This window comes from Leclercia sp. 1548, assembly GCF_050435045.1.
Classification (GTDB): domain Bacteria; phylum Pseudomonadota; class Gammaproteobacteria; order Enterobacterales; family Enterobacteriaceae; genus Enterobacter; species Enterobacter adecarboxylatus.
On record NZ_JBNDJP010000001.1, the window covers coordinates 682,951 to 740,621 of the forward strand.

50 protein-coding genes, 1 tRNA gene and 1 pseudogene (2 of these 52 only partly in view) are annotated in these 57,671 nt (G+C 53.7%); 33 read left to right on the plus strand and 19 right to left on the minus strand.

Features of this window, described 5'->3' with window-relative positions; all coding sequences use genetic code 11:
* The 6 genes from ABIE02_RS03395 to ABIE02_RS03420 all read left to right on the plus strand — a co-directional run.
* Positions 1 to 729, plus strand: the 3' portion of a protein-coding gene (locus ABIE02_RS03395) for an ABC transporter substrate-binding protein (RefSeq protein ID WP_103793008.1). The gene continues 375 nt to the left of window position 1, outside the view; the window shows 729 of its 1,104 coding nt (coding positions 376-1,104); its start codon lies beyond the left edge, outside the window; its stop codon occupies positions 727 to 729.
* A 39-nt stretch (positions 730 to 768) separates the two neighbouring features.
* A complete protein-coding gene (locus ABIE02_RS03400) occupies positions 769 to 2,196 on the plus strand; it encodes an inositol monophosphatase family protein (protein ID WP_336995037.1) in 1,428 nt (475 codons plus the stop codon).
* Positions 2,186 to 3,220, plus strand: a complete 1,035-nt coding sequence (locus tag ABIE02_RS03405; RefSeq protein ID WP_032617426.1) for a LacI family DNA-binding transcriptional regulator — start codon at positions 2,186 to 2,188, stop codon at positions 3,218 to 3,220. Before ABIE02_RS03400 ends, ABIE02_RS03405 begins: the two co-directional genes overlap by 11 nt.
* 321 nt (positions 3,221 to 3,541) lie before the next feature.
* Positions 3,542 to 3,928 (plus strand): DUF4102 domain-containing protein, encoded by a 387-nt coding sequence (locus ABIE02_RS03410; RefSeq protein ID WP_163604461.1) that lies wholly within the window; start codon positions 3,542 to 3,544, stop codon positions 3,926 to 3,928.
* 304 nt (positions 3,929 to 4,232) lie between these two features.
* On the plus strand, positions 4,233 to 4,934 hold the full coding sequence (locus tag ABIE02_RS03415; protein ID WP_032617425.1) for a hypothetical protein: 702 nt from the start codon (positions 4,233 to 4,235) through the stop codon (positions 4,932 to 4,934).
* 234 nt (positions 4,935 to 5,168) lie between these two features.
* Positions 5,169 to 5,648, plus strand: a complete 480-nt coding sequence (locus ABIE02_RS03420; protein ID WP_336995036.1) for an Hcp family type VI secretion system effector — start codon at positions 5,169 to 5,171, stop codon at positions 5,646 to 5,648.
* A gap of 31 nt (positions 5,649 to 5,679) precedes the next feature.
* Here ABIE02_RS03420 and ABIE02_RS03425 read toward each other — a convergent pair.
* A pseudogene (locus ABIE02_RS03425) lies at positions 5,680 to 5,927 on the minus strand (penicillin binding protein PBP4B); the annotation flags it as partial.
* A gap of 15 nt (positions 5,928 to 5,942) precedes the next feature.
* Entirely contained in the window at positions 5,943 to 7,322 is a 1,380-nt protein-coding gene (locus ABIE02_RS03430) for a carbohydrate porin (protein ID WP_032615628.1), read from the minus strand.
* A 507-nt stretch (positions 7,323 to 7,829) separates the two neighbouring features.
* On the opposite strand from ABIE02_RS03430, the gene ABIE02_RS03435 reads away from it, so the two are divergent.
* The 5 genes from ABIE02_RS03435 to ABIE02_RS03455 all read left to right on the plus strand — a co-directional run bounded on the left by ABIE02_RS03435 (position 7,830) and on the right by ABIE02_RS03455 (position 14,966).
* A complete protein-coding gene (locus ABIE02_RS03435; protein WP_163604458.1) occupies positions 7,830 to 9,269 on the plus strand; it encodes an MFS transporter in 1,440 nt (479 codons plus the stop codon).
* Between the two features lie 65 nt (positions 9,270 to 9,334).
* The gene (locus ABIE02_RS03440) at positions 9,335 to 11,014 is read left to right on the plus strand and encodes a glycoside hydrolase family 43 protein (protein ID WP_032617421.1); all 1,680 of its coding nucleotides are present in this window, start codon (positions 9,335 to 9,337) and stop codon (positions 11,012 to 11,014) included.
* Positions 11,015 to 11,284: 270 nt separating this feature from the next.
* Complete coding sequence (locus ABIE02_RS03445; RefSeq protein ID WP_285125447.1) at positions 11,285 to 12,643, plus strand: MFS transporter; 1,359 nt, start codon at positions 11,285 to 11,287, stop codon at positions 12,641 to 12,643.
* 31 nt (positions 12,644 to 12,674) lie between these two features.
* Positions 12,675 to 14,030, plus strand: a complete 1,356-nt coding sequence (locus ABIE02_RS03450) for an NAD(P)H-dependent oxidoreductase (RefSeq protein WP_059308334.1) — start codon at positions 12,675 to 12,677, stop codon at positions 14,028 to 14,030.
* 51 nt (positions 14,031 to 14,081) lie between these two features.
* Positions 14,082 to 14,966: an NAD(P)-dependent oxidoreductase gene (locus ABIE02_RS03455; RefSeq protein ID WP_336995035.1), complete on the plus strand. Its 885-nt coding sequence runs from the start codon at positions 14,082 to 14,084 to the stop codon at positions 14,964 to 14,966.
* On the opposite strand, the gene ABIE02_RS03460 is transcribed toward ABIE02_RS03455, so the two are convergent.
* From ABIE02_RS03460 to ABIE02_RS03470, 3 genes are all read right to left on the minus strand, one after another.
* Positions 14,959 to 15,963: a substrate-binding domain-containing protein gene (locus tag ABIE02_RS03460; RefSeq protein ID WP_059308336.1), complete on the minus strand. Its 1,005-nt coding sequence runs from the start codon at positions 15,961 to 15,963 to the stop codon at positions 14,959 to 14,961. The genes ABIE02_RS03455 and ABIE02_RS03460 overlap by 8 nt on opposite strands.
* A gap of 173 nt (positions 15,964 to 16,136) precedes the next feature.
* Positions 16,137 to 16,224: transfer RNA gene (locus ABIE02_RS03465), tRNA-Ser, on the minus strand.
* 145 nt (positions 16,225 to 16,369) lie between these two features.
* On the minus strand, positions 16,370 to 17,998 hold the full coding sequence (locus ABIE02_RS03470; RefSeq protein ID WP_336995034.1) for an ABC transporter substrate-binding protein: 1,629 nt from the start codon (positions 17,996 to 17,998) through the stop codon (positions 16,370 to 16,372).
* 267 nt (positions 17,999 to 18,265) lie between these two features.
* Here ABIE02_RS03470 and yccA point away from each other — a divergent pair, with 267 nt between their 5' ends.
* Together yccA and tusE are read left to right on the plus strand one after the other, a co-directional pair.
* Positions 18,266 to 18,925, plus strand: a complete 660-nt coding sequence (gene yccA, locus ABIE02_RS03475) for an FtsH protease modulator YccA (RefSeq protein ID WP_032617416.1) — start codon at positions 18,266 to 18,268, stop codon at positions 18,923 to 18,925.
* Positions 18,926 to 19,011: 86 nt separating this feature from the next.
* Positions 19,012 to 19,341, plus strand: a complete 330-nt coding sequence (gene tusE / locus ABIE02_RS03480) for a sulfurtransferase TusE (protein WP_032617485.1) — start codon at positions 19,012 to 19,014, stop codon at positions 19,339 to 19,341.
* Here tusE and yccX read toward each other — a convergent pair.
* Entirely contained in the window at positions 19,338 to 19,619 is a 282-nt protein-coding gene (gene yccX / locus ABIE02_RS03485) for an acylphosphatase (protein WP_059308338.1), read from the minus strand. The genes tusE and yccX overlap by 4 nt on opposite strands.
* 277 nt (positions 19,620 to 19,896) lie before the next feature.
* Here yccX and rlmI point away from each other — a divergent pair, with 277 nt between their 5' ends.
* Positions 19,897 to 21,087: a 23S rRNA (cytosine(1962)-C(5))-methyltransferase RlmI gene (gene rlmI, locus ABIE02_RS03490; protein WP_032617413.1), complete on the plus strand. Its 1,191-nt coding sequence runs from the start codon at positions 19,897 to 19,899 to the stop codon at positions 21,085 to 21,087.
* Between the two features lie 60 nt (positions 21,088 to 21,147).
* Positions 21,148 to 21,465 carry a heat shock protein HspQ gene (hspQ, locus tag ABIE02_RS03495; RefSeq protein ID WP_032617412.1) on the plus strand — a complete coding sequence of 106 codons (318 nt, stop codon included), beginning with the start codon at positions 21,148 to 21,150 and terminating at the stop codon, positions 21,463 to 21,465.
* A gap of 37 nt (positions 21,466 to 21,502) precedes the next feature.
* Here hspQ and ABIE02_RS03500 read toward each other — a convergent pair whose 3' ends face one another.
* A complete protein-coding gene (locus ABIE02_RS03500; RefSeq protein WP_032617411.1) occupies positions 21,503 to 21,916 on the minus strand; it encodes a CoA-binding protein in 414 nt (137 codons plus the stop codon).
* Between the two features lie 171 nt (positions 21,917 to 22,087).
* On the opposite strand from ABIE02_RS03500, the gene csgI reads away from it, so the two are divergent.
* Together csgI and mgsA are read left to right on the plus strand one after the other, a co-directional pair.
* The gene (gene csgI / locus ABIE02_RS03505) at positions 22,088 to 22,750 is read left to right on the plus strand and encodes a curli synthesis inhibitor (RefSeq protein WP_032617410.1); all 663 of its coding nucleotides are present in this window, start codon (positions 22,088 to 22,090) and stop codon (positions 22,748 to 22,750) included.
* 79 nt (positions 22,751 to 22,829) lie between these two features.
* Positions 22,830 to 23,288: a methylglyoxal synthase gene (mgsA, locus tag ABIE02_RS03510; RefSeq protein ID WP_032617409.1), complete on the plus strand. Its 459-nt coding sequence runs from the start codon at positions 22,830 to 22,832 to the stop codon at positions 23,286 to 23,288.
* 105 nt (positions 23,289 to 23,393) lie between these two features.
* On the opposite strand, the gene helD is transcribed toward mgsA, so the two are convergent.
* A complete protein-coding gene (helD, locus tag ABIE02_RS03515) occupies positions 23,394 to 25,448 on the minus strand; it encodes a DNA helicase IV (protein WP_151583867.1) in 2,055 nt (684 codons plus the stop codon).
* 123 nt (positions 25,449 to 25,571) lie between these two features.
* On the opposite strand from helD, the gene ABIE02_RS03520 reads away from it, so the two are divergent.
* On the plus strand, positions 25,572 to 26,018 hold the full coding sequence (locus ABIE02_RS03520; RefSeq protein WP_032617407.1) for a YccF domain-containing protein: 447 nt from the start codon (positions 25,572 to 25,574) through the stop codon (positions 26,016 to 26,018).
* 18 nt (positions 26,019 to 26,036) lie between these two features.
* Positions 26,037 to 28,172, plus strand: a complete 2,136-nt coding sequence (gene yccS, locus ABIE02_RS03525; RefSeq protein ID WP_130589068.1) for a YccS family putative transporter — start codon at positions 26,037 to 26,039, stop codon at positions 28,170 to 28,172.
* Here yccS and ABIE02_RS03530 read toward each other — a convergent pair.
* On the minus strand, positions 28,157 to 28,783 hold the full coding sequence (locus tag ABIE02_RS03530) for a TfoX/Sxy family DNA transformation protein (protein ID WP_059308343.1): 627 nt from the start codon (positions 28,781 to 28,783) through the stop codon (positions 28,157 to 28,159). The genes yccS and ABIE02_RS03530 overlap by 16 nt on opposite strands.
* Before the next feature lie 217 nt (positions 28,784 to 29,000).
* Here ABIE02_RS03530 and sulA point away from each other — a divergent pair, with 217 nt between their 5' ends.
* Together sulA and ompA are read left to right on the plus strand one after the other, a co-directional pair.
* The gene (gene sulA / locus ABIE02_RS03535) at positions 29,001 to 29,510 is read left to right on the plus strand and encodes an SOS-induced cell division inhibitor SulA (RefSeq protein WP_032617403.1); all 510 of its coding nucleotides are present in this window, start codon (positions 29,001 to 29,003) and stop codon (positions 29,508 to 29,510) included.
* 354 nt (positions 29,511 to 29,864) lie between these two features.
* The gene (gene ompA, locus ABIE02_RS03540; protein ID WP_103792031.1) at positions 29,865 to 30,920 is read left to right on the plus strand and encodes a porin OmpA; all 1,056 of its coding nucleotides are present in this window, start codon (positions 29,865 to 29,867) and stop codon (positions 30,918 to 30,920) included.
* A 66-nt stretch (positions 30,921 to 30,986) separates the two neighbouring features.
* Here ompA and matP read toward each other — a convergent pair whose 3' ends face one another.
* Positions 30,987 to 31,442, minus strand: coding sequence for a macrodomain Ter protein MatP (matP, locus tag ABIE02_RS03545; protein ID WP_032617400.1), 456 nt, complete (start codon positions 31,440 to 31,442; stop codon positions 30,987 to 30,989).
* A gap of 185 nt (positions 31,443 to 31,627) precedes the next feature.
* Here matP and ABIE02_RS03550 point away from each other — a divergent pair, with 185 nt between their 5' ends.
* A complete protein-coding gene (locus ABIE02_RS03550) occupies positions 31,628 to 33,388 on the plus strand; it encodes an AAA family ATPase (RefSeq protein WP_230431343.1) in 1,761 nt (586 codons plus the stop codon).
* Between the two features lie 68 nt (positions 33,389 to 33,456).
* Positions 33,457 to 33,975: a bifunctional 3-hydroxydecanoyl-ACP dehydratase/trans-2-decenoyl-ACP isomerase gene (gene fabA / locus ABIE02_RS03555; protein ID WP_032617398.1), complete on the plus strand. Its 519-nt coding sequence runs from the start codon at positions 33,457 to 33,459 to the stop codon at positions 33,973 to 33,975.
* A gap of 72 nt (positions 33,976 to 34,047) precedes the next feature.
* Here fabA and rmf read toward each other — a convergent pair whose 3' ends face one another.
* The 6 genes from rmf to rlmKL form a co-directional block, all read right to left on the minus strand.
* On the minus strand, positions 34,048 to 34,215 hold the full coding sequence (gene rmf / locus ABIE02_RS03560) for a ribosome modulation factor (protein ID WP_032617397.1): 168 nt from the start codon (positions 34,213 to 34,215) through the stop codon (positions 34,048 to 34,050).
* Between the two features lie 254 nt (positions 34,216 to 34,469).
* Positions 34,470 to 35,033 (minus strand): membrane integrity-associated transporter subunit PqiC, encoded by a 564-nt coding sequence (gene pqiC / locus ABIE02_RS03565; protein WP_155166537.1) that lies wholly within the window; start codon positions 35,031 to 35,033, stop codon positions 34,470 to 34,472.
* The gene (gene pqiB / locus ABIE02_RS03570) at positions 35,033 to 36,670 is read right to left on the minus strand and encodes an intermembrane transport protein PqiB (RefSeq protein ID WP_032617484.1); all 1,638 of its coding nucleotides are present in this window, start codon (positions 36,668 to 36,670) and stop codon (positions 35,033 to 35,035) included. Before pqiB ends, pqiC begins: the two co-directional genes overlap by 1 nt.
* Positions 36,671 to 36,674: 4 nt before the next feature.
* Positions 36,675 to 37,928 carry a membrane integrity-associated transporter subunit PqiA gene (gene pqiA / locus ABIE02_RS03575; RefSeq protein ID WP_336995033.1) on the minus strand — a complete coding sequence of 418 codons (1,254 nt, stop codon included), beginning with the start codon at positions 37,926 to 37,928 and terminating at the stop codon, positions 36,675 to 36,677.
* 18 nt (positions 37,929 to 37,946) lie between these two features.
* Positions 37,947 to 39,854, minus strand: a complete 1,908-nt coding sequence (locus tag ABIE02_RS03580; protein ID WP_032617392.1) for an ABC transporter ATP-binding protein — start codon at positions 39,852 to 39,854, stop codon at positions 37,947 to 37,949.
* A 12-nt stretch (positions 39,855 to 39,866) separates the two neighbouring features.
* The gene (rlmKL, locus tag ABIE02_RS03585) at positions 39,867 to 41,975 is read right to left on the minus strand and encodes a bifunctional 23S rRNA (guanine(2069)-N(7))-methyltransferase RlmK/23S rRNA (guanine(2445)-N(2))-methyltransferase RlmL (RefSeq protein WP_032617391.1); all 2,109 of its coding nucleotides are present in this window, start codon (positions 41,973 to 41,975) and stop codon (positions 39,867 to 39,869) included.
* A gap of 99 nt (positions 41,976 to 42,074) precedes the next feature.
* On the opposite strand from rlmKL, the gene ABIE02_RS03590 reads away from it, so the two are divergent.
* Positions 42,075 to 43,184: a YcbX family protein gene (locus ABIE02_RS03590; protein WP_336995032.1), complete on the plus strand. Its 1,110-nt coding sequence runs from the start codon at positions 42,075 to 42,077 to the stop codon at positions 43,182 to 43,184.
* On the opposite strand, the gene zapC is transcribed toward ABIE02_RS03590, so the two are convergent.
* Positions 43,181 to 43,717, minus strand: a complete 537-nt coding sequence (gene zapC / locus ABIE02_RS03595; protein ID WP_032617388.1) for a cell division protein ZapC — start codon at positions 43,715 to 43,717, stop codon at positions 43,181 to 43,183. The two genes, ABIE02_RS03590 and zapC, sit on opposite strands and share 4 nt — an antisense overlap.
* 168 nt (positions 43,718 to 43,885) lie before the next feature.
* A complete protein-coding gene (gene pyrD / locus ABIE02_RS03600) occupies positions 43,886 to 44,896 on the minus strand; it encodes a quinone-dependent dihydroorotate dehydrogenase (protein ID WP_059308350.1) in 1,011 nt (336 codons plus the stop codon).
* 248 nt (positions 44,897 to 45,144) lie between these two features.
* On the opposite strand from pyrD, the gene ssuE reads away from it, so the two are divergent.
* The 5 genes from ssuE to ssuB are packed head-to-tail and all read left to right on the plus strand — an operon-like array spanning position 45,145 to position 49,385.
* The gene (gene ssuE, locus ABIE02_RS03605; RefSeq protein WP_336995031.1) at positions 45,145 to 45,720 is read left to right on the plus strand and encodes an NADPH-dependent FMN reductase; all 576 of its coding nucleotides are present in this window, start codon (positions 45,145 to 45,147) and stop codon (positions 45,718 to 45,720) included.
* Positions 45,713 to 46,675, plus strand: a complete 963-nt coding sequence (locus tag ABIE02_RS03610; RefSeq protein WP_059308352.1) for a sulfonate ABC transporter substrate-binding protein — start codon at positions 45,713 to 45,715, stop codon at positions 46,673 to 46,675. Before ssuE ends, ABIE02_RS03610 begins: the two co-directional genes overlap by 8 nt.
* Complete coding sequence (gene ssuD / locus ABIE02_RS03615) at positions 46,672 to 47,817, plus strand: FMNH2-dependent alkanesulfonate monooxygenase (protein WP_336995030.1); 1,146 nt, start codon at positions 46,672 to 46,674, stop codon at positions 47,815 to 47,817. Before ABIE02_RS03610 ends, ssuD begins: the two co-directional genes overlap by 4 nt.
* 9 nt (positions 47,818 to 47,826) lie before the next feature.
* Complete coding sequence (gene ssuC / locus ABIE02_RS03620; RefSeq protein WP_336995029.1) at positions 47,827 to 48,618, plus strand: aliphatic sulfonate ABC transporter permease SsuC; 792 nt, start codon at positions 47,827 to 47,829, stop codon at positions 48,616 to 48,618.
* Positions 48,615 to 49,385, plus strand: coding sequence for an aliphatic sulfonates ABC transporter ATP-binding protein (gene ssuB / locus ABIE02_RS03625; RefSeq protein ID WP_336995028.1), 771 nt, complete (start codon positions 48,615 to 48,617; stop codon positions 49,383 to 49,385). The genes ssuC and ssuB overlap by 4 nt, the downstream gene beginning before the upstream one ends.
* 89 nt (positions 49,386 to 49,474) lie before the next feature.
* Here ssuB and pepN read toward each other — a convergent pair whose 3' ends face one another.
* Positions 49,475 to 52,087: an aminopeptidase N gene (gene pepN, locus ABIE02_RS03630; RefSeq protein WP_059308355.1), complete on the minus strand. Its 2,613-nt coding sequence runs from the start codon at positions 52,085 to 52,087 to the stop codon at positions 49,475 to 49,477.
* A gap of 264 nt (positions 52,088 to 52,351) precedes the next feature.
* Here pepN and pncB point away from each other — a divergent pair, with 264 nt between their 5' ends.
* From pncB to aspC, 4 genes are all read left to right on the plus strand, one after another.
* Positions 52,352 to 53,554, plus strand: coding sequence for a nicotinate phosphoribosyltransferase (gene pncB, locus ABIE02_RS03635; protein ID WP_032617379.1), 1,203 nt, complete (start codon positions 52,352 to 52,354; stop codon positions 53,552 to 53,554).
* Positions 53,555 to 53,715: 161 nt separating this feature from the next.
* Positions 53,716 to 55,116: an asparagine--tRNA ligase gene (gene asnS / locus ABIE02_RS03640; RefSeq protein ID WP_059308356.1), complete on the plus strand. Its 1,401-nt coding sequence runs from the start codon at positions 53,716 to 53,718 to the stop codon at positions 55,114 to 55,116.
* Between the two features lie 606 nt (positions 55,117 to 55,722).
* Positions 55,723 to 56,802 (plus strand): porin, encoded by a 1,080-nt coding sequence (locus ABIE02_RS03645; RefSeq protein ID WP_077227791.1) that lies wholly within the window; start codon positions 55,723 to 55,725, stop codon positions 56,800 to 56,802.
* Positions 56,803 to 56,986: 184 nt separating this feature from the next.
* On the plus strand, positions 56,987 to 57,671 hold the 5' portion of the coding sequence (gene aspC / locus ABIE02_RS03650) for an aspartate transaminase (protein WP_032617376.1). Its footprint extends 506 nt past the window's final position; only the first 685 of its 1,191 coding nucleotides appear in the window; its start codon is at positions 56,987 to 56,989; the stop codon falls past the right edge of the window.

A 57,671-nucleotide genomic window follows, 5' to 3' on the forward strand; every position in this document is an offset into this window, starting at 1 on the left:
TATCAGGATCCGCTGACCGTCGTGCTGGCCCCGAACGTGTTTGCCTATAATACCGATCATCACGCCACCTGCCCGGTGACCAATCTCTGGCAGTTGACCGAGCCAAAATGGCGGGGCCGCGTCGCGATGCAGGACCCCACCAGCAAACCGGCCTATACCGACTGGTTCAGCCAGATGGAAACCCACTATGACCAGCAGGTTCGCGATGCCTATGAGCAGCAATTTGGCAAGCCGCTGCAAACTGACGAGAAGTCGGCCACGGCAGCTTTTGTGAAGGCGCTGGCGGGCAACGGCGTGTTGCTCACCCATTCCGATAACGACGCGGCATCCGCCATCGGCGCGCCGGACGGCAAAACCGACTTTGTTGGCCTGGTGTCCACCGCCAAATTCCGCGACAACAAGCAGGGGATGAAGCTGGGTCTGTGCAGCGGCCTGAAGCCGTTTATCGGCTGGAACTACCCGAGCCTCGGCGTGGTGGCGACCGGCAGTAAAAGCCCGAACACCGCGAAGCTCTTTACCTACTATCTGCTGACCGCCGAAGGCATCGCCCCTCAGGGCGTGGACGGCAAAATGTCCACCAACCAGAAGGTGAACCTTCCCGCCGATGAAGCCTCCGGCATTGCAAAGCATCGCGGCGAGCTGATGGAATACCTGACCGCTACCGCCCAGAACGACTGGGAAAGCCGCCAGGACTGGCAGGACATCTGGAGCCTGAACTACAAGAAGTAGTTTTCAGCGTACATTTTCTTTCTGAACAGGCAGCACACTTTGACTACTCATGACATTGAACTGCGGGAAGCTGCGCTGAGGCGCATTATCGTTGACGCCGGGGAGACCGCCCTGCGTTTCTTCCAGTCGCGCAAACCCGGCGAGTATGCGCTGAAGGGCCATCAGGATATCCTGACCGAGGCCGATACCTTCGTTGAAAAACAGGTTCTGACGGCTCTTGCCGGGGCATTCCCGAACGATCTGATCCTCGGTGAAGAGTCCGCCAGCCAGCCTGCCAGCGCGGAGAGCCTGTGGGTGGTGGATCCCATCGACGGTACCGCCAACTTCGCTCGCGGTATCCCCCATTTTTGCGTCTGCATGGCGTGGGTTCGCCAGGGCGTGACCGAGCTGGGGGCGATTTACAACCCGGTCAGCCAGGAGTTGTATCTGGCCCGTCGCGGCCATTACGCCCTGAAAAACGGTCAGCCGTTGCGCTGTACCGCTATTACCGACCCGCAGCGAGCCGCCGTTGAGCTGGGCTGGTCTTCCCGTCACAGCCAGAATCACTACCTGAAGGTGCAGGCCTCATTGCTCAATCTGGGCACTAGCGTGCGCCGGGGCGGTTCCGGGGCGCTGGCGCTGGCCTGGGTGGCGGAAGGCCGTACCGACGGGTATCTCGAAATTCATATGAACGCCTGGGATTGCCTGGCGGGGCTGTTGCTGGTGCGGGAAGCAGGCGGCCTGACGGGCGTGGTTCCTGAAAGTGCCGAAGGGATTTTCAGCGGACTGCCGGTCCTGGCCGCCGCCCCCGGTATTGCGGCTGAACTGGCGGCTGCGGCGGGTATTCCCCTGACGATCGACGCTGAGGCGAAGCCAAGGGCCGGTCATTTCCCCCGCCCGCCCATCAGCCTGATCGCCGAGAATTTTCCCGACTGGGAGGTGGATATTTATATCGGCGGTTCCAGCGGAGTGAGCGATGCGGCCCTGCTGGCGGAACATGATATCGGGATCGTGATTAACTGCGCGGTGAATCTTGATATCGACTGGGTGTCGCACCCGGAAGCCAGCGCGCCTGTACAGCTGCTTACTCATGGTTCAGGCCCGGTCCGCTATTACAAGCTGGGGCTGGTGGATGGCGAAGGCAATGCCCCTGAAATGCTGCACGCCGGTTATCAGCTGATGCGTTCGGCCCTGCTCCAGCAGATCCCGGATAAAGCCTCTTACCGAAACCGCAAGCGCGGCAATATCCTCGTCAACTGTCGCGGTGGGCGGAGTCGTTCCGTCGCTCTGGTGGCGCTGTTTATGCATCTGGAGTGCCCGGCGCGCTTCCCGACCCTTGAGTCCGCCATCGATCTGATCCGCGACCGACGCCAGCTCCACCCGGACGAGTGGTATGAAACGCCGAAGCCGTCGCTGATCCGCCTGGCCGAACATGCCATTATCCGCGAACGGGCCATCGCCGGAGTGGAACAGCGTCATGAGCAATAACAGCCTGAGGAAAAACCCTGGCTTCGCCAGCGCCACCGAGGTGGCGCGCCTGGCGGGGGTCTCCCGTTCCGCGGTGTCGCGGACCTTTACGCCGGGCCGCAGCGTCTCTGAGGATACCCGGCGCAAGGTGCTGGCCGCTGCCGAAGCGCTGAATTACCACGTAAACCATCTGGCGCGGGGGCTTTCCCGGGAGGAGAGCCGCCCGGTCTGTATTCTGGGCGGCAATCTGTCGTTCCCCTGGCAGGCCAGCCTGCTAGACCACCTGACCCGCCGCCTGCACCATGCCGGACGCGCGGTGATGGTGATCAATACCGACGACGACGAAGCGAGTGCCAGAGAGGCATTGCAACAAACGCTGAATTACCGCTCAACCGCCACCATCGTGCTGTCGGGCAAACCGCCCGCGTCCCTGATAGAACTCTGCCTGCAGAGTGGACAGCAGGTGATAGCGATCAACCGCATGGGGCAGTTCCCCAGCGCGGACAATATTGATATCGACTACAGTTCGACGATGAAGGAAGCCCTGGACCACCTGATGGCTGCACAATGCCGCCGTCTGGCTATTGTCTCCTCCTCCGCCCGCTCCCCGAGCATGATTACCCGTGAAACGCGCTTTCTGGCGGCCGCGGCCGAAGCGAGCGCCGGGGTCACGCTTATCCGCCCCGGCAGCGCCAGTTACCAGACCGGCGTCCTCGCTGCCCGTGAGTTGCTCAACCAGCCATCGCCGCCGGACGGCGTCTTTTGCGTCACGGACCTCATCGCCTGCGGCTTTATCGATGCCGCACGCCACGAGTTTGGCCTGCGTATTCCAGAGGACATCCGCGTTATTGGTTTTGATGATATCGACCAGGCAAGCTGGCTGGGGTATCAGCTGACCACCTTCGCTCAGCCGCTGGCAGAGATGGCGGAGGCCGCCTGTGAGATGTTGCTCGCCGCGGATGCCGAAAAACCGGCCAGCCGGGTTTTCAGGGCGACGCTGGTGAAACGGGGAACGACGGGCCCTGCCGGGTACGGTGCAGCCTGATGCCCTCCCCCCGGCCCTCTCCCACGGGGAAGCATGTCAAAACAATTGAACAAAGAGCGAGATAATTAAAGTTAGAAAACGTTAATTTAATTCATTTTTAGCCGTTGCATGAGTAAGTTTTGCTCATTACGTTAAAGTTTAAGAAACCGTTTTTTTTAACTCGTTTTGAACTTTAACTGCGAATAAATCTGCACTTATTATGCAAAGGATATGAATAATGCAAATCAACCTTACTACGAAAGCACCAGAGAACTTTTCCCCTAAAGCCGCCGCTTATATAGCTTATCATGCAAGCGGCGAACGAGGCACAGGACGGGTCGGGTGCGCGTCGATCTATATGGACGTAAAACATTTCTCTATCGCCATTTTGTTGGGAAAATAGCAATATTTCTGACACCAGGTGAATACCCGGCAATGTCTATTAGTAGCGCACTTGAGACGTTCGAAAACCTTTCTTCATGCTCGGATGTGATCAAAGTTACTAACACAAGCGGTACGCTTGCAGATCTGTTTGAGGCACACAAAACCGATTTTATTGCTTCTGGTAAACCGGATGAAGAGTCCGTTGCCCCTACAAAATTTATGAATAGCGATTTCCTGACGGATAATATTAAACGCTTTTGTGAGAGAAAGAGTGTTGATTTATTTATTCCGAGAGATTATTTCCGCACCTTTTCAAATATTGGACGAACAATTGAAAATCACTAAAGAAATTCGTCAATAAATTCAGCATCATGATTTACATGACGTATCATCGATTCATTATGATAGAAATTATTATAAACAGGAAAAACTGTAAGCGCGTTTGAAATGGGAAAATAAGCTTAAAGACATAATAATCCATTAATAACCAAGAATTATATTGATCACATTTATTGTTGAAGGCCACCTATCTACCACAATAATAGATAGGTGGCCTTAATTTTATTCTTTGTTTGAATTGAGAACAAGATCACTTTTCTTTTATCGGTGATTGCTCAATGATCGAATCATTAAATCAAAGGAGTTAGTTATGTATTATAGCGAAGAAATTATTAAAAAAATTGGAACTGATAAAGAGCTAGCTGTACGATTAGACAAAGCGCTAGTTGGAGTTAAAGAGGGAGTTGTCGATTATTTAAATGGTCTTGAAGATGGTACAACACGATTACTTTATTATACCTCTTGTCTTACAGACAACTATCAAGATGTATGTAATAAGATTTTCTCTGAGGATAAAAGATTTTTATTTTCTCTGCGTGAACTGATAAAACATCGGGACGTTATATTACGAATGATTAAAATATATATAGAAACAATTCTAAAAAATAAGAGTGAAGAAAAAAAGAAAACAATCCTTGAGAAATTAACACCATTTACCACAAACTACTCCATTAAACACATTTCAAAAAATGGTTTAATCTATGCTGTCGCATCCTATATATGCCACGGTAACAAGATGAATTTAGCAGTTCAAAATGCATTAATGAAAAAAATTGGCGGTAGAGTCGGATGGGGGATAGCAGGAATAAATGTTTATGGTCTTGTTCAACATGCTTCTGAAAGTGCAGATAATCTAAAAAATTTCTGCCCACTATTTTATAATGCTTTATATACAGAGGGAGTAGAGATGATGTATTTCTTGATAGAACCGATCATCATGAAATCAGGGTACTTAAATATTAACTCAGCCTCTGATGAAGAAATTACCAGAGCATTAAAAAGAATGATGTGATAATGTTTAATTTAATAAGTAATTTTCTAAGGCGTTGTATTAAAAGATTTTTTATTAGCATTAAAGATGATTGTATTAACGATATCATAGGTTATGGGGTGGTTTTTATTATTATGATAATTTCCATTTCTGTATCGGCGCTTGTCAACAATAATAAAGTTGCGTTTATAATTATCGTTCTGATGATTGTGATTATTTTTTCATTAGTGTTTTTTCATAAAGGGAAAAAATAAAATGTCTATACCAGCACATATTTGGCTTACCGATGAAAATAACTCACCTGTAATTGGTGAATGTTTAATGCCAACACGATTGGGTTCAACTGAGCTTAAATCGTTCAATCATTCTGTTTGGATTCCTACAGATCATAATACAGGGAAGCTAACTGGAACACGTCTTCATCTTCCTATCACATTTGAAAAAGAAATTGATCGCATCACGCCATATTTATTCAGAGGTGTATGCACTGGCAGAATATTTAAAGAAGCTATAATAAAAATGTATAGAATCAATGAAGCAGGCATAGAGATAGAATATTTTAACATAACATTAAGAAATGTGAAAATAACAAGAATCTCTCCAGTTTTATTTCCTCTGGGAGTTGCAAGTAAACATATGGAGGAAGTTGAAATCCGTTATGAATCTATCGAATGGAAATATTGTGATGGGAATATAATATTTAATGACACCTGGAATGGAACAGCAGTAGCATAAAAAAGGGACTCTCACGAGTCCCTTATCTATTTTACTTCAATGCCCCGTATACCTGATCAACAATCCAGCCGTATGTGGTTACGGGTAATAGTCCACTGATAAACACAGTTGGATTGATTTCAGGTCAACTACCGGGGAATACGGTCTGTTGCCGGGAATAACGTTAGCCATGTGATTAACAGCATCGATAGCCGTCAGCGTTCCTGTCCATCCGGTGTGTCCATAAGTTTCTTTACTGGCTAACACCCCGAATGCAGGGGTCTTTGAAGCGTTGCCGTTTTGCTTTTACCTTGCCTAGAACCAGGCTTCCCACATCGCGCCGACGTTGAAGTCGTCCAGCGTTTCATCCCGGGTGTTGTTCACGCGGGCGGTGCGCTCGTTATCCACCTTGCCGCCGGTAACGTAGAAGCGCAGCATCGGACGGAACTCCGGCCCCATGGCGATGGACATGTTCTGTGACAGGGTCAGCTTCCAGCCCTTGTTATCCCCGCCGTTGTCGTAATCCACATGCTGCCAGCCCGCTTCCAGCCAGGTGGAGTGAACGTCGTTCCACCAGTGCATCGGACGCACGATGGCGTTGTAGTTCTTACGGTTGTCGGTATTGTCCCGGCTGTTGTCATAGTCGTGGAAGGCCAGCAGGTACTCCACCTGGGTCGCCTGGGTGAACTTGTACAGCCCTTCGAAGCTGGCGTAGACCGTGGTCAGATCCTCGGTTTTGTTGTACACGCTGTTGTCAGCGTTATCAGAGTAACGGGCGATCACCTTGTTCACGCCGCTGTCACTGGTGTGGCTCAGGACCACGCCACCCTGCCAGGCGTTGGTCCGCTCTTCGGTGTCGATGGCTTTCGAGTCAAAACCGTAGTTGGCGTACAGCTCCAGGTCGATCGGGCCGAGCTTCATGCCGTGAATTTTGGAGGTGGCCGCGTAGTTGCCTTTGTCCCCGGTGCCGGAGCCGCCGGTACAGGTGATGCGCGACGGGTTAGCTTCGTCGTCCATCACTTCCGGGCTGCAGGATTCGACTGCCGCCACGGTGGCCACGTCAAACTGCACCCCGCCGATGTCGAAGTTCTTCACCCCGGCACCCTGGCCGTCGTGGTTCATCCAGAAGTAGTCGTTGATGCCCTGCTGCGGACGCTGGTGGAAATCACGCCCGGCCCAGATATAGGCGTTCGGGTTGGATGCCAGAATGTTGGTCACCCCGGCGTAGGCTTTTTTCAGGTTCACCTCGTCGCCCCAGTGGTCGATCATCACGTTGACGTCCCAGATGGCGCCGTTTTCGCCCTTAAAGGCTTTCGAGAGCTGGAACTCGCCGCCGTTGCCTTCGTTCCCCAGACGGCCAATGGCCGAGGCGCCGTTGTAGGATCCGTCCACCGCGACGTATTTCTGGTCGGCCGCCTGGAAGTGCGCGCCGTAGCGGGCATAGCCGGTAAATTTAATGCCGAACGGGATGGCCATATCCGGGGACTGGGCGGCGCTCTGCGGCTCGGTCACCACGTCGGCCTTTTTCGCCACCGCAGCATCCATTTTTGCCTGGCGCTCGGCCAGGGCTTTGTCCACCGCTTTGGCCACAATGGCGTCGATTTGCTCCTGCGTGAATTCCTGGGCGAGGACAGAAACCGGGCAAAGCGCGGCGATAACCGCCATTGTTAATGGAAGTTTTTTAATCATATTCATGGTTATCTCAATATATTTAAATTTTATTCAGACAATAACCACCCCGTTCCGCATTGACAGAATATGTCGCTGTCATCAGAACAGGTTGATTTTTATTTTTTATAGGGCCAGAGGTACACACTATTATCGTAAGGCTATCTCCTTCTCAGCATTATTGATGTCAAATTCAATAGCGCAGGCGCGCTCAGGAAGCGGCCAATAATCGGCTGAGACATACCCTCTATTTTCCTCGCCGGTAGCTCAATTACGTTATTTCACTATTGGAGTAAGATAATCCTCAAACGTGAACCGTGTCGCAAAAATACCCTTATATTTCCACCACATTGATAACCCTGCATCTGAACTATTTAAGGGTTTTAAATAAACCTGTGCTCGACGATCACAGAAGTAAAAAAACATAATTACTTAATTTAAAAACGTAATGGATTCTCCCGGGCTACCTGTGTCAGAAAGAGCCTAACATTCATAAAACAAATCGGAGATCGGATTAGAATGAGTAAAACGATAATGCAAAGCCGGCATGATGAATATCATAAATTATCTCGCGGGGAGCGCATTGGCTACGGGATGGGGGATTTTGCGCAAAACCTGGTGTTTGGCACGATTGGTGGTTTTCTGGCGCTTCACATGTTGACGGTAAATACCATCGGTACCGCCACGGCAGGCTTCATATTTCTTTTTGTCCGCATCATCAATGTGTTTTGGGATCCGATGGTCGGCACCTATGTTGATAAAAGAAGTTCAGCGGCGGGCAAGTACCGCCCCTGGATTTTAAGGGCAGGCGTTCCGCTCGTTATTCTTTCCGCGTTACTTTTTGCGCCTATTCCTGGCGTCAGAGGTTCCGTTCCCTTCGCCTTTATCGTTTATCTGGCACTGGATCTCGTTTATTCCGTGGTGAACATTCCTTATGGTTCACTGAATGCGTCTTTGACCCGAGATCCTGAGTCTATTGATAAACTGACCAGTACGCGCATGATGCTGGCAAACAGCGCCAACCTTCTGGTCTATACCCTCTTCCCCATGTTTGTCCAAATGGCCTCCCCCAAGGATCGCAGCCTTAAGGATACGGGTTTCTTTGGGCTTGAGCTGAATATGGGGAACTATACCGATCCTTCAGCGAATTACGCCTGGTTTGGGGTTTACGCGGTCTACATGGTCATCGGTGCGGTGGCACTTTTCATTTGCTATAAATTCACCAAAGAACGTGTTGTTGCCTCTGCAGAACAAACGGCCAACGTTAAAACCACAGATTTATTCCTCGAACTCAAAAATAACCGCCCATTGGTTATTCTTGGCCTCTTTTTCATGCTGGCCTTTACATTCATGTTCTTCATGAACACGGTGAATGGCTTTTTCAATCAGTACGTTGTCGGCCATTCTGAATGGATGGGTGCCGTTGGCCTTGTCGCGTCAATTCCGGGTATTTTGTTCCCCATTTTCTGGCCAAAACTGAAAAAAATCTTTGGTAAAAAAGGGTTCTTCCACATCTTCCTGGGCATGTTTATTGTGGGGGAATTATTGACTTACGTTTGGTCACGCGAAGGTATGCATGATGCACTCTGGCTGGCTTACATCGCCACCTTCATTAAACAATGGGGCTTAACCTCGGCGACCGGATTCATGTGGGCACTGGTCCCGGAAGTGATTGCATATGGTGAATTAAAATCAGGCAAGCGCAATGCCGCCATCATTAATGCCATTATGGGCCTCTTTTTCAAGATTGGTTTTACTATCGGCGGTGCGATTCCACTGTGGTTACTGGCTGTTTATGGCTTTAACGAAACAGGGGCGCAGCAAAGTGCGAACGCTATCGACGGAATAATTGTTACCGCGGTCTGGATCCCCATTGTTTTAGCCTTTATCTCGATGATCGTTATTCACATTTATCCTATCTCAGATAAACATGTCACCGACATTAATCGTCAGCTTGATGAGATCCGCGTGTAGTTTTAGATTCATCTTAAAGTCTTAGAAAAATTGAAGTCAGAAAAACATTAAAAAGGTAGAATGATATGTCGCTTATTCAGAACCCTGTACTGCCTGGTTTTAACCCAGACCCCAGCATTATCCGTGTTGGAGATACCTACTATATTGCCAACTCCACGTTTGAGTGGTTTCCCGGCGTTCGTTTACATGAATCCAAAGACCTGCAAAACTGGAATCTGCTGCCCAGCCCATTATCAACCACCGCGCTTTTAGATATGCGAGGCAATCCTTCGTCAGGGGGAATTTGGGCACCGGCGCTCTCTTACGCTGACGGCAAATTCTGGCTGGTTTATACAGATGTGAAAATTACAGAAGGTGCTTTTAAGGACATGACCAATTATCTGACCACCGCCACAGATATTCGTGGTCCCTGGACAGATCCTGTCAAACTTAACGGCGTGGGTTTTGATGCATCACTCTTCCATGATGATGATGGGCGTAAATACCTTGTGCAACAAACCTGGGACCACCGGGAGTATCATCATCCCTTTGATGGCATTACCTTAACTGAGCTGGATACCCGAACACTAAAATTAAAACCCGAGACAGCGCGGACTATTTATCGTGGTACTGCCGTTGCACTTGTTGAGGGGCCACATCTCTATAAACTGAACGGCTATTACTATCTTTTCGCTGCTCAGGGCGGGACTGTGTTTACCCACCAGGAAGTGGTGGCGCGCTCCAGAACCTTAGATGCCAACAGCTTTGAAACAGAACCGGGAGAGGTATTCTTAACGAACGTCGATACCCCCGACAGCTATATTCAGAAGCAGGGGCATGGTGCGTTGGTTTCGACCCCCGGGGGTGAATGGTATTATGCCTCGCTTTGCGCGCGTCCCTGGAATCGTCCCGGTGAATCCGCCTACGATCCCCGCGGCTGGTCAACGCTGGGCCGTGAAACCTCTATTCAGAAAGTCTACTGGGATGAAGATGGCTGGCCACGTATTGTAGGCGGCCACGGTGGAAAGACCTTTGTCGAAGGGCCAGCCGATGCCATTCATACCGAGAGCGCGAAAGACCATAGCCAGCACGATAATTTCACCAGTGCGATGCTCGATATTAACTGGAATACCCTTCGTGTCCCGTTCACCGAAAAAATGGGTACCACAGGCGATGGAAAGCTGACGTTAACGGGGCAAGGGTCTTTAGCGAACACCCATGACCTTTCTCTGATTGCCCGACGCTGGCAGGCTTTTTATTTTGATGCTCAGGTTAAGGTCAAATTTAATCCATTTAGTTATCAGCAAATGGCAGGCTTGACCAATTATTATAATGACCGTCACTGGAGTTTCGTTTTCATCACCTGGAATGAAATTAATGGCCCGGTGATTGAAATCGGTGAAAATAACCGCGGGAAATATACCTCTTATCTGAAAGATAACGCCATCAAAATTCCTGAAGGCACAGAATATGTTTGGTTCCGCACGAAAGTGCGCAAGGAAAGTTATACCTATGAATACAGCTTTGATGGCGTCACTTTCACGGAGATTCCGGTCAAGCTGGATGCCGCTGTTCTCTCAGATGATTATGTCCTGCAAAGCTATGGTGGGTTCTTTACCGGGGCGTTCGTGGGTCTCGCGGTCGTCGATTACTCGGGTTACGAGATTAGCGCAGATTTTTATGATTTCGCGTACCAGGAACTTGGCGATAGGTTGACGGCAAATGGCGCGTATAGCTGGGAGGCCAGCGAATCACGGTTTAATTAAAGGCTGACAAACCTACGTTATCGCAACGATAACGTAGGTTTACTCCAGAACAGGCTTACGTATCCCACTTCGTCCCCGCCCATGGTTAAAGTTTTTACCACTCGTTAACCTGGTCACAATTTTTTAACTTTCCATGCTCTTCTCTTGACTGTTTCCCTCTCAGTCGTAAAACTCATGAAAAAGTAAAACGTTTTACTTTTTGATAAGACTGTCGCGGTATTCATGCTTTTTCCGTGATTTTCAGTGGGTTAAACACTACTGGGATACATCATGAAACATGTAGAAGAGTTCGATAGTACGCTGGCAGGTGTGGGTGTCATGCCTGAGCCAGACAAGTCAGAAATTTCATCGCTGGCAAGTGGTGCGATAAGAAAAGCCAAATTCCGGCTGATGCCCCTGATACTGCTGATGTATCTGCTCGCGTTTATAGATCGTTCAAATATCGGCATGGCCGCGTTAACCATGAATCAATCCCTGGGACTGACGCCTGAACATTTTGGCTTTGCTGTCGGTATATTTTCTTTTGGTTATATCCTGTTTGAAATTCCCAGCAACGTGTTGCTGGAACGATACGGTGCACGCTTCTGGTTAGCCCGAATTATGATCACATGGGGCATCATTTCCATGGCGATGGCGTTTGCACAGGGCGTCGTGACACTCAGTATCTTACGTTTTTTACTGGGCGTGGCTGAAGCGGGTCTTGCCCCTGGTATTGTTTTCTATCTCACTACCTGGTTCCCCAAAAAAGAACTGGCTAAGGTTTTTTCTATTTACTACCTGGGTGTTCCGCTGGCTGCAATTATTGCCAACCCAATCTCGGGCTACATTCTGGATAATTTCCATAATGTCGGCGGGCTGGAGAGCTGGCAGTGGCTGTTTTTAATTGAAGGCTGCCCACCGGTAATCTTGTCAGTTATTGTTTTCCTTTATCTTACTGATAAACCGTCCAAAGCATCCTGGCTTAAACCCGAAGAACGTCAGGCCTATCAGGATCTGATGGAAAAAGATCAACACGCTACCTTGTCCGTAGGGCACTCCGGTTTCAGGGAGATGATCAAAGATCGACGCGTCTGGATCCTGGGGATGGCCTATTTCTTCACCGTCATTGGTCTTACAGGCCTGGGTTTCTGGATGCCGCAGTTCATTAAGCGCTTCGATTATTCAGATACGGTTGTCGGTATGCTGGGAACTATTCCCTATATTGCTGGTGCAGTCGTGATGTGCTGGTGGTCGAATCATTCTGATAAAACCGGTGAAAGAACCTGGCATTTTATTATCCCTTCGCTGGTATTTTCTTTCGGTTTTGTGATCGCAGCCATCAGCGATTCACCTGTGATTTCTATGTTGGGATTAACAATATCGACGATAGGAATGCTGTCGTGCGTTCCGACGTTTTATACCCTTCCCGCCTCATTCCTTACCAGCCGGGGCTGTGCCGGTGGCATGGCACTGATTAATTCGATTGGCAATATTGGTGGGTTCTTCGGCCCCTTCCTGGTTGGCCTCACCATCTCCATTACCGGTAAATCACAAAACGGCCTCTACCTGTTGTCCGTTCTGGTTTTGTTCTCGCCGTTGCTGATTTATCTCATGAGCAGAAGTCGCCGTCAGGTTGCTGGCTGGCGTTAATCCATCACATCCCCCTGTAAAGGAGTAGAAAATGAACTTAGCAGCATTGTTAGCTGAGCGTGCCTGTGCCGTAAAATCGGGTTCAGCACAACCTGTTCGTGTGGGTATTATCGGCGCCGGCAAATTTGGTTCGATGGTACTGGCCCAACTGCGACATCTTGAAGGGTTACACGTGGTGGCAGTGGCAGACCTCGATATTAAGAAAGCCCGTGCAGCACTGGCTCGTGTGGGATGGCCAGAAACGCAGTATCAGGCACAAAACATCGATGCAGCCTTGCGCGAAGGCACTACCTGCATCGTGGAGGATGCAGAACAGCTGATCCGTTGTGAGCAAATCAATTGCATTGTGGAGGCGACGGGACACCCCCTGGCAGGAACGCGTCACGCTCTTCATGCAGTCGAACATCACAAGCATGTGGTCATGGTCAATGTGGAAGCCGATGTACTGTGCGGGCCTTTGATCGCTGACCGTGCGCGCCAGAACGGAGTGATCTACAGCATGGCTTATGGTGATCAACCGGCGATCATTTGCGAACTGGTTGACTGGGCTAAAGCCTGCGGCTTTGAAATCGTTGCTGCGGGTAAAGGAATGAATTACGAGCCTCGGTACCGTTACTCTACCCCGGATACCGTATGGGGATTTTTTGGCTGGTCTGACGAAGAGGTCGCGGCCGGAGACTTTAATCCTAAAATGTACAACTCGTTTACCGATGGCACCAAAGCGGCTATCGAAATGGCCGCCGTCGCCAACGCGACTGGATTAGACTGCCCTGATAATGGGCTGGAATTTCCTCCTGCGGGGGTGCATGACCTGGCCCGCGTTTTCTCGCCAGAATCGGATGGCGGGCGACTGAGCCGAAGTGGGCTTGTTGATATCGCTGCCAGTCAGGAACCTGACGGACGTGAGGTGCTTAACAATATACGCTACGGCGTCTTCGTGACGTTCAAAGCCCGCGATGAATATAGTCGCGCCTGTTTTAAACAGTACGGATTACTCACTGACCCAAGTGGCTGGTACGCATCCATGTGGCGCCCATTCCATCTGATTGGTCTGGAAACCAGTATCAGTATTCTCTCTGCGGTATTACGAGGAGAAGCTACTGGTACCGCGTTAAGCTTCAGAGGCGATGCGGTTGCAACGGCAAAACGCGACCTTAAAGCGGGTGAAATGCTGGACGGTGAAGGTGGGTTCACCGTCTGGGCTAATGCCTTACCTGCCAGCATCAGTGTGGCGCAGGACTTCTTGCCTATGGGGCTGGCCCATCATGTCCGACTGGTGAAAGATGTCGCAAAAGATAAGGCGATTCGTTTCAGCGATGTCCATTTTGACAACAATCTGGACATCGTCGAACTGCGTAAGCAAATGGTCAGTCTTGCGGGATTATAAATGATGGCAATCCCCGTAACGGCCTAAGTTGCGGGGATATCTGGAGGACACATGAAGAGTCAAATACGTATTGGTTTGTTGGGGACCGGATTGATGGGACAACCGGTAGCGCGTCGACTTGCCGCTGCCGGATATTCGGTCGCGGTGTGGAACAGGTCGCCAGAAAAAGCGCTGCCATTAACCCGCGCGGGTATAACGATCAAACAATCTTCCGCGCAATTACTTGCTGACAGTGACGTCATCATCTGTCTGTTGAGCGATGCAACAGCCTGCGACCAGGTCATATTCAACCAGGATGCACTTCATAGCGTGGGTAAAAATACCACCATTATCATGATGAGTACGCTCTCCCCTGACATTGTTGTTGAACAAGCACGTAAGGCAAGCAGCGTCCAGGCTCACTATATCGACATGCCTGTTTCCGGCGGAACGATAGGAGCAGAGAAGGGTTCACTGTCATTAATGGCTGGAGGTGACAGAGAAATCGTTGATAGTCTTCGCCCTTTGCTCTCACATCTGGGGAAAGTGACACATGTCGGAGGCGTTGGAGCCGGTCAACTCACAAAACTTGCCAACCAAATCATTGTCGCCGGAACCTTAAGTTTATTGTCGGAAGCATTTACTCTCGCTCAACAAGGCGGTGCCGATCCGGCAAAGGTACGCGAAGCCCTGCTGGGGGGGTTTGCAGATTCCACCTTGCTGCAACACCAGGGCGAACGAATGGTTAAAGGAGACTTTGAGGCGCGAGGTGCTGCAAAGTGGCAGCTTAAAGATACGCGTAGTGCTGTGGCACTGGCGAAGCAACTTGATTTGACCCTCCCTTTGACTGAAACCGTGAATCAACTCTTTAGCCAGATGATTGATGCCGGAGAGGGTGAGCTGGATCATTGCGCCATCATTAAGCAAATTCAGCGTTTAAATAACGTCCTTATTTAATCCATGAAACACTTTCACGTTTAATTAAGGTACTGTCGAGTTCACAGGGTGTTTGCTGTTCCCCGGATAAACTCAAAAGCGCTTTATTGGCGAGTTCTTCGAGGGGATGTTTTATGACGCTAATGGATGGACTCAGCAGTCGACTCCAGTGGCTGTCATGATAAACAATTAATGAAAGATCGTCGGGTATCGATAACTTTAGCTCCCGAATACGCGACATAATGACTGGCGCTATTGAGGTATTGCCAATGATAATTGCTGTCGGTGGGTCTTCAAGCGATAGCAATTCATCAAGCGACTGGCTGGCTAGCGGATCGCGAAAATTTTTCACCACAATAAGCTGGGTATTACATTCAATCCCATTCGCCTCAAGGCCTTTCTTGTAGCCTTCCAGTCTTTGCAAAGAGGTGGAGGTATTAAGAGGTCCGCTTATCCATCCAATGCGCCGATGACCCTGTTCTGCCAGATAAGATGTCGCCTGTCGAGCGGACGTTTCATTATTAAAACCAATCACATTGGCGCGAGTAAAATCCTCCAGATAGCGATCGATGAAGACGATTGCGATCCCCATATCACTGATCGACTGCCACATGTCCTTATTAGCACTTGTCGGCGTTGCGATGATGGCTTTGACCCGCTTTTGCATCAACATTTCCAGGCTTTCTCGCTCGAGAAGCGGATCTTCCTGAGTCGTGACCAGAATGACATTCATCGCCAGTTCACGAGCACGTCGAACGATAAGATCAGAGATCTCAGAGAAAAACTCGTTACTGATGTCGGCCACCACTAAGCCAATAGTGTTATTCAGGCTGGTCTTGAGTTCACGCGCGGCGCTCTGCGGGGTATAACTAAGCGTTTGCATGGCAGCAATAATACGCTGACGGGTACGTTCAGAAACTGAACCGGTTCCGGGATTCAATACGCGGGACACTACGCCGATTGAAACGTCGGCTAAAGCAGCGACATCTTTGATGGTGCTTTTCTTTTTATCAACCAATGCAACACTTAGCCTCAGGTCCGCAGGATAGATAATTTCATGTTAGAGCAATCATGTTTCAATGAACATTGATATTTGGCTATAAACAGACCGGATGAGCACAGAGTTGTTATTCGACAGACAAATCAAAAAGCAAAAGCCCTGCGATATTGCTATCGCAGGGCTTTCTAATTTGGCGGAAGCGTAGAGATTCGAACTCTAGAACCCTTTCGGGTCGCCGGTTTTCAAGACCGGTGCCTTCAACCGCTCGGCCACGCTTCCTAAGTGAGGCGAACTATAAACACCTCTGTGTGCCCTGTAAAGTACGAGCACAATCGTTCGCCTGAAAAATAGTCAAAATGCGTTTAATCGGTTGAATAGACGACATTCTGACCATTTTATCAGCACAAAATCTTACTGCCGCGCCTTAGTGCTTTTTGATGTACATATCTTTGGTGAAATAGTAACCCAGCTTATCCGGCGTGAAGCCCCCTACCCACGGCTTGATCAGGTGGGTGCGAACGTAGTGGTAGACCGGGATCGCCGGTACGTCCCGGGCCAGCAGATCTTCGGCCTGCTGGTAGAAGGTGCCGCGCTCGGCGGTGGTCTTCGCTTTTGCGGCATTGACCAGCGCCTCGTCATAGGCCGGATTGCTGTACTGGCTGGTGTTCTCGCTGTCACCAGTACGGAAGTTATTCAGGAAGGTGGCGGCATCGTCGTAATCAGCGATCCACGCGTAGCGCACCGCGTCAAAGTTGTGGGTGTGCATGGTGTCCAGCATCGTTTTCCACTCCTGGTTTTGCAGCTTCGCCTCTACGCCGAGGTTTTTCTTCCACATCGAGCTGGCGGCGATGGCAATGCGCTGGTGCGACTCCGAGGTGTTATACAGCAGCTTGAAACTCAGCGGATGGCTGTCGTTATAGCCCGCCTCGTTCAGCAACTTCTTCGCTTCGGCAATGCGTTTCTCCAGCGGCCAGCTGGCGTAGTCCGGGCTGTTGAGTTTGACGCCACCGATATCCGGCTGGCTGATGACCCACGCCGGGCGCTGCCCCTGCCCTAACACTTTACCGGCGATAATGTCTTTATCCAGCGCCAGATTCAGCGCCTTGCGCACGCGCGGGTCATTAAACGGTGGACGCGTAGTGTTGAACTCATAGTAGTAAGTCGCCAGCTGCGGGGAGACATCCAGCTCACTGCCCATCGTTTTTTGTAGCTGGGCAAACTGGTTGATCGGCACGGTATAGACAATATCAATTTCGTCCGCCTTGTAGCGGTTCACGTCCGATGCTTCGGAGGTGATGGGCAGGTACGTTACTTTGTTGATGACGGTATGGGCGTTATCCCAGTAGCGCGGGTTGCGCTTGGCGATGATCCGTTCGTTGACCACCCACTGACTGAGGGTGTAGGCCCCGCTGCTGACAAAGTGCTCCGGCTTGGTCCACTTATCGCCATAGCGGCCAATCAGCACCTTATCGACCGGCACAAGCGACGGATGCGCCAGCATGGCAAGGAAGGCCGCGTTAGGCTGGGTCAGCGTCACTTCCAGGGTGGTGTCGTTCAGGGCTTTGACCCCCAGGGTGTCGGGCGTTTTTTTGCCCTGGGCGATGTCGGCGGCGTTCACCAGGTGCATGTTGCCGAGGTAGCTGGCATACGGCGAGGCGGTTTTCGCATCCACCAGCCGTTGCCAGCTCCAGACCACGTCCTGAGCGGTGATGGCAGTACCGTCGCTCCAGGTAATGCCCGGGCGGAGATGGAACGTCCAGACGGTATTGTCTTTGTTCTCCCATTTTTCCGCCAGCCGCGGCTGGATCTCCCCTTCTGGCGAGACGCTGACCAGCCCTTCGAACAAATCGCTGATAATATTGAATTCGACATCGCTTTCGACCTTATGCGGATCGAGCGATGCCGGTTCATTGCCATTATTCCTGACCAGTTCCTGCTTCTCTGCCAGCTCTGTTCCTGCCGGTACGCTGGCGGCAAAGGCCGTTGCGCTTGCGCAAAGGAACCCTGTCGTCAGCAAAGAGAGTGTAAATGTAGCGCGTGATGATGGTTTCATGTCCTTCGCCTTATAGTTTAGTTTTGACGATGCAAAATAACTCTTAGCGTTGCGGCTGGAATAAGGCAATATATTTCAGTGACCTATAAGAGCTTGATCTGATTAATCCTGACAAACCGCGGTTCGTTCTGCATATGGCGCGTTGTGGAAAATTTCATGCTGGCTCTGTCCCTAAGACGCTGAGTAAAGATGGGTAAAACCACTTTGTAACCGGCGCGTCGTTTTCTATTCTTGCCGTTAATTACATCTGTCATAAGAGAGTGACTCATGGATCGTATTATTAGTTCTTCACGCGACCGCACATCGCTGCTCAGCACCCACAAGGTGCTACGCAATACTTACTTCATGCTCAGCCTGACGCTGGCCTTTTCCGCACTGACGGCCACCGCCAGTACGGTGCTGATGCTGCCGTCTCCGGGGCTGATTCTGACGCTGGTTGGTATGTACGGTCTGATGTTCCTGACCTACAAAACCGCTGATAAGCCGGTGGGTATTTTATCCGCGTTCGCCTTCACCGGTTTCCTGGGTTATATCCTGGGGCCAATGCTTAACACCTATCTGTCTGCCGGTATGGGCGATCTGATCGGTCTGGCACTGGGGGGCACAGCGCTGGTGTTCTTCTGCTGTTCCGCTTACGTGCTGACCACCCGCAAAGACATGTCTTTCCTTGGCGGTATGCTGATGGCGGGCATCGTCGTGGTGCTGATCGGTATGGTGGCGAACATCTTCCTGCAGCTGCCGGCCCTGCACCTGGCCATCAGCGCGGTGTTCATCCTGATTTCTTCCGGGGCGATCCTGATGGAAACCAGCAACATCATTCATGGCGGCGAGACTAACTACATACGCGCTACCGTGAGCCTGTATGTGTCGCTGTATAACATCTTTGTCAGCCTGCTGAGCATCCTGGGCTTCGCCAGCCGCGATTAACCCATAGTGCTACATAAAAAGCCCCGCTTATGCGGGGCTTTCTTTTTTGGTAAACTGCCGCGGTTTTCGATAAACCTGTGATGATTATGCTGAACTTTGAAGGTAAAGAGATTGAGACCGATAGCGAAGGCTATCTGAAAGAGACCAGCCAGTGGAGCGAAGGCCTGGCGGCGGTCATTGCTGAAAAAGAGTCAATCGCTCTGACGCCAGAACACTGGGAAGTGGTGCGCTTCGTGCGTGATTTTTATCTGGAATTTAACACCTCCCCCGCCATCCGCATGCTGGTAAAAGCGATGGCCAATAAGTATGGCGAGGAGAAAGGCAACAGCCGCTACCTGTATCGTCTGTTCCCGAAAGGCCCGGCAAAACAGGCGACAAAGATCGCCGGCTTGCCTAAGCCCGTGAAGTGCATTTAATAGCGAATACCAAAATTGACGTAATCCCGTTCGGGTTGATGCGGCTCTGACAGAACCTTCTCAACCCGGGCGATACGTGGCCCGCCCGCTTTAAGCCAGTCGAGCAGTTTCTCGACCTGTTCCGCCTCGCCACAGGCCACCACCTCGACGCTACCGTCATCCATATTGCGCGCGTACCCGGTCAACCCCAGTTCAGTGGCTTCTCGCTGGGTGCTGTAACGAAAGCCAACGCCCTGAACCGTGCCGTGGACCCATGCGATTGTGCAGACTTTTGCCATGTTCTGTCCCCTTATCCGTATCTGGCCCTGAACCCAAAGAATAGCAAATTATGGCCGGGCGATTCGCACAGCGTTTTAACTGAGCAGCCGTAATGTTGTCGGAAACGGGCTGTAAAACGCAGGCTGGCAACAACAGTGTAATCCGCTGCGAACAGGTAATTCGCCTGAATAATTTTTGATTTATGCCGCAACGCTCAACGGTACCCGCAGATGATTGCCCCCGGCCATCTGTGCTACTCTACGCGCCATTTCCCTGGAATCGACAGAATAGTAAATTATGAGTGTACGTTTAGTGTTAGCCAAAGGGCGCGAGAAATCCTTGTTGCGCCGCCATCCCTGGGTCTTCTCCGGCGCGGTCGCCCGTATGGAAGGCAAAGCCAACCTCGGTGAAACCATTGATATTGTCGACCATCAGGGTAAATGGTTAGCGCGTGGCGCCTACTCGCCTGCGTCCCAGATCCGCGCGCGCGTCTGGACCTTCGATAAAGATGAAACCATCGACATCAATTTCTTTGTTCGTCGTCTGCAGCAGGCGCAGCAGTGGCGCGACTGGCTGGCAAAACGCGACGGGCTGGACAGCTATCGCCTGATCGCCGGTGAATCCGACGGTCTGCCGGGTGTGACCATCGACCGTTTCGGCAACTTCCTGGTGCTGCAACTGTTAAGCGCGGGCGCTGAATATCAGCGTGCGGCGTTAATCAGCGCCCTGCAGGCGCAGTATCCTGAATGCGCCATTTACGATCGCAGCGACGTTGCGGTGCGTAAAAAAGAGGGGATGGAGCTAACTCAGGGCACCGTCACCGGTGAACTGCCACCAGCCCTGCTGCCGATTGAAGAACACGGCATGAAACTGCTGGTGGATATTCAGGGTGGCCATAAAACCGGTTACTACCTTGATCAGCGTGACAGCCGTCTGGCGACCCGCCAGTACGTTGCTGATAAACGCGTGCTGAACTGCTTCTCCTATACCGGCGGTTTTGCGGTCTCGGCGCTGATGGGCGGTTGCAGCCAGGTGGTCAGCGTTGATACGTCCCAGGAAGCGCTGGACGTGGCGAAGCAGAACGTGGCGCTGAACAAGCTGGATCTGAGCAAAGCCGAATTTGTGCGCGACGATGTTTTCAAGCTGCTGCGTAAATACCGCGACCAGGGCGAGAAGTTTGACGTTATTGTGATGGATCCGCCAAAGTTCGTGGAAAACAAAAACCAGCTGATGGGTGCCTGCCGTGGATACAAAGACATCAATATGCTTGCGATCCAGCTGCTTAACCCCGGCGGCGTGCTGCTGACCTTCTCTTGTTCCGGCCTGATGACCACCGAATTATTCCAGAAAATTATCGCGGATGCCGCTGTAGATGCTGGTCGTGATGTACAATTTATAGAGCAGTTCCGTCAGGCGGCCGATCATCCGGTGATCGCTACCTATCCGGAAGGGCTGTATCTGAAAGGATTTGCCTGTCGCATCATGTAACTTGAAAAGTGGAATGTTGCCCTCACCTATAGTGTAAGTAACGTTTCCCGGGAGGTGACTATGATTGCCAGCAAATTCGGTATCGGCCAGCAGGTCCGCCACTCCCTGTTAGGATACCTGGGCGTGGTCGTGGATATCGACCCGGAATATTCCCTCGATGAACCGTCAGCCGATGAGCTGGCGGTGAACGCAGAACTCCGCGCCGCCCCCTGGTACCACGTGGTGATGGAAGACGACGAAGGCCAGGCCGTGCATACCTATCTTGCCGAAGCCCAACTGAGTGGCGAACAACAGGATGAACACCCTGAACAGCCTTCCATGGATGAACTGGCGCAAACGATCCGCAGACAGTTACAGGCCCCGCGCCTGCGCAACTAACGAAAACCCGGTAGCCGGTGGCTGACCGGGTTTTTTATTACTTCGCCATTCCCAGACGTGGGATCTCAATCGCCGGGCAGCGATCCATGACGACATTCATCCCCGCCTCACGCGCCAGCTCCGCGGCCTGTTCATTAATAACCCCGAGCTGTAACCAGAGGGTTTTCGCCCCGACGGCAACGGCTTCCTGCGCGACACCCCAGGCGGCTTCAGAATTACGGAACACATCCACCATATCGATTTTTTCCGGTACCTCTGCCAGAGTGCCGTACCCCTGCTGGCCCAACAGCGTCTTACCTGCCACTTTTGGTGATACCGGGATCACGTGATAGCCCTGATCGAGCAGGTATTTCATCACCCGATAGCTGGGACGGTCGGGTTTATCGCTTGCCCCTACCAGCGCAATGGTCCGGGTGGTGGACAGGATCTCAGCAATATCATTCTGTTTCATGGATTTCCTCCTGGCGTATTCATCATCAATATTCATGCAGTGAAAGCAACCTGCCATCCCATACGTCCGCATGAGGGCAAATGCCCAGATTATGTCTATATGTTAGTAAATATGATTTAAGAAAAAATTTGATACATTATTCATGACGCGCGTCTTTTAAGAGGGTTTTTTATGAAAACCGGCATTGCCTGGAGTCTGTTTGCGCTGCTCATGCCGGTTTGCGTTTTTGCCACAACGCTGCGGCTCTCTACGGACATCGATCTGCTGGTACTGGACGGAAAAAAGGTCTCCAGTTCACTGCTGCGCGGCGCGGACAGCATCGAGCTGGACAATGGCCCTCATCAGATTGTGTTTCGGGTAGAGAAGACCATTCGCCTCGGCAATCATGAAGAACGGGTTTATATCTCCCCTCCCCTGGTCGCCAGTTTCAACACCCAGCGCATCAGTCAGGTTAATTTTAGTCTTCCCCGGCTGGAAACAGAAAAAGAGTCGCAACTTTTTGATCATTCACCGCATATTGAATTACTGGATGGCGATGCGACCCCGATTCCGGTGAAGCTGGATATTCTGGCGATCACCGATACGCCTTCCGGCGTGAATTACGAATACGATACCGAGCGATATAACAAAGCCGGACAGAGCGCCTCAATACCGCAATTCTCCACCACCATGGCCGACGACAGTACGCTGCTATCTGGCGTGTCCGAGCTGGATATGCCGCCGCCGCAGTCGCAGAACCTGACTGAGCAGCGGCTCAAATACTGGTTTGCCCAGGCCGATCCCGAGACCCGTAGCCGTTTTCTGCAATGGGCGAAGCAACAACCCTCGTCCTGAGCCGCATTTTTTACCCCTTTCCCTTGCAGCGTCAGGTGCTTCCAGTAATCTGTAACCAGTTAACTAACGGATAGAGATTATGGAACTCACAACTCGCACACTGCCGGACCGCAAACATATCGCGCTGGTGGCGCACGATCACTGCAAACAGATGCTGCTCAACTGGGTCCAGCGCCACAAATCCTTGCTGGAAAAACACCAGCTTTCTGCCACCGGCACCACCGGTAATCTGATCCACCGCGAAACCGGGCTTCAGGTCAATGCCATGTTGAGCGGCCCGATGGGCGGCGATCAGCAGGTGGGCGCGCAGATTTCGGAAGGAAAGATTGATGTGCTGATCTTCTTCTGGGATCCCCTGAATGCAGTCCCGCACGACCCGGACGTGAAAGCGCTACTGCGCCTGGCCACGGTATGGAACATTCCGGTCGCCACCAACCTGTCGACGGCGGATTTTATTATTGCTTCTCCGCAGTTCAACGACCAGGTAGAGATATTGATCCCGGATTATCAGCGCTATCTGGCTGAACGCCTGAAATAAATACCCGCCCTGCCGGGTAGCGGCTTCGCCTTACCCGGCTTACAAAACCCCTAAACCGCATGACCCGTAGGCCCGGTAAGCGCAGCGCCACCGGGTAAAACACCGCTACGGTTTACGCGCCACCGGCACATCAATGTCCTTTAAAATCTCCACAAAGCGCGACGGCTGCTCTTTATTGAATAACAGCCAGACGCGGTGACGGGCGCGGGTCATCGCCACGTACAATAATCGTCGCTCTTCGGCATCGGGAAAATCTTCCACCACTGGCAGCAAAGCCTGCTCCATTACCGATTCGCGCGCCGGTGCCGGGAAACCATCGCTCCCTTCCTGCAACCCTACCACAATCACATAATCTGCCTGCTGCCCCTTGCTGGCATGGATGGTCATAAAATCCAGCTGTAGTTTCGGCCAGCGGGTCGCGGCTTTCTCCAGGCTGGCGGGCTTAAGGTGGTGATATCGCGCCAGCACCAGAATGCGCTCCTCCGGCCTGGCGTAACCGCTGAGTTTATCCAGCAGGGCATCGAGTTGATCCTCTGCAAGCAGGGTGACCGCTTTTTTGTCGCCTGCCGACAGGCTGTTCAGCGGTTTTGCCAGTTGGTTCGGGTTCTGCTGAATAAACCGGTTGGCGATCTCGCCGATCCGGTTATTGAAACGGTAGGTGGTATCGAGATCGCAGCGATCGCCTTCGCCAAAATAGTGATGGAACGCCGTGGTCAATGACAGCTGGGCACCACTAAAACGGTAGATCGCCTGCCAGTCGTCCCCGACAGCAAACAGGGTGGTTTGTTTATTCTGCGCCCGCAGCGCCGCCAGCAGGGCTGCGCGCTGAGGAGAAATATCCTGAAACTCATCCACCAGAATGTGCTTCCACGGGCTAATAAAGCGACCTTTTTCAAGAATAATGATGGCCTGATGGATCAACCCGGAAAAATCGACGGCATTTTCTTCCTTAAGGGCAGTTTTCCAGGCTTTTAACAGCGGGGCCATTAACTTCACCCGTTTTGAGAACAAGGCCCGGATCTCTTCGGGCGCGCCCGCAATCATCTCAGCCTGAGCGCCACCATGCATCCGCATCAGGCTCACCCAGCGATCGAGCCGCGGGGCCAGTCGGCGCGCCAGCTTCTCGTTTTGCCAGAAACTGCCTTCCGGCACGCTCCACTCCAGCTCCTCTTCCAGCCACTGACGCCAGCCCTTGGCCTGCGCTTTTTTCTCGCTGCACTGTTGTTGCCAGGCCTCGATAAAGATCTTTTGCCGCGCCACGGTGTCATTCTCAAGCTGGCTGACGACCGGCACCTTTTTACTCCCCTGCTGAATGATGTGCAGGGCCAGGGAGTGGAATGTTCTGGCGGTAATGTCGCGGGTGTGCAGCCGGGCCTCGATTCGCTCATCCATCTCCTGGGCCGCTTTGCGGCCAAATGCCAGGAGTAAAATTTGGTCGGGGACGGCTTCATTGCGGGTCAGGAGCCAGCCCGCCCGCGCCACCAGCACCGAGGTTTTCCCGCTGCCGGCTCCCGCCAGCACCAGCAGCGACTGCTCGCCGTTAACCACGGCCCGGGCCTGGGCCGGGTTAAGAGGAGATGACTCTATACCGGCAAAAAAATCGGCATACTGGCTGAGCATGGCGGTGGTCCACGCCTGGTTGTGCGCCAGCCGGCTCTGGTCAATATCCTCCAGCCATGCCCGACACTGGCGCCAGGCTTCCCGACAGTTATCAAACTCGTCCAGCCGCGAGACCGACAGCGGCAGCGCCTGCAACGCCTGATTAATTTTTTGCTGCAGGCCCAGCGTTTTCTCCCGCGTCAGCCAGCTGTTTTGCTCATTGCTGGTGGTAATGTCATTCAGCGCGTTTTGCAATACCTGCGCCGCCACCTCGCTCATTTCAGCACTCCATTGCTGCCAGAGCGTGTTCAGATGGTGATGAAAACGCTGGGTTTCCGCCCACTCCGTCCCGTGCAGACGCACCACTTTCTCTTCGGGCAGGACAAACTCCAGCTCGCCCCAGACCAGGCCGCGCTTACAGTGAATGGCGAGCAGCTGGTTGAAGGGAATGAGATATTCGTGACGTTCGCCGGAGACTTTTACCCCGGCGTTGAGCAGAACGACTTTGTCGTACGGATGTTGTGCCAGGCGCTTGCCCAACGAAGTTGCTTTCAGTTCCATGTCCAGCCCGATCCACGACGTGAATAATTGCCTGATAGTTTAACTGCCAGTTTTCAGGTGCTCCAGCGCAAAAAAACGTTACAATCAGCAGGGCTTCAACATTATGGAAAGAATTGAGGTTTTATGCGTACCGTTCTGAATATTTTGAATTTTGTCCTGGGTGGGTTTGCCACTACGCTCTCCTGGCTGCTGGCAACCCTGGTCAGCGTGGTCCTGATCTTCACCCTGCCGCTGACGCGTTCCTGCTGGGAGATCACCAAACTTTCGCTGGTCCCGTTTGGTAATGAAGCGGTCCATGTGGATGAGCTGGAACCTGGCAGCAAAAACGCGCTCATGAATACCGGCGGAACGCTGCTCAATATTCTGTGGCTGATCTTTTTCGGCTGGTGGCTGTGTTTGATGCATATTGTGGCGGGGATCGCGCAGTGCATTACGATTATCGGCATCCCTGTCGGGATCGCCAATTTCAAAATTGCCGCCATTGCCCTGTGGCCTGTCGGACGCCGGGTCGTCCCGGTGGAAGTTGCCCGTGCTGCGCGTGAGGCCAACGCCCGCCGTCGTTTTCCGTAACAAGGATCCCGTGCGCTTATGCTAAGCCCGCTGCTTCGCCGCTACACCCTCAACAGCGCCTGGCTGTATAACGCCAGAATCTTTATTGCCCTCTGTGGCAGCACCGCCCTGCCCTGGTGGCTGGGGGATGTGAAGCTGACCATTCCGCTGACGCTGGGCGTCGTGGCCGGGGCGCTGGCCGATCTGGATGACCGTCTCGCCGGTCGGCTGCGCAATCTGGTCATCACGCTGATCTGCTTTTTTATCGCCTCGGCGTCGGTGGAGCTGCTCTTCCCGTGGCCATGGCTTTTCGCCATCGGACTGACGCTTTCCACCAGCGTCTTTATTCTGCTGGGCGGGTTGGGCCAGCGCTACGCCACCATCGCCTTTGGCGCTCTGTTGATTGCTATCTATACCATGCTGGGAGTGTCACTTTACGATCAGTGGTATCAGCAACCGGTTCTGCTGTTGCTGGGGGCGGTCTGGTATAACCTGCTCACCCTTGCCGGGCATCTCATCTTTCCTATTCGCCCGTTGCAGGACAATCTGGCCCGCAGCTATGAGCAGCTGGCGCATTACCTGGAGCTAAAATCCCGCCTCTTCGACCCCGATATTGAAGATGACGGCCAGGCACCGCTGTACGATCTGGCTTTGGCGAACGGTCAACTGGTGACCACGTTAAACCAGACCAAAGCCTCTCTGCTCACCCGCTTGCGCGGCGATCGCGGCCAGCGTGGCACCCGCCGCACCCTGCACTACTATTTTGTGGCGCAGGATATCCATGAGCGTGCCAGTTCATCACATATTCAGTACGCCACCTTGCGCGAGAAGTTTCGCTATAGCGATGTCATGTTTCGCTTCCAGCGGCTGCTCTTTATGCAGGCGCAGGCCTGCCAGCAGTTGTCACGCTCCATCCTGCTGCGCACCCCCTATCAGCACGATCCGCGTTTTGAGCGGGCCTTCACGCACCTGGATGCAGCGCTCGATCGCGTTCAGGCCAGCGGGACCTCTGCCGAACAAATGAAAGCGCTGGGTTTTCTTTTGAGCAACCTGCGCGCCATTGATGCCCAGCTCGCCACTATCGAATCCGGGCAAGCCCAGGCGATGCCCGGTAACGATGTCGAAAACCAGCTTGCCGACGACAGTCTTAACGGTTTTAGCGATATGTGGCTGCGCTTAAGCCGCAACTTTTCACCTGAATCGGCACTGTTTCGCCACGCCGTCAGGATGTCGGTGGTGCTCTGTATTGGCTATGCCTTTATACAGGTGACCGGGCTTGACCATGGCTACTGGATTTTGCTGACCAGCCTGTTTGTCTGCCAGCCCAACTACAACGCCACCCGCCACCGGCTTGCGCTGCGTATTCTCGGTACGCTGGTGGGGGTCGCCATCGGATTGCCGATTCTTTACTTTGTCCCTTCAGTGGAAGGCCAGTTGATCTTAATTGTGATCACCGGGGTGCTGTTTTTTGCGTTTCGCAATGTGCAGTACGCGCATGCGACTATGTTCATAACCCTGCTGGTTCTGCTCTGTTTCAACCTGCTCGGGGAAGGCTTTGAAGTGGCGCTGCCGCGCATCATCGATACCCTCATTGGCTGCGCCATTGCCTGGGCCGCGGTGAGCTTTATCTGGCCAGACTGGCGCTTCCGTAACCTACCCCGCGTGCTGGATCAGGCGATGAACGCTAACTGCCGGTATCTGGATGCCATCCTTGAGCAGTATCATCAGGGCCGGGATAACCGACTGGCGTATCGCATCGCCCGGCGCGATGCGCACAACCGCGATGCAGAGCTGGCGTCGGTGGTCTCGAACATGTCCACGGAGCCGCGGGCGACGGCGGAAACACGTGAAGTCGCATTCCGCCTGTTGTGCCTGAACCATACTTTTACCAGCTACATCTCGGCGCTGGGCGCACACCGTGAGCGGCTGACCAGCCCGGCCATCCTGGCGTTGCTGGATGACGCCGTTTGCTATGTCGATGATGCGCTTCATCAACGCCCGGCGGATGAGCCTCGTGTTCAGCAGGCCCTGTCCGAACTGGCGCAACGCATTTCGCATATTGAACCGGGTGCCGAGACCAAAGCGCCGTTAGTGCTGCAGCAAATCGGTCTGCTTATTGCGTTGCTGCCAGAAATTTGTCGTTTACAGCAGCACGTGAATCAACTGCCAGAGTGAGGACTGTTCTCTACCGGTAGCGTTTTGTACCACTCCACCAGCTCCCGGCGCCTGAGCTCCGGGAGCGCTGCTTCATGCAGCCCCACTATCGCCCCCTCCAGCGCAAACAGCACTTTGTAACTCAAATGCTTGTTAAGCGCTCTGATCTTTAGCCAGCTCTGCTCAGCACCGAGGGCGCGTAGTGCTGCTTCGTTGGTGATGCCCGCCTCATTCAGCAGAATCTCAAGCTGAAAGTTGAGATTGGGTAAATCTTTCAGCCTGTCGCGTTTGTACCGCTCACGGCGCTCCCGCCGCGCGGCTTCGAGAGCAAGTGAAGAGAGCTGTAAAAGCTTATTCTGATCCTGCCAGAGCGCCTCATCGACACGGTAATAATTCAGCAATACCGCGCGCCCCCGCTTCATCAGCGTCAGATAAGAGGTGGTATTTTTGGCGCAATACGGTGCGCTCTCTTCACAGGCACGCAGGTACAACTCCCCATCTGACACCATCGCAAAGACTGCGTCATCCACCGCCAATGTGTATCCGCCAAACAGGGCGCGATGCTGGACCTCTCCGAGGGGTGAAAGATATTTCGTGGATTGATAGATCCGCTCGTAGGATAACTTTTTCATGATATTTCCCTTTTAAATCATGGAGTAATGGTGCAGTCATTTGTTAACGGATCCGTTAGCCAAAAAATAGGTAACTTATGATTGAACGGCAAGATGATTTTTCAATACGCCTCAATAACAAACCAAATTTGCGAGGCGCTTTCCGAAAATGAAGTTGATCTTTAGACGTACAGGGGTTACTGTATATCCATACAGTAACTACAGGGCTGGATTGATTATGTACTCTTCAGGCTATGCAAACCGTTCAACAACTTTCTCTTCTTCTGCCGGCAAAAGTGCACGGAGTTCCGCTGCTTATATGACCACCGGGCTGATTAGTGAAGTGCTTTACCGTGAAGACCAGCCCATGATGACGCAGCTGTTATTGCTGCCCCTGTTACAGCAGCTTGGTCAGCAGTCTCGCTGGCAGCTGTGGCTCACGCCGCAGCAGAAATTAAGTCGGGAATGGGTGCAATCCGCAGGTTTACCGCTCACCAAAGTGATGCAGGTTAGCCAGATGGATCCCTGCCATACTGTAGAATCCATGGTGAGAGCGCTGCGTACCGGGAATTACAGCGTAGTGATTGGCTGGTTTACGGAAGAGCTAACCGAAACGGAACAATATCGACTGGCCGAAGCGGCCGAAGAAGGGAATGCACTCGGCTTCATTATGCGTCCCGTCAGGATGAACGCTCACGGCAACGGACACCTTTCTGGGCTAAAAATTCACTCAAATTTGTATCACTAAGTAAAAATAAGAGTTTTCCTGGAATTTTTTTTGCACGCGCTGTACGCCATTGGTTCCCCTTCTAAAAGCCGCGACAAGTCTTGTCTGCCGCGGCTTCCTCCAGTTTAGCACGCCCAAATCTTCGCCAGAAATGTTAAATATTGTGTATATAAAACTTTTTTTTTCATATGCCTGACGGAGTTCACACTTGTAAGTTTTCAGGTACGTTGTAGACTTTACATCGCCAGGGGTGCTCGGCCTAAACCGAAGATATCGGTAGCTTTACTCTTTGTCCCCGCCCCCCGGTGAAGGATTTAACCGTGACTCTCATTGAGATTCTCATGGCGATTTTTGGATGATAACGAGGCGCAAAAAATGAAAAAGACAGCTATCGCGATTGCAGTGGCACTGGCAGGTTTCGCTACCGTAGCGCAGGCCGCTCCGAAAGATAATACCTGGTATGCAGGTGGCAAACTGGGCTGGTCTCAGTTCCATGACACTGGCTGGTATAACGATGCTCTGAACAACGACGGCCCAACTCACGAAAGCCAGCTGGGCGCAGGCGCGTTCGGTGGTTATCAGGTTAACCCGTACGTTGGTTTCGAAATGGGCTACGACTGGCTGGGCCGCATGCCTTACAAAGGTGACAACGTTAACGGTGCATTCAAAGCACAGGGCGTTCAGCTGACTGCTAAACTGGGCTACCCAGTAAATGACGCTGTAGACATCTACACCCGTCTGGGCGGCATGGTATGGCGTGCAGACTCCAGCAACAGCATCGCTGGCGACGACCATGACACTGGCGTTTCTCCAGTATTCGCAGGTGGCGTTGAGTGGGCAATGACCCGTGACGTTGCTACCCGTCTGGAATACCAGTGGGTTAACAACATCGGCGACGGCAACACCGTTGGTGTTCGTCCAGACAACGGCATGCTGAGCGTAGGTGTTTCCTACCGTTTCGGCCAGCAGGAAGAAGCAGCGCCAATCGTTGCTCCAGCGCCAGCACCAGCTCCAGAAGTACAGACCAAGCACTTCACTCTGAAGTCTGACGTTCTGTTCAACTTCAACAAAGCTACCCTGAAACCAGAAGGTCAGCAGGCACTGGATCAGCTGTACACCCAGCTGAGCAACCTGGATCCTAAAGATGGTTCCGTAGTTGTTCTGGGTTACACCGACCGTATCGGTTCTGACGCTTACAACCAGGGTCTGTCCGAGAAACGTGCTCAGTCCGTTGTTGACTACCTGATCTCTAAAGGTATCCCGGCTAACAAGATCTCCCCACGTGGTATGGGCGAATCTAACCCAGTTACCGGTTCTACCTGTGACAACGTGAAAGCTCGCGCTGCACTGATCGACTGCCTGGCACCAGATCGTCGCGTAGAGATCGAAGTTAAAGGCATCAAAGACGTTGTAACTCAGCCAGCGGCATAAGTTATCGTCTGACAAAAAACCCCGCCATGTTGCGGGGTTTTTTATTGCCTGAAGAAAAGGAAAACCCTACTTCTTACCAGCCAGCAGCGCCTTGAGATCGGTTTTCAGGGTCGACATCTGACTGGCGTACTTCTCTTTATGTTCCGCATCTTCGATCAGCTGCACGATCGTTTCTGACAGGGTTTTACCGCGGCGCTGGGCCAGCCCGGCCAGCCGTTGCCAGACCATAAACTCCAGATCGATCGACTTCTTCCGCGTATGCTGGTGCTCGGCATTAAAATGCCGTTTCCGCCGCGCGCGGATGGTCTGCTTCATGCGGTTCAGTAGCGCCGGATTGATGTGTTTATCTATCCAGCCGTTGACCAGAATGGGTTCATTTTCGAGGGTCAGCAATAAATTCACAGCTTCTTTTGCGGCACTGGCTTCGAGGTAGCACGTGATCAATTCCCCTTCACGGTGTTTTTTGACCAGATACTTCCATTTCCAGCCGCTTTCGAGATTTTCCAGTTGTTGGTATTTCATCGCGATCTCAGTGTGACCGTGTAACTCTGTTCAGAATATCAGTTTTTTGGCAATCTGCTGAAAAGAAATCATATCCTGTGACACGCGGTGATGCATTCATCTCTTGAAACGCCCATTCCCCATGGGCAGAGCCTGCACCTTACGGTATACTCCATCGTTTTACTTCTGACTAAAAAACATCAACTTTGACCATTACGAAACTTGCATGGCGTGACCTCGTTCCTGATACCGATAGCTATCAGGAACTGTTTGCACAGCCAGATCTCGCGAAAGAACACGAATACATCCTCAGTGACACACAGCCCCGTTTGCATTACGCACTGGAGCAGGTGTTAAGCCCGTGGGCAACCTCACCGTTCATGTTGTTGAAAGCGCCAGACGAAGCGGAGTACCTGAGTCTTCTGGCGGATGCCATGCGGCAGCTGCAACCAGAAACCGGGACGGTCTTTGGGGGTGAATACAGCATCAGCGGCCACAGCGTCACCTTTGAACCCGCCACCGTACCCGATGGCCGTTTTGCGGTCACAGGCAATATCGTTCCGGCGGGCTGGACAGAAGCAGAACAGCTGTTCGGCTGCCTGCGCCAGTTCAATGGCGAAATAACCCTGCATCCCGGTCTGGTCCATCAGGCCAATGGCGGCGTGCTGCTCATCTCTCTGCGCACGCTGCTGGCCCAGCCGCTGCTGTGGATGCGTCTGAAAAACAGCGTTAACCAGCAGCGCTTTGACTGGGTGACCTGGGATGAGTCTCGCCCTCTTCCGGTTGCCGTGCCTTCTATGCCGCTCTCCCTGAAAGTGGTATTGATTGGCGATCGCGAAGCGCTGGCTGATTTCCAGGAGATGGAACCCGAGCTGGCCGACCAGGTGGTGTACAGCGAGTTCGAAGACAGCACACAGATCGCCGATGCCGAAGATATGCAGCAATGGCTCCAGTGGGTGCTTACCGTTTGCGAACGTGCGCAGTTGCCTACCCCGGCAGCCGATGCCTGGCCCGTGCTGATCCGCGAGGCGGTTCGCTACACCGGCGATCAGGAGACCCTGCCGCTTTGCCCGCTCTGGCTTGGCAAGCAGCTGCGTGAAGCTGCGGCCATGACTGATGACGACACTATTACCGGCGAACAGCTCTCCCAGATGCTGTTGCAGCGAGAGTGGCGCGAAGGCTACCTGGCCGATCGCATGCAGGATGAGATCCTGCTTGAGCAGATCCTGGTCGAAACGGAAGGTGAACGCGTCGGACAGATCAATGCCCTGTCGGTGATCGAGTTCCCGGGCCATCCGCGCGCCTTTGGCGAGCCGTCTCGTATCAGCTGCGTTGTACACATTGGTGACGGTGAGTTTATCGATGTGGAACGTAAAGCCGAGCTGGGCGGGAACATTCATGCCAAAGGCATGATGATCATGCAGGCTTATCTGATGTCGGAACTGCAGCTTGAGCAGCAGATCCCCTTCACCGCCTCGCTGACTTTCGAGCAATCCTACAGTGAAGTCGATGGCGACAGCGCTTCAATGGCAGAACTGTGCGCATTAATCAGCGCCCTTGCCGATGTGCCGGTGAATCAGAGCATTGCCATCACCGGTTCGGTGGATCAGTTTGGTCGTGCGCAGCCGGTCGGCGGTCTGAATGAGAAGATCGAAGGCTTCTTTAACGTTTGCCAGCAACGCGGCCTGAACGGTAAACAGGGCGTTATTATTCCACTGCCGAACGTGCGTCATCTCAGCCTCAGTCAGGCGCTGCTGACCGCGGTAGAAGAGGAACAATTCAGTCTCTGGGCCATCGAAGACATTGCAGATGCGCTACCCTTACTGACAAACCTGGAGTGGGATGCTGAAGGGCAGACGACGTTAATGAACACCATCCAGGAACGTATTGCGCAGGCAACACAACAGGAAGCACGGCATCGTTATCCCTGGCCGTTACGCTGGTTGAACTGGTTCACGCCGAACTGATCGGACTTGTTCAGCGTACACGTGTTAGCTATCCTGCGTCCTTCACTAAAATAAGGCATACTGAGAACATGGTAGATAAACGCGAATCCTATACAAAAGAAGATCTTCTTGCCTCTGGTCGCGGTGAACTGTTTGGCGAAAAAGGCCCGCAGTTACCGGCCCCGAACATGCTGATGATGGACCGTGTCGTTAAGATGACGGAAACCGGCGGCAACTTCGATAAGGGTTACGTAGAAGCAGAGCTTGATATCAACCCGGACCTGTGGTTCTTTGGTTGCCACTTTATTGGCGATCCGGTGATGCCAGGCTGCCTGGGTCTGGACGCAATGTGGCAGCTGGTTGGTTTCTACCTCGGCTGGCTGGGTGGCGAAGGCAAAGGCCGCGCCCTGGGCGTTGGCGAAGTGAAATTCACCGGTCAGGTTCTGCCGACCGCGAAAAAAGTCACCTACCGTATCCACTTCAAACGCATTGTTAACCGTCGCCTGATCATGGGCCTGGCGGATGGCGAAGTGCTGGTCGACGGTCGTCTGATCTACACCGCGAATGACCTGAAAGTGGGTCTGTTCCAGGATACTTCCGCATTCTGATTTTTGCTTTTACCGAAGCATAAAACGGCGAAACCTCCGCACTGCGGAGGTTTCTTTTTTAAAGAGACGCTATCAAGCAAGTACTGCCCTGTCTCCGATGGCTTCTCGCCAGCCCCCTAACCATTGCGACCTTTGATTGATGGTCTGATAGGGACACATTTCTTTAGAACGTCCGGCGATGCCAGCCTGATAACCACGTTGATGAGCCCTTTCAAGGCGATCTCGTTTCTGTCTCTTCATGCCTCGTTTCCCTCATTATTTGATCTGGTGGAAAAGAAAACAGTGATTACAAAACGTGCAACCACAGATAACGAATACCCTGATTAGCGTTGATCGTCAATGCGCAAAATTCACGCCAGTGTCATATTTGTGACCAACTCAAAAGATCATTTGTACAAAAAGTGTGATGCGGCACAAGTAACGGCCTGAGCATAAACCAAAAAAAAGCCGCAATTAGCGTGACGCTAACTGCGGCCTAATGCGATGAATTTTACTTATGGCAGTCGGGAAATCTCTCTGGCAATGCTCGCAGACTCCTGCGCCCACCCTTGTGCCAGCACTTTCACCATCTCATCGTAGCCATCTTTTTGCTGCTTCAACTCAAGATGGAAAGGTCGCTTAATCAACTGACCCTGATGTTTCAGCAACCATTCCCCACTGACAATCACCCTGCCATCATAGCGACCATGGAAGTTAGTCACGTTGACGTTCAGCGTATCCTGGTCGCTTCCCAACGGCTGCGAAGCCACCACCCATCCCGGCAGCTGGCTACCGAGATTAGCGACCAGCGTGTTACGCAGCTGCTGGTCCAGCGGGCTGGCCCACAGGTTGTTATTGGCGATGACATACTGCACATCGCTGGTTTGATATACCACGCCATTACCGGCCAGGTAATCCGGGACGGCCACCTGCTCTACCCACAGCAGGCGGTTCCCCTGACTGGCGATACTTTGCCCACCCGCTTGCGCTGCGACAGGCAACTGGTAATAGCTCTTGTTCTCTGATGAGCTACAGGCGGTCAGAAGCGCCACTGCGGTGATCATTAGCCATTTTTTCATTATTTAGCCCCCTTCGGCTCAGGGTCCTTTTTGTCTTTCGCTTCGAATACCAGCGCGTTGCTCTTCGTATTCAGCGTCTTCAGTACCGGCTGCAGTTCACGCAGAACCTGATCGAGGCGCTGCATATCCGCCACCATTTTGTTGTACGCCGCTGAACCCGGCTGGAAGCCCTGCATACTGCGGTTCAGCTCACGCAGCGTTTTCTGCATGTCCTGCGGCAGCTGCTGCATCGACTGGCTGGCGGTCAGCTTGTTAAGGTTATCCAGCGTGGTTTGCAGACGACGCATTGTCGCCTGGCTCTCGCTAAGCGTATTGGTGGCCTGTTGAATCATCGGATTGAGCGGCAGACTGTTGATCTTGTCGAGCGTTTCCATCAAACGCTGTTGGATCTGCGCCAGACCACTGCTCACGGTTGGGATGATTTTGTAGCCCCCAAACTCGCGGATCGCTTTTACCGGCGGCTCTTTCGGGAAGAAGTCCATATCCACGTATAGCGCGCCCGTCACAAGGTTACCGGTTTTGAGCGAGCCGCGCAGGCCGCGCTTCATCAATCCGTCGATATGCTGAGCGATGTCAGGCGTATCGCCAACCTGATTAATCAGACGCTCCGGTTCAATGCGGATCAGCACCGGAATACGGTAATCGTCATCCAGCACCTGACGCATCCCCGGCGCAAAGAACGGCACTTTGCCGACGGTGCCAAGGCGGATGCCACGGAACTCAACCGGCGCGCCCGGCTGCAGGCCACGAACAGAATCTTTGAAGAACATCAGGTAGTCGATGTGGTCGGTATAAAGCGAATCCTGAATGCTCTTCTGATCGTCATACAGTCTGAACGCGGTTTTCTGCGCCACGGGCTGTCCCTGATCCATCCCTTCCGGCACGTCAAAGCTCACGCCGCCGCCAAACAGCGTGGAGAGGGAACCCATCTCGACGCGCATGCCTGCGGAGGTTAAGTCAACGGCGATGCCGCTGTCTTTCCAGAAGCGCACGTTGCCCGTGACCAGACGATCGTTCGGCGCATTGATGAACAGCTGATAGCTGATGGTGCGCTTTTGCGTGTCAAAGGTACTGGTTTCAACAGAACCGACCCGATAACCGCGGAACAGCACCGGATCGCCCGGACTGAGCTGACCGGCTTTTTTACTGTCGAGGATCACGCGGATCCCCTTCGCATCCGGCGGCGCCAGCGGCGGAGAGTCCAGCAATTGATACTGCTCCGGTTGAGCACCTTTTTTCCCCGGCTGCAGTTCGATGTAGGCCCCGGATAACAGGGTTCCCAGGCCGCTAATGCCTTCGCGCCCCACCTGTGGTTTCACCACCCAAAACACCGAGTCGCCATGCAGCAGCTTTTCCATACCGGCATTGAGGCGGGCGGTAATTTCTACGTGCGTCAGGTCGTCGGTCAGGGTCGCGCTCTCGACCACCCCTACATCTACGCTGCGGCTCTTGATGGTCGTTTTACCGCCCTCAATTCCTTCGGCGTTGGTGGTGATCAGCGTGACAACCGGGCCTTGATGGCTGTAATGATAAAACAGGATCCAGGCACCGATCAGCGCGGTCACAATGGGGAAGATCCACACCGGTGACCAGTTTTTGACCTTCTGGACTTTCGCCTCTCCACTCTTATTTTCCATGCTTTTATTCATCCTCATGGCTCAGTTCTGACTCACGATCCCACGATAAACGCGGATCGAAAGTCATGGCCGCAAACATGGTCATAATCACGACCAGTGCAAACATCAGCGCCCCAATTGCAGGGTAAATACTCATTAACCCGCCTATCCGCACCAGGGCAGACAGAACGGCAATCACGAAGACGTCAATCATTGACCAACGTCCAACAAACTCGACGACTTCATAAATCAAATGCATCCGCTCGCTATCCCGCTTACCGTGTCCTTTGGCATCCCAACAGAGCCAGGCGATCGCAATCATTTTGAGCGTAGGAACCATAATACTGGCGATAAAAATCACCAACGCCACGGGATAAGACCCCTCCCCCCACAGCAGAACCACCCCGGCCATGATGGTGGAGGGCATTTTATCGCCCAACAGATCGGTGATCATAATCGGCAGGATGTTGGCAGGGAAATAGAGCATGATCGAAGTGACGAGCAGCGCCATCGTCCACTGGAGACTGTTTTTGCGCCGCACATGCCCTTTTGTTTCGCAACGTGGACAGATTTCCTGGTCAACGGGGAGGATCGCCGTACAGCAGGGACACAGACGAAGATTCTGTTGGATACCCGCCACACCGACCTTTAGCTTTTGCGACAGCACGGGCGCCGGGGCGATATCGTCCCAGGCCCAGCGGCGGTCAACACACTGAAACGCGCGCAGTTGCAGGACGCAATAGAGACACCAGGGAATAAAGCTGCTGCCAACGCCCACGTCGCCGTAGGCCATCAGTTTGACAAAGCTCACCAGGATCCCGGCAAGAAAAATCTCCGCCATCCCCCAGCTTTTTAACTGGAACAGGATCCGCGCCAGCCTGATTTTCAGTGCCCTGGGTATATGCACGCGGTTCACCAGCAGCAAAATCACCACCAGGCAAAACGCTGGCACGATCTGGACGAAAAGCATAAAGAAAGTGCCCAGACTGGCGTAATCTTCCGAGAACATAACACCGGGTATATCCAGCAAATGCACTTCGCTGGTGATACCACTCACTTTCATATTGATAAAGGGAAACAGGTTGGACAGAAGCAGCATGAACAGCGCAGCAATAGCATAAGCAGTGGGACGCTGCCGCGGCGCGTCCCACTTCGTTGTCAGCGTTGTCCCGCACCGCGGGCATGCCGCTTTGTGTCCATGCTCGAGCGCGGGTAGCGCCACGAGCATATCGCACTGGGAGCATAAAATATGCCGATCGGCATGGTGATGTTCACACATACTGGCTCCATGTTTCACTTATGCGCCGTTTTTCAGAGCCTCAAGATATTCCCAGCGTTCAAATGCCTCTTCCAGCGCCTGCTCAGCCTGGGCCATATCGGCAAGAACTTTTTGCGTATGGTCATGCGGCTGGCTAAAGAATGACGCGTCGGCCACCTGAGCCTGCAAACTTTCCAGACTGGCTTCCAGCTCTTCCAGACGCTGCGGCAAGCCTTCGAGTTCGCGCTGCAGGTTATAGCTTAATTTATTACTGCCACGTTTGACCGTTTCTGCTTTGGTTACCGCAACGTCCGCTTCGCTCTTCACTTTTGACTGTTTCGTCGCCAGCGACTGCGCCTGCTGGCCACGGGCATCATGGTAGCCGCCCACGTAGCGTCCGATACGACCCTGCCCTTCGAAGATCCAGCATTCGGTAACGGTATTGTCCACGAACTGACGATCGTGGCTGACCAGCATTACCGTTCCCTGATAACTATCAATCAGTTCTTCAAGAAGTTCCAGCGTTTCCACATCAAGATCGTTTGTCGGTTCATCGAGAATCAGCAGGTTGCTGGGTTTCAGGAACAGACGCGCCAGTAACAGACGGTTACGCTCCCCCCCGGAGAGAGCACGAACCGGAGTCATCGCCCGTTTAGGATGGAACAGGAAGTCCTGCAGATAGCCCAGCACATGACGCGGTTTCCCGTTTACCATCACCTCCTGCTTACCTTCTGCGAGGTTGTCCATGACCGTTTTGTCCGGGTCCAGTTCGGCACGGTGCTGGTCGAAATAAGCCACTTCCAGCTTGGTCCCGCAATGGATGCGGCCGCTGTCGGCCTTCAGTTGTTCCAGCATCAGCTTCAGCAGGGTCGTCTTGCCACAGCCGTTCGGGCCGATGAGAGCAATTTTATCCCCGCGCTGAACCTGGGCGGAAAAGTCCTTCACCAGCACTTTGCCGTCTACCTGGTAGTTGACGTTTTCCATCTCAAAGACGATTTTGCCTGAGCGGCTCGCCTCTTCGACCTGCATTTTCGCGCTGCCCATTACTTCACGGCGTTCGCTGCGCTCACGGCGCATCGCTTTCAGGGCGCGGACGCGGCCTTCGTTACGGGTACGACGGGCTTTGATGCCCTGACGGATCCATACCTCTTCCTGAGCCAGCTTGCGGTCGAATTCAGCGTTTTGCAGCTCTTCCACCCGCAGGTTTTCCTCTTTTTCCAGCAGATAGGTATCGTAATCGCCAGGATAGGTCACCAGCTTACCGCGGTCGAGATCGACAATGCGGGTTGCCATGTTGCGAATAAACGAACGGTCATGTGAAATAAAGATAATGGTGCCGCCGAAGGTTTTCAGGAACCCTTCCAGCCAGTCGATGGTTTCAATATCGAGGTGGTTAGTCGGTTCATCAAGCAGCAGCACTTTCGGCCCGCTGACCAGCGCCCGGCCCAGCGCAGCCTTACGCAGCCAGCCGCCGGAGAGAGAGGCCAGCGGCATATCCGCTTCCAGCCCTAACTGGGCCAGTACTTCGTTGATACGGTTTTCCAGCTGCCACAGACCATGGTGATCCAGCAGTTCCTGCAAACGCGCCATCTCGTTGAGGTTTTTGGTGCTCGGGTCGGTCATCACCAGGTGCGAGATCTCGTGGTAACCTTTCAGGTATTCCGCCTGCTCGGCGATCCCCTCGGCCACAAAATCATAGACACTGCCCTGCACGTTACGCGGCGGATCCTGTTGCAGACGCGCCACCACCAGGTCCTGCTCGTACACGATACGTCCGTCATCCAGACCCTGCTCACGGTTCAGGATCTTCATCAGGGTCGATTTACCTGCGCCGTTACGGCCTACCAGACAGACACGTTCGTTATCTTCGATATGCAGCTCTGCATTATCGAGAAGCGGTGCGTCGCTGAAGGACAGCCACGCGCCATGCATACTAATTAATGACATTTACTTTTCCTTTCAGGCGGCGGTGATCAGCCAGCAGTTGTGGATCTGACGGTTACGGGCAAAATCCTGGGACAGGGTTTTTTGACTGATTTCTTGTGCTTTCAGCCCCAGTTGTTCCAGCCCTTCATGATCCATGCGGAAGCCGCGTTTGTTGTTCGAGAACATAATGGTGCCGCCTTTACGCAGCATCCGTTTGAGATCCTTCATCAGCGCCAGATGGTCGCGCTGCACATCAAAAGACTCTTCCATGCGTTTGGAGTTGGAGAAGGTCGGCGGATCGATAAAGATCAGATCGAACTGTTCATCCGATTCGCGCAGCCAGCCCAGCACGTCGGCCTGCAGCAGACGGTGCGCCCGGCCAGTGAGGCCGTTGAGACGCAGGTTACGCTCTGCCCACTCCAGATAGGTGCGGGACATATCCACCGTGGTGGTTGTGCGTGCGCCACCCAGACCCGCATGCACGCTGGCACTGCCGGTATAGGAGAAGAGGTTCAGGAAGTCTTTACCTTTGCTCATCTGGCCCAGCATACGACGGGCGATACGGTGGTCGAGGAACAGACCGGTATCAAGATAGTCTGTCAGGTTCACCCACAGGCGGGCGTTATATTCGCCCACTTCGATAAACTCGCCCTTGCTGTTCATCTTCTCGTACTGATTTTTACCCTTCTGACGCTCACGGGTTTTGAGGATCAGCTTGTTCGGGGCGATATTCAGTACGCTGATGGTTGCAGCGATGATATCAAGCATACGCTGACGCGCTTTTTGCGGATCAACGGTTTTCGGTGGGGCATACTCCTGCACGACCACCCAATCGCCGTAGCGGTCGACCGCCACGTTGTACTCCGGCAGATCGGCGTCATACAGGCGATAGCACTCAATCCCTTCCTGCTTCGCCCATTTTTCAAATTTCTTCAGGTTCTTACGCAGACGGTTGGCGTAATCTTCCGCAATGCTGGCTGGCTTGCTGTCGGCTTCTTTTTCGGCCAGGTGATAATTCTTCTGCACACAGTCCAGCGGGCCGTTTTTGGCTTTGAACTGGCGCTCGGCGCGCAGCTGCAGGCAGCTCAACAGCTCCGGCGAGGCGCTGAATAGCGACAGATTCCAGCCGCCAAACAGATCTTTCATGGTGCGACCCAACAGGCTGTGCAGGGCAATCAGCGCCGGTTCGCTGTCCAGACGTTCGCCGTAAGGCGGGTTGCTGATCACCGTGCCGTACGGGCCTTTTGGCAGTGGGTTGGTGAGCTGGGAGACATCTTTCACCTCAAAGGAGACCAGATCGCCAATCCCGGCGCGACGGGCGTTGCTGCGCGCGCGTTCAATCACGCGGCTATCGCTGTCAGAGCCGTAGAAACGGGACTCATAGGCTGCCAGACCTGCGCGCGCACGGGTCTGCGCTTCGGCTTTGACATCCTGCCAGGTGGCTTCGTCGTGCTGTGCCCAGCCTTTAAAGCCCCACTGGCCGCGGTGCAGGCCAGGTGCGCGATCGGTCGCCAGCATGGCCGCTTCAATCAGCAGCGTACCGGAACCGCACATCGGGTCGAGCAGCGGCGTACCCGGCTGCCAGCCGGAACGCATCACAATGGCCGCCGCCAGGTTCTCTTTGATCGGCGCGATACCTGCCCGGTCGCGGTAACCGCGCTGGTGCAGGCCTTCGCCACACAGATCCAGCGCGATACTGGCGATCTCTTTGTTCAGACGCACGTTGATACGCAGGTCAGGGTTTTCACGATCGACGTTCGGACGTTCAAGATTTTTACGGGTGAAGCAGTCAACGATGGCATCTTTGACCTTCAGCGCGCCATACTGGCTGTTGCGGATCTCGTCATTCAGGCCGCTGAAGTGCACGGCAAAAGTGGCGCCCGGGGCAAAAATCTCTGTCCAGTCGATAGTCTGCACGCCCAGATAAAGATCGAGATCGCTGTAAACCTTGCACTCTCTCATCGGCAACATGATGCGTGAGGCCAGGCGACTCCACATCAGGCTCTGGTAAATAAGCCGCGTGTCGCCCTGAAAATGGACCCCACCCTGAACCACCTGGCACTCTTGCGCACCCAGGTTTTCCAGTTCAGTTTTTAACAGCTCTTCCAGCCCACGGGCCGTACTGGCAAACAGAGAATTCATATCGTCACTTTTACTCTAAGAAAATTGCTGCGCATTATAGCCAATCCAGGCGCTATGTCATAAAGTTGAGGGCTTATTTTCATTTGAGGGAGCGGTGCCGTGGCGACGTTATCCAGGCTTTTCATTCATCCGGTCAAATCCATGCGCGGTATTGGGCTGACGCATGCCTTCGCAGACGTCAGCGGTTTTGCGTATGATCGCACTTTTATGATCACAGAACCGGATGGCACCTTTATTACCGCACGCCAGTTCCCACAGATGGTTCGTTTCACCCCGGCCCCGGTTCAGGACGGCCTGCATCTTACCGCACCAGACGGTTCCAGTAGTCTTGTTCGCTTCAGCGATTTTGCCCCTGCGGATTCGCCTACCGAAGTATGGGGCAACCACTTTACCGCGCGTATCGCCCCCGACACGATCAACCGCTGGCTGAGCGAATTCTTTTCGCGCCCGGTACAGCTCCGCTGGGTCGGGCCTGAAATGACGCGACGCGTTAAAGATTTTGCCGCGGTTCCGCTGTCGTTTGCCGACGGCTTCCCGTTCCTGCTCACTAACGACGCCTCCCTGCGCGACCTGCAAAAGCGCTGCCCGGCCAGCGTGCAGATGGAGCAGTTCCGCCCGAATCTGGTGGTCACAGGCGCAACGGCCTGGGAAGAGGATACCTGGAAAGTCATCCGCATCGGGGAGGTTATCTTTGACGTGGTGAAACCCTGCAGCCGCTGCATCTTTACCACCGTCAGCCCGGAAAAAGGACAAAAGCACCCTGCCGGTGAACCGCTAAAAACGCTGCAATCGTTCCGCACCGCACAGGATAATGGCGATGTCGATTTTGGTCAGAACCTGATCCCGCGCAGCAGCGGGGTGATCCGCGTAGGCGACGAAGTGGAAATTCTCTCCACAGGGCCAGGCCGGATCTACGGCGCAGGGGCTGAGGAAGAGGCTATCGAAGTAGAGACGCAGCCCGCGACGGCTATCACTATTCAGTGGCAGGGTCAGACGATCCGTGGCAACAATCAGCAGGTATTACTGGAACAGCTTGAACAGGCCGGTATTCGTGTGCCCTATTCCTGCCGGGCGGGGATCTGCGGATGCTGTCGCGTTACCCTGGTCGAAGGCGAAGTAACGGCGTTGAAGAAATCGGCTATCGGCAGTGACGGCACGATTCTGTGCTGCAGCTGCGTACCGAAAAGTGCGTTACAGCTGGAAGCTTAAACAGCCTGCTCGAGGCTGAAACAGACCGGCTGCGGTTTTAGCCGGTCATTCATCACTTTAATCGGGTCGCCCAGCTGCATGGTGCGCCCGGCAATGGTCACCGATGGCTGCGCCAGTAAACAGAGCGCGGCATTATCGCCCGGCTCCACCACCAGCAAATTCACCTGCTCGGCATTCTCGCTCAGGCTGACGCACGCGGCATCGCCGGTGACGGGAGACCAGCGCTCGTTGTGAGCAAGAAAGTGCCAGCTTTTCGGCATCTGGGGTTTAAGGAAGCGGATCGCCACCAGCGCATTGAGCACCAGCTCGGCGCGTTGTTCTTTCGACAGTTCGAGGTCACGGCACTTCTCTTCAAAAGAGAAATAGAGTGCAGCATCATCAACGCAAAAACCGGTATCGGCAAAGGCATCCGGGGTCAACATCCTGCGGGCAAAACGAGAACGAAACAACATACCATTGGCCAGATCGAGCATCATGCGATCGTGCTCGTCACAGAAATACCAGCGCCAGTTATCGTCAGGTTTAATTCGCATTTGTCTCTCCCGTTCCTAAAACGTCCTGTCGTAAGAAAGTCCTGTATTGCCGCTTCGCTTTTTAAACTTCAATAATCAAAGACCACAATGTCTAATAAAGCAACAGTCCGGGAATATAAAACAACCAGAGCTGGAAATAAAGCCCTGGTTGTGAGTCATGATAAAAGATTAGATATGATTAACGATTTCTTTAATCAGCGGTGGGCCTTTGAAAATAAAGCCCGAATATATCTGCACCAGCGAAGCGCCAGCCGCCATTTTCTCGCGCGCGGCCATCACTGAATCAATTCCCCCCACCCCAATAATTGGCAGGCGGCCCTTCAATTCTTCTGACAGACGACGAATAATTTCAGTGCTTTTTAACTGCACCGGACGCCCGCTCAGGCCGCCCATTTCGTCGCAATATTTCATCCCCTGCACTAAAGAACGGTCGAGGGTCGTATTAGTGGCAATAACGCCATCAATATTATGGCGAACTAAACTGTCGGCCACCTGCGCCAGCTCTTCTTCGGTCAGATCTGGGGCGATTTTAACAGCCACCGGAACATATTTATGGTGGGTCGCCTGGAGTTCATTTTGCTTATTTTTGATGGCGACTAACAAATCGTCGAGCGCTTCACCATATTGCAGCGTGCGCAGGCCTGGGGTGTTAGGTGAAGAGATATTCACCGCAATATACCCGGCGTAGGCGTAGACTTTTTCCATACAAATCAGATAGTCATCTTTGCCCTGCTCTACCGGCGTGTCTTTATTTTTGCCGATATTAATGCCCAGAACGCCATCGAAATGCGCTTTCTTCACATTCTCGACCAGATGATCGACGCCGAGGTTATTAAAGCCCATGCGGTTGATCAGCCCTTCGGCCTCCACCAGACGGAACAGGCGCGGCTTGTCGTTACCCGGCTGTGGACGTGGCGTGACGGTGCCAATTTCAATGGAACCAAAGCCCATCGCACCCAGTGCATCGATGCACTCGCCGTTTTTATCCAGCCCTGCTGCCAGACCCAGTGGGTTTTTAAAGGTTAATCCCATGCAGGTGACCGGCTTCTCCATCACTCTCTGGCGCACCAGCGCTTCAAGCGGGGTTCCCGTAATACGGCGTAATTGCTGGAATGTAAATTCATGAGCGCGCTCAGGATCGAGCTGGAAAAGGGCTTTACGAACGAAGGGGTAGTACATGAACTCTCCTGGATTCCCGGTGTGCAAACCGGGGGCGTATTATCTGCGATTGCAGCGGGAAAGGGAATTGACCTGGGGCAAAAAAAGCGCCCTGCCGCGCAATCGTTTACTTTTCATTCCTCCTTTATTCATTTTTTGGCATTTATTCTGCAGATAAATCATTTAGTGGAATAAGTCAGCAATGCCACACTGCCAACAAATGTTATCAATGTTAGATAAAAGCAAACAATTGGTTATAAGGAGCATTTATGCGCGTCATTACGTTGGCTGGCAGTCCGCGATTCCCTTCCCGCTCCAGCGCGCTGCTGGAGTACGCCCGGGAGCAACTCACTTCGCTGGATGTTGAAGTGTTCCACTGGAATCTGCATAACTTTGCCCCGGAAGATCTTCTTTATGCGCGTTTCGACAGCCCGGCGCTAAAAACCCTGAATGAGCAGCTTAAAGATGCCGACGGGCTGATCGTCGCAACGCCGGTCTATAAGGCCTCGTTTTCTGGTGCCCTGAAAACCCTGCTCGACCTGCTGCCGGAGCGCGCGCTGGAAGGCAAAATTGTCCTGCCCCTGGCGACTGGCGGCACCGTCGCCCACCTGCTGGCGGTAGATTATGCCCTGAAGCCCGTCCTCAGCGCCCTGAAAGCTCAGGAGATACTGCATGGCGTGTTTGCCGATGATTCGCAGATGATCGATTACCAGCACAAGCCGCACTTTACCCCGAATTTACAGACCCGTCTCGACAGCGCGCTGGAGACGTTCTGGCAGGCGTTGCACCGCCGCGACGTCCAGGTTCCTGCTTTTGGTCTTCAGAAAGGAGTCGCCCATGTTTAAATCCCTGGTCCGTACCGGCCTCGCAGGGCTGCTGGCCCTCTCTGCCCTAGCGCACGCTGCCGCGCCTGCCCCGGATAGCCTGCGTATCGGCTACCAGAAAGGCAGCGTCAGCATGGTGCTGGCGAAAAGCCACCAGCTGCTGGAAAAACGCTACCCGGACACCAGATTCTCCTGGGTGGAGTTTCCGGCAGGCCCGCAGATGCTGGAGGCGTTGAACGTCGGCAGTATCGATCTCGGCAGCACCGGCGATATCCCGCCCATCTTCGCTCAGGCCGCCGGTGCAGATCTGGTCTACGTTGGCGTGGAGCCGCCCAAACCGAAAGCCGAAGTGATCCTGGTTCCTGAAAACAGCCCGATTAAAACCGTCGCAGACCTTAAAGGTCATAAAGTCGCTTTTCAGAAAGGCTCCAGCTCACACAATCTTTTATTGCGCGCCCTACAGCAGGCAGGACTGACGTTTAAAGATATTCAGCCGGTTTATCTGTCACCGGCGGATGCGCGCGCCGCCTTCCAGCAAAACAACGTGGATGCCTGGGCCATCTGGGATCCCTACTACTCCGCAGCCCTGTTGCAGGGTGGCGTGAGGGTGCTTAAAGATGGCGAAACCCTGAAACAGACCGGTTCCTTCTACCTTGCCGCTCGCCCTTATGCCGAGAAAAACGGTGAATTTGTTCAGGGCGTCCTGAATACCTTTAGCGAGGCGGATGCCCTGACTCAGAGTCAACGTCAGGCCAGTATCGCCCTGCTGGCAAAAACGATGGGTCTCCCGGAGCCGGTGATTGCCACCTATCTGGATCACCGCCCGCCTACCGTCATCAAACCGGTGGATGCCAATACCGCCGTGTTACAGCAGCAAACCGCTGATCTTTTCTACGACAATCGCCTGGTCCCGAAAAAAATTGATATTCGCGACCGTATCTGGCACCCCACAGCGCTGAAAGGAGATAAGTCATGAGTCTGAATCTGTTCTGGTTTTTACCTACCCACGGGGATGGTCATTATCTTGGCACCGACGAAGGCGCACGCCCGGTGGATCATGCTTATCTTCAGCAGATAGCCCAGGCGGCAGATCGGATTGGCTTTACCGGGGTGCTGATCCCGACCGGCCGCTCCTGCGAAGATGCATGGCTGGTGGCGGCATCGATGATCCCGGTGACACAACGCCTGAAGTTTCTGGTGGCCCTGCGTCCGAGCGTGACCTCTCCGACGGTGGCCGCCCGCCAGGCTGCGACCCTGGATCGCCTGTCGAACGGACGGGCGCTGTTTAACCTGGTCACCGGTAGCGATCCGCAGGAGCTGGCGGGAGACGGTGTTTTCCTCGATCACACCGCGCGCTATGAAGCCTCCGCTGAATTTACCCACGTCTGGCGTCGTCTGCTGGAAGGTGAGAACGTGACCTTCGAGGGCAAACACATTCATGTTCGCGATGCGAAACTCTTCTTCCCGCCGATCCAGCAGCCGCGTCCGCCACTCTATTTTGGCGGTTCATCGGACGTCGCCCAGGACCTGGCCGCCGAGCAGGTAGACCTCTACCTCACCTGGGGCGAGCCGCCGGAACTGGTTAAAGAGAAGATTGAGCAGGTGCGTGCCAAAGCGGCGGCCCGCGGTCGTCAGGTGCGCTTCGGGATCCGTCTGCACGTGATTGTGCGTGAAACCACTGAAGAGGCGTGGCAGGCCGCTGACCGCCTGATCGCCCATCTGGACGACGCCACCATTGCCAAAGCCCAGGCCGCCCTGGCCCGTACCGATTCCGTGGGGCAACACCGGATGGCCTCTCTGCACAACGGCAAGCGAGAGAATCTGGAGATCAGCCCGAACCTGTGGGCGGGCGTGGGGCTGGTGCGCGGCGGTGCGGGCACGGCGTTAGTGGGTGATGGCCCGACCGTCGCGGCGCGGATTAATGAATATGCCGGACTCGGTATCGACAGCTTTATTCTTTCCGGTTATCCACATCTGGAAGAGGCTTACAAGGTGGGCGAGCTGCTGTTCCCGCATCTGGATGTTGCCATTCCTCAGATCCCGCAGCCGCAGCCCCTGTTGCATCAGGGTGAGGCAATCGCGAATGAATTTATCCCGCGTAAAGTCGCCCAGAGTTAAGGAGATCGCATGGCTAACCCTTCCCGAAAATGGCTGCTGCGCATTGCGCCCTGGCTGCTCCCTGTGGGGATTGTCCTGATCTGGCAGTTGGCCTCCTCCGTGGGTTGGCTGTCGAGCCGCATACTGCCCTCCCCGGAGGGCGTTGTGGCGGCGTTCTGGTCGCTGAGTGCCAGCGGTGAGCTGTGGCAGCATCTGGCGATCAGCTCCTGGCGTGCGGTCATTGGTTTTTCAATCGGTGGATCGATTGGCCTGACGCTGGGTCTGATCAGCGGCCTGTCCCGCTGGGGCGAGCGTCTGCTGGATACTTCCATCCAGATGCTGCGCAACGTGCCGCATCTGGCGCTGATCCCGCTGGTGATCCTGTGGTTTGGTATCGATGAGTCGGCGAAAATTTTCCTCGTCGCCCTCGGCACCCTGTTCCCGATCTACATCAACACCTGGCACGGCATTCGTAATATTGACCGCGGGCTGGTGGAGATGGCGCGTAGCTACGGTTTGTCCGGCTTGGCTCTGTTTATCCATGTCATCCTGCCGGGCGCCCTGCCCTCGATCATGGTTGGCGTGCGCTTCGCCCTCGGCCTGATGTGGCTCACGCTCATCGTGGCGGAAACCATCTCCGCTAACTCCGGTATTGGTTACCTGGCAATGAACGCCCGAGAATTCCTGCAGACCGACGTGGTGGTGGTCGCCATTGTTCTTTACGCCCTGCTCGGCAAACTGGCGGATGTGAGCGCCCAGTGGCTTGAACGCCGCTGGCTGCGCTGGCATCCGGCCTACGCGATTAAGGAGGCACACGCATGAATACGGCTCGCTTAAACCAGGGTACGCCGCTGCTGCTCAACGGCGTCACCAAACGCTACGGCGAAAACACCATTCTGAACGAGCTGGAACTGCATATCCCGGCCGGGCAATTCGTGGCGGTCGTGGGCCGCAGCGGTGGCGGTAAAAGCACCCTGCTGCGCCTGCTGGCCGGGCTGGAAGCGCCAGACGGCGGTAAACTGCTGGCCGGGAACACCCCGCTGGCAGAGATCCAGGAAGATACCCGCATGATGTTTCAGGACGCGCGTCTGTTGCCGTGGAAAACGGTGATAGATAACGTCGGGCTGGGGCTGAAGGGTAACTGGAAAGCGCAGGCGTTGCAGGCCCTGGCCGCCGTCGGGCTGGACAATCGCGCAAGTGAGTGGCCTGCTGCCCTTTCCGGTGGGCAAAAACAGCGCGTGGCGCTGGCCAGAGCGTTGATCCATCGCCCGGGGCTGTTGCTGCTGGATGAACCGCTGGGGGCGCTGGATGCGCTGACGCGGATCGAGATGCAGGATCTTATCGTCTCGTTATGGCAGGAGCATGGCTTTACGGTGCTGCTGGTCACTCACGATGTGAGCGAAGCCGTAGCCATGGCCGACCGGGTGTTGCTGATTGAGGATGGCAGGATAGGGCTGGATCTGACTGTAGACCTTCCACGCCCTCGCCGGATAGGTTCAGCGCGGCTGGCGGAGCTGGAAGCAGAGGTGTTGGAGCGGGTGATGACGCGTGGGGTGACGGAGCGTCATTTAGCGACGGCCAATGCCTGATGCGCTTATCCACACGGATAACGTGCAGAGATTAAAAACGGCAACCGAGGTTGCCGTTTTGCTTTTAGCTTACCGCCGGACGTTTACTGTCAGGCCAGCGCTTTACTGATCTTCTCGTACAGATCCCCGGACAGATTCTCCAGCCCTTTCAACTGCTCCAGTGCGGCACGCATCTTCGCCTGACGTTGCTCATCGTAGCGTTTCAGACGGATCAGCGGCTCAATCAGACGCGACGCCACCTGTGGGTTACGGCTGTTAAGCTCTGTCAGCATCTCCACCATAAACTGGTAGCCGCTGCCATCTTCCGCATGGAAAGCGGCCGGGTTGCTGCTGGCGAAGGCGCCAATCAGGGAACGGACGCGGTTCGGGTTGCTCAGGGTGAATGAGCGGTGGTTGAGCAGGCTGCGCACCTTGTTCACCACGTCCGCTGCCGGGCTGGTGGACTGCAGAATGAACCACTTGTCCATCACCAGACCATCCTGATGCCATTTGTCGTCATACGCCTGCATCAGGGCATCACGGCACGGCAGTTCTGCGGCTACGCTAGCGGCCAGTGCGGCCAGTGCGTCGGTCATGTTGTCGGCCGTGTGGTACTGCTGGCTGACCAATTCGTTGGCGAGCGCCGTCTCGCCAAACGCCAGATAGCGCAGGCAGGTATTACGCAGCGCGCGCTTGCCGATATCGGCATGCTCAACGCGGTACGCATCCAGCTTGTGGAGGTTGTAAATGGCGAGGAACTCATCCGCCAACTCGGTCGCCAGAGTACGGGTCAGAGCTTCACGCACGGCCACAATCGCAATCGGGTCGATAATCTCAAACAGCTCGGCGATTTCCGTTGCAGACGGCAGGGTCAGAATTTCAGCCGCCAACGCCGGGTCGATCTTCTCATCCAGCAGGATCGCACGGAACGCATCCGCAACATGGACGGGCAGAGACAGCGGCTGGCCCTGCTGATGACGGTTCACGTTGAGCTTGATGTAGGTTGCCAGCAGACTCTGCGCAGCATCCCAGCGGGAGAAGTCATTGCGCGCGTGACGCATCAGGAAGGTCAGCTGCTGATCGCTCCACTTGTACTCCAGCTTGACCGGCGCGGAGAATTCGCACAGCAGCGCAGGCACCGGCTGGAAGTAGACGTTATCAAACACGAAGGTCTGCTCGGCCTGAGTCACGTTCAGCACGTTATGCACCGGATGACCGCCTTTTTGCAGCGGGATCACCTTGCCTTCGTTGTCATACAGCTCGATGGCGAACGGAATATGCAGCGGGTACTTCTCTTCCTGCTCAGCCGTCGGCGGTGTGCGCTGGCTGATGGTCAGGGTGTACTGCTCGGTTTCCGGGTTGTAGTCGTCTTTGACGGTCACAATCGGCGTACCGGCCTGGCTGTACCAGCGGCGGAAGTGGGACAGATCGACATTAGAAGCATCTTCCATCGCCTGTACGAAATCGTCGCAGGTGGCGGCGCTGCCGTCGTGGCGCTCGAAATAGAGCTGCATCCCTTTCTGGAAATTCGCTTCACCCAGCAGAGTGTGGATCATGCGGATGATTTCAGAACCTTTCTCATACACCGTCAGGGTGTAGAAGTTGTTCATCTCGATCACTTTATCCGGGCGGATCGGGTGCGCCATCGGGCTGGCATCTTCCGCAAACTGCAGGCCGCGCATGGTGCGCACGTTATTGATGCGGTTTACTGCGCGCGAGCCGAGGTCAGAGCTGAACTCCTGATCGCGGAAAACAGTTAAGCCCTCTTTCAGGCTTAGCTGGAACCAGTCGCGACAGGTGACGCGGTTGCCGGTCCAGTTATGGAAATATTCGTGGCCGATGACGCGCTCGATATCAAGGTAGTCTTTATCGGTGGCAGTATCGGTACGCGCCAGCACATATTTGGAGTTAAAGACGTTAAGGCCTTTGTTCTCCATCGCGCCCATATTGAAGAAATCGACGGCGACGATCATGTAGATGTCGAGGTCATATTCGAGGCCGAAACGCTCTTCGTCCCACTTCATGGAGTTGATGAGGGAGGTCATCGCCCATGGCGCACGGTCGAGATTGCCGCGATCGACAAACAGCTCCAGCGCCACTTCACGGCCAGAACGGGTAGTGAAGGTGTCACGCAGGACATCAAAATCACCCGCTACCAGCGCAAACAGGTAGCACGGTTTTGGGAAGGGATCCTGCCACTGCACCCAATGACGGCCGTTTTCCAGCTCGCCCTCGCCCACGCGGTTGCCGTTGGAGAGCAGGAACGGATAGGTAGCTTTATCGGCGATGATTTTAGTGGTGAAGCGGGCCAGCACATCCGGGCGGTCGAGATACCAGGTAATGTGACGGAAACCTTCGGCTTCACATTGGGTACAGAGCGCGACGCCCGACTGGTATAACCCCTCAAGCGCGGTGTTGGACGCCGGACTGATTTCGTTAACGATGCGTAATGTAAAGCGCTCCGGCAGATTATCGAGCACCAGCTGGTTGTTTTCTTCTTTATAGTCAGTCCATGCGGTGTCGTTTACGTGTATCGACACCAGGGTCAGATCTTCGCCATCAAGACGCAGCGGCACTGCCGTGGCGTTATGGCGTGTCACCTGGCTTACCGCCGTGACAACGGTTTTAGTGGCATCCAGGTCAAAAGTCAGATCGATATCGCTAATCAGGTAATCCGGCGCACGGTAGTCGTGGCGGTATTTGGCTTGAGGCTGTTGTGTCATAGAAAACCTTTTGCATCGTTTGTCGAATAACGAGTCAGTCTATTCCTGTTGTGTAAATCGCGCTATGCAGAATGTTCATCTTTTCAGTCACAAACACTCTATTTGCTACATTTTAATAACATGCGGCACGAAATGCTCTCGACCCTGGTCCAGGCTTATGGTGTGATCGGGGTTCAATAAATCGCTAAACAAGGTATACTCCAGCGGTTTCATTAGTCGTTTATTGTACTAAACGCTCCCGTGAGAGGATGCTACTGCGCACCTATGACTCGATTCGCTTCACCTGTTCTGCATACGCTGCTGGATACCGACGCGTATAAATTGCATATGCAGCAAGCCGTTTTTCACCACTACCACGACGTACAGGTCGCGGCTGAGTTCCGCTGCCGTGGTGATGATTTGCTTGGGATCTATGCTGATGCCATTCGTGAGCAAGTCGACGCTATGCAACATCTTCGTCTGCGGGACGAGGAATTCCAGTGGCTTTCCGGCCTGCCTTTCTTTAAAGAAGACTACCTGCAATGGCTGCGGAATTTCCGCTATGACCCGGCCCAGGTTCAGATCAGCAATGATAACGGCAAGCTGCATATTCGCCTGGAAGGCCCGTGGCGCGAAGTGATCATGTGGGAAGTGCCGCTGCTGGCGGTGATCAGCGAGCTGGTACACCACTTCCGTTCCCCGGAGGTCAGCGTTGATCAAGCGCTGGATACCCTGGAACACAAGCTGGTTGATTTTGCCCAACTGACCGACTCGCTGGATATGTCGCGTTTCCGGCTGATGGATTTTGGCACCCGCCGTCGTTTCTCCCGCGAGGTGCAGCAGGCCATCGTCGAGCGGCTGCAGCAGGAGCCGTGGTTTGTCGGCACCAGTAATTACGATCTGGCCCGCCGCCTGAACCTGACCCCAATGGGCACCCAGGCGCATGAGTGGTTCCAGGCGCATCAGCAGATCAGCCCGGAACTGGCCACCAGCCAGCGTGCGGCGCTGGCGGCCTGGCTTGAAGAATACCCGGACCAGCTCGGCATCGCCTTAACCGACTGTATTACTATGGATGCCTTCCTGCGTGATTTCGGCCCGGAGTTCGCCACCGCCTATCAGGGGCTGCGCCATGACTCAGGGGATCCGCAGGAGTGGGGCGAGAAAGCCATCGCCCATTATCAAAAGTTAGGCATCGATCCGATGAGCAAAGTGCTGGTCTTCTCCGATAATCTCGACCTGCCAAAAGCGGTAGGCTTGTACCGGCACTTCTCTTCACGCGTAAACCTGGCCTTTGGCATCGGCACCCGGTTGACCTGCGATATTCCCCAGGTAAAACCGCTGAATATCGTCATTAAACTGGTGGAATGTAACGGCAAGCCGGTGGCGAAACTCTCCGACAGCCCGGGCAAAACTATTTGCCATGACAAAGCTTTTGTACGCGCACTGCGTAAAGCGTTCGACCTGCCACAGATAAAAATCGCCAGTTGATCCATTCAGGGAGTCTGCCCGGCTCCCTTTCTCATTTATTTCTTATTTCTTTTCTTATCAGAGCGAAATCTGCTTGTCTGATGGCGGATGCCAGGTAACATAGATATCCCCCCATTGAAGGGGATACAGATTTTATTTTTGGACTACATAGAGAGATTATTATGAGCGTTGTGCCTGTAGCCGACGTACTCCAGGGCCGCGTAGCCGTTGACAGCGAAGTCACCGTGCGCGGATGGGTGCGTACCCGCCGAGATTCAAAAGCTGGCTTTTCATTCCTCGCCGTTTATGACGGTTCCTGCTTTGATCCTGTACAGGCCGTTATTAATAATTCTCTGCCCAATTACAATCAGGAAGTGCTGCGTCTGACCACCGGCTGTTCCGTGGTTGTCACCGGTAAGATCGTGGCCTCTCAGGGCCAGGGTCAGAGCTTTGAACTGCAGGCCACTTCAATTGAAGTGACCGGCTGGGTTGAAGATCCGGATACTTATCCGATGGCGGCAAAACGCCACAGCATTGAATATCTGCGTGAAGTGGCTCACCTGCGTCCGCGTACCAACATGATTGGTGCCGTGGCCCGTGTGCGTCACACTCTGGCGCAGGCGCTGCACCGTTTCTTTGACGAGCAGGGCTACTTCTGGGTCTCCACCCCGCTGATTACCGCCTCCGACACCGAAGGCGCTGGCGAGATGTTCCGCGTCTCCACGCTGGACATGGAAAACCTGCCGCGCACGCCGGAAGGCAAAGTGGACTACGACAAAGATTTCTTTGGCAAAGAGTCCTTCCTGACCGTATCTGGCCAGCTGAACGGCGAAACCTACGCCTGCGCACTGTCCAAAATCTACACCTTCGGCCCAACCTTCCGTGCCGAGAACTCCAACACCAGCCGTCACCTGGCGGAATTCTGGATGCTGGAACCGGAAGTGGCCTTCGCCAACCTCGATGACGTAGCTGGCCTCGCGGAAGCGATGCTGAAATATGTCTTTAACGCGGTGCTCACCGAGCGCGCTGACGACATGAAATTCTTCGCCGAGCGCGTCGACAGCGATGCAATCTCCCGTCTGGAGCGTTTCGTCTCTGCTGATTTTGCGCAGGTCGATTACACCGATGCGGTGACGATCCTCGAAAATTGCGGTCAGAAATTTGAGAACCCGGTTTACTGGGGTGTTGACCTCTCCTCCGAGCACGAACGCTACCTGGCCGAGAAACACTTCAAAGCCCCGGTGGTCGTGAAAAACTATCCGAAAGACATTAAGGCGTTCTATATGCGCCTTAACGAAGACGGTAAAACCGTTGCCGCGATGGACGTACTTGCCCCGGGCATCGGTGAAATTATCGGTGGTTCTCAGCGTGAAGAGCGTCTGGATGTGCTGGATGCGCGTATGGCTGAGATGGGCCTCAATAAAGAGGACTACTGGTGGTATCGCGATTTACGCCGTTACGGCACCGTACCGCACTCCGGTTTCGGTCTCGGCTTCGAGCGTCTGATCGCTTACGTGACCGGTGTTCAGAACGTGCGTGACGTTATTCCTTTCCCGCGTACCCCGCGCAACGCCACCTTCTGATTCAGTAACACTCAATGGCCAGCCTCTGCTGGCCATTATTTTATTCTGTACTGTCAAATTTTGTCAGTTGAAAGTCATTATCCTTAAAGCGCAACCCCGCAAAATCCTCTCCACTGTTACGCTTTATTTCCATGAAATATCTTTGCACACAAAATAAACCACAGTCTTATTGCGCCTAATACTTACCTCAAGCGTTAGCACATTTTTCGTACAAAAATATGGCTATCCAGATGTCCATCTTCAACGATAAGAAAAATAGTGTGCTAATGCTTCGGATCATAAAAAAAGTCGTTAGCTGAAATTAAGATAAGCAATTCATATAGATAGAATTAGTCGAGCTTTAATTTTGACCATTCAACTCTGAACTTTGAGATGCTTCACAAAGTTCCTCAAAATACATCTTTTGTTACACATATTTTCTTATTGTAACCGATTCTTTAGGTTTGTAGCACATTCAGGCTAGCGAAACGTGGATTTGAATGGAAAGATGCCTGTCAGACACATAAAGACACCAAACTCTCATCAATAGTTCCGGAAATATTTATTGACAGAATTTATTGACGGCAGTGGCGAGTGTCATAAAAAAACCAATGAGGGTAATAAATAATGATGAAGCGCAATATCCTGGCAGTGGTTATCCCTGCCCTGCTGGCAGCCGGTGCAGCTAACGCAGCAGAAATCTATAACAAAAACGCTAACAAGCTGGACTTCTACGGTAAAGCAGTAGGTGAGCACATCTGGACCACTAACGGTGATTCTAATAACGGTGACACCACCTATGCGCGTATCGGCTTTAAAGGTGAAACTCAGATTAATGACCAGCTGGCTGGTTACGGTCAGTGGGAATACAACATGGACGCTTCCTCTCAGGAAGGCGCCCAGGGTACTAAAACCCGTCTGGCATTCGCAGGCCTGAAAGCCGGTGAATACGGTTCATTCGATTACGGTCGTAACTACGGCGTGTTCTACGATGCGCTGGCTTCTACCGATATGTTCGTTATCTGGGGCGGCGACTCCGTGGCTGCAACCGATAACTTCATGACCGGCCGTAGCACTGGTCTGGCGACCTACCGTAACTCTGACTTCTTCGGTCTGGTTGACGGCCTGGCGCTGGGTCTGCAGTACCAGGGCAAAAACGAATCTGGTCACACCACCAGCCGTCAGAACGGCGACGGCGGCAGCTACTCTCTGGGTTATGACTTCGCTGAAGGCTTCAACGTAACCGCAGCCTACTCTAACTCTGACCGCTCCACTGCGCAGAGTGTAGACGGTAAAGGCGAACGTGCTGAAGGCTGGGCAACCTCCCTGAAATATGACGCAAACAACCTGTACGCAGCGGTAATGTACGGCGAATCTCAGAACATGACCCGTGAAAACGACGGCGAGTTCGCGAACAAAACTCAGAACGTTGAAGCTGTGGTTCAGTACCAGTTCGACTTCGGTCTGCGTCCATCCGTGGGTTACGTACAGTCCAAAGGTAAAGATCTGACTGCTCGTAACGGTTTCAGCGGTGGCGATGCTGACCTGGTGAAATACGTAGAAGTGGGTACCTGGTACTACTTCAACAAGAACATGAACGTGTACGCTGCGTACCGCTTCAACCTGCTGGACGACAACAACTACACTGAAGCAACTGGCCTGTCTACCGACGACCAGGCGGGTGTTGGTATCGTTTACCAGTTCTAATCAGTACACCACTTTGTTATATGTCTAAAAAACAGGGCTTCGGCCCTGTTTTTTTATGCCTGAAAGCTAAAAATGGCGACTTTTGAAAAGCCGCACGCTTTTTGTAGCAAACGGTTGGCATTTTGTAGAACTATCGTTAACCTGATAGCGGATTTCACTTCCGTAACCACAATGGAACTTCGTCATGTTTGAGAACATTACCGCCGCCCCTGCCGACCCAATTCTGGGCCTGGCCGATCTGTTTCGTGCCGATGACCGCCCTGGAAAAATCAACCTGGGTATTGGTGTCTATAAAGATGAGACCGGCAAGACCCCGGTACTGACCAGCGTTAAAAAAGCTGAGCAGTATCTGCTGGAAAACGAAAATACCAAAAACTACCTCGGCATCGACGGTATTCCGGAATTTGGTCGTTGCACTCAGGAGCTGCTGTTCGGCAAAGGCAACGCGATTATCAACGATAAACGCGCCCGCACCGCACAGACCCCTGGCGGTACTGGCGCCCTGCGCGTGGCAGCGGATTTCCTCGCTAAAAATACCAGCGTAAAAACGGTCTGGGTGAGCAATCCAAGCTGGCCGAACCATAAGAGCGTTTTCAACTCTGCTGGTCTGGAAGTGCGTGAATATGCTTACTACGACGCGGCGAATCACGCTCTCGACTTTGACGGTCTGCTGGCCAGCCTGAGCGAAGCGCAGGCGGGTGATGTGGTTCTGTTCCATGGCTGCTGCCATAACCCAACCGGCATCGATCCTACGCTTGAGCAGTGGGAACAGCTGGCGAAGCTGTCCGTCGAAAAAGGCTGGCTGCCGCTGTTCGACTTCGCCTACCAGGGCTTTGCCCGTGGCCTGGAAGAAGATGCCGAAGGCCTGC

What these genes read in the sequence shown, in the direction of transcription:
- fabA (WP_032617398.1), top strand. Translation starts at nt 33,457, where the DNA reads ATGGTAGATAAACGCGAATCCTATACAAAAGAAGATCTTCTTGCCTCT.
- ABIE02_RS03440 (WP_032617421.1), top strand. Translation starts at nt 9,335, where the DNA reads ATGTCGCTTATTCAGAACCCTGTACTGCCTGGTTTTAACCCAGACCCC.
- pepN (WP_059308355.1), bottom strand. Translation starts at nt 52,087, where the DNA reads ATGACACAACAGCCTCAAGCCAAATACCGCCACGACTACCGTGCGCCG.
- ABIE02_RS03415 (WP_032617425.1), top strand. Translation starts at nt 4,233, where the DNA reads ATGTATTATAGCGAAGAAATTATTAAAAAAATTGGAACTGATAAAGAG.
- mgsA (WP_032617409.1), top strand. Translation starts at nt 22,830, where the DNA reads ATGGAACTCACAACTCGCACACTGCCGGACCGCAAACATATCGCGCTG.
- ssuB (WP_336995028.1), top strand. Translation starts at nt 48,615, where the DNA reads ATGAATACGGCTCGCTTAAACCAGGGTACGCCGCTGCTGCTCAACGGC.
- helD (WP_151583867.1), bottom strand. Translation starts at nt 25,448, where the DNA reads ATGGAACTGAAAGCAACTTCGTTGGGCAAGCGCCTGGCACAACATCCG.
- ssuC (WP_336995029.1), top strand. Translation starts at nt 47,827, where the DNA reads ATGGCTAACCCTTCCCGAAAATGGCTGCTGCGCATTGCGCCCTGGCTG.
- zapC (WP_032617388.1), bottom strand. Translation starts at nt 43,717, where the DNA reads ATGCGAATTAAACCTGACGATAACTGGCGCTGGTATTTCTGTGACGAG.
- hspQ (WP_032617412.1), top strand. Translation starts at nt 21,148, where the DNA reads ATGATTGCCAGCAAATTCGGTATCGGCCAGCAGGTCCGCCACTCCCTG.
- csgI (WP_032617410.1), top strand. Translation starts at nt 22,088, where the DNA reads ATGAAAACCGGCATTGCCTGGAGTCTGTTTGCGCTGCTCATGCCGGTT.
- ABIE02_RS03580 (WP_032617392.1), bottom strand. Translation starts at nt 39,854, where the DNA reads ATGTCATTAATTAGTATGCATGGCGCGTGGCTGTCCTTCAGCGACGCA.
- matP (WP_032617400.1), bottom strand. Translation starts at nt 31,442, where the DNA reads ATGAAATACCAACAACTGGAAAATCTCGAAAGCGGCTGGAAATGGAAG.
- ABIE02_RS03530 (WP_059308343.1), bottom strand. Translation starts at nt 28,783, where the DNA reads ATGAAAAAGTTATCCTACGAGCGGATCTATCAATCCACGAAATATCTT.
- pyrD (WP_059308350.1), bottom strand. Translation starts at nt 44,896, where the DNA reads ATGTACTACCCCTTCGTTCGTAAAGCCCTTTTCCAGCTCGATCCTGAG.
- tusE (WP_032617485.1), top strand. Translation starts at nt 19,012, where the DNA reads ATGCTGAACTTTGAAGGTAAAGAGATTGAGACCGATAGCGAAGGCTAT.
- yccS (WP_130589068.1), top strand. Translation starts at nt 26,037, where the DNA reads ATGCTAAGCCCGCTGCTTCGCCGCTACACCCTCAACAGCGCCTGGCTG.
- ABIE02_RS03610 (WP_059308352.1), top strand. Translation starts at nt 45,713, where the DNA reads ATGTTTAAATCCCTGGTCCGTACCGGCCTCGCAGGGCTGCTGGCCCTC.
- ABIE02_RS03500 (WP_032617411.1), bottom strand. Translation starts at nt 21,916, where the DNA reads ATGAAACAGAATGATATTGCTGAGATCCTGTCCACCACCCGGACCATT.
- rlmI (WP_032617413.1), top strand. Translation starts at nt 19,897, where the DNA reads ATGAGTGTACGTTTAGTGTTAGCCAAAGGGCGCGAGAAATCCTTGTTG.
- ABIE02_RS03435 (WP_163604458.1), top strand. Translation starts at nt 7,830, where the DNA reads ATGCAAAGCCGGCATGATGAATATCATAAATTATCTCGCGGGGAGCGC.
- ABIE02_RS03455 (WP_336995035.1), top strand. Translation starts at nt 14,082, where the DNA reads ATGAAGAGTCAAATACGTATTGGTTTGTTGGGGACCGGATTGATGGGA.
- pqiA (WP_336995033.1), bottom strand. Translation starts at nt 37,928, where the DNA reads ATGTGTGAACATCACCATGCCGATCGGCATATTTTATGCTCCCAGTGC.
- asnS (WP_059308356.1), top strand. Translation starts at nt 53,716, where the DNA reads ATGAGCGTTGTGCCTGTAGCCGACGTACTCCAGGGCCGCGTAGCCGTT.
- ABIE02_RS03445 (WP_285125447.1), top strand. Translation starts at nt 11,285, where the DNA reads ATGAAACATGTAGAAGAGTTCGATAGTACGCTGGCAGGTGTGGGTGTC.
- ABIE02_RS03420 (WP_336995036.1), top strand. Translation starts at nt 5,169, where the DNA reads ATGTCTATACCAGCACATATTTGGCTTACCGATGAAAATAACTCACCT.
- ABIE02_RS03520 (WP_032617407.1), top strand. Translation starts at nt 25,572, where the DNA reads ATGCGTACCGTTCTGAATATTTTGAATTTTGTCCTGGGTGGGTTTGCC.
- pqiB (WP_032617484.1), bottom strand. Translation starts at nt 36,670, where the DNA reads ATGGAAAATAAGAGTGGAGAGGCGAAAGTCCAGAAGGTCAAAAACTGG.
- ssuD (WP_336995030.1), top strand. Translation starts at nt 46,672, where the DNA reads ATGAGTCTGAATCTGTTCTGGTTTTTACCTACCCACGGGGATGGTCAT.
- pqiC (WP_155166537.1), bottom strand. Translation starts at nt 35,033, where the DNA reads ATGAAAAAATGGCTAATGATCACCGCAGTGGCGCTTCTGACCGCCTGT.
- yccA (WP_032617416.1), top strand. Translation starts at nt 18,266, where the DNA reads ATGGATCGTATTATTAGTTCTTCACGCGACCGCACATCGCTGCTCAGC.
- ABIE02_RS03450 (WP_059308334.1), top strand. Translation starts at nt 12,675, where the DNA reads ATGAACTTAGCAGCATTGTTAGCTGAGCGTGCCTGTGCCGTAAAATCG.
- ompA (WP_103792031.1), top strand. Translation starts at nt 29,865, where the DNA reads ATGAAAAAGACAGCTATCGCGATTGCAGTGGCACTGGCAGGTTTCGCT.
- rlmKL (WP_032617391.1), bottom strand. Translation starts at nt 41,975, where the DNA reads ATGAATTCTCTGTTTGCCAGTACGGCCCGTGGGCTGGAAGAGCTGTTA.
- ssuE (WP_336995031.1), top strand. Translation starts at nt 45,145, where the DNA reads ATGCGCGTCATTACGTTGGCTGGCAGTCCGCGATTCCCTTCCCGCTCC.
- ABIE02_RS03470 (WP_336995034.1), bottom strand. Translation starts at nt 17,998, where the DNA reads ATGAAACCATCATCACGCGCTACATTTACACTCTCTTTGCTGACGACA.
- yccX (WP_059308338.1), bottom strand. Translation starts at nt 19,619, where the DNA reads ATGGCAAAAGTCTGCACAATCGCATGGGTCCACGGCACGGTTCAGGGC.
- sulA (WP_032617403.1), top strand. Translation starts at nt 29,001, where the DNA reads ATGTACTCTTCAGGCTATGCAAACCGTTCAACAACTTTCTCTTCTTCT.
- pncB (WP_032617379.1), top strand. Translation starts at nt 52,352, where the DNA reads ATGACTCGATTCGCTTCACCTGTTCTGCATACGCTGCTGGATACCGAC.
- ABIE02_RS03645 (WP_077227791.1), top strand. Translation starts at nt 55,723, where the DNA reads ATGATGAAGCGCAATATCCTGGCAGTGGTTATCCCTGCCCTGCTGGCA.
- ABIE02_RS03430 (WP_032615628.1), bottom strand. Translation starts at nt 7,322, where the DNA reads ATGAATATGATTAAAAAACTTCCATTAACAATGGCGGTTATCGCCGCG.
- rmf (WP_032617397.1), bottom strand. Translation starts at nt 34,215, where the DNA reads ATGAAGAGACAGAAACGAGATCGCCTTGAAAGGGCTCATCAACGTGGT.
- ABIE02_RS03405 (WP_032617426.1), top strand. Translation starts at nt 2,186, where the DNA reads ATGAGCAATAACAGCCTGAGGAAAAACCCTGGCTTCGCCAGCGCCACC.